The 54,645-nt window shown below is 64.7% G+C and carries 61 protein-coding genes (2 of these 61 running past the window's edge); 31 read left to right on the top strand and 30 right to left on the bottom strand.

The features are described from left to right. Both hemJ and IVB48_RS28735 read right to left on the bottom strand, forming a co-directional pair. Positions 1-304: the 5' portion of a protoporphyrinogen oxidase HemJ gene (gene hemJ, locus IVB48_RS28740; protein ID WP_007604072.1), read on the bottom strand. The gene continues 131 nt to the left of window position 1, outside the view; 304 of the gene's 435 nt are visible here — the first part of the coding sequence; the start codon lies at positions 302-304; its stop codon lies off the left edge, out of view. 176 nt (positions 305-480) lie between these two features. Then, positions 481-696, bottom strand: a complete 216-nt coding sequence (locus IVB48_RS28735; protein WP_247357362.1) for a hypothetical protein — start codon at positions 694-696, stop codon at positions 481-483. Positions 697-762: 66 nt separating this feature from the next. On the opposite strand from IVB48_RS28735, the gene IVB48_RS28730 reads away from it, so the two are divergent. From IVB48_RS28730 to dnaQ, 4 genes are read left to right on the top strand one after another with little or no spacing between them, the layout of a single operon-like run. Further along, entirely contained in the window at positions 763-1,602 is an 840-nt protein-coding gene (locus tag IVB48_RS28730; protein ID WP_247405184.1) for a pyruvate, water dikinase regulatory protein, read from the top strand. A 29-nt stretch (positions 1,603-1,631) separates the two neighbouring features. Continuing rightward, positions 1,632-2,240 (top strand): Maf family nucleotide pyrophosphatase, encoded by a 609-nt coding sequence (locus IVB48_RS28725; RefSeq protein ID WP_247405182.1) that lies wholly within the window; start codon positions 1,632-1,634, stop codon positions 2,238-2,240. Between the two features lie 23 nt (positions 2,241-2,263). Further along, positions 2,264-2,863: a dephospho-CoA kinase gene (coaE, locus tag IVB48_RS28720; RefSeq protein WP_247285461.1), complete on the top strand. Its 600-nt coding sequence runs from the start codon at positions 2,264-2,266 to the stop codon at positions 2,861-2,863. 28 nt (positions 2,864-2,891) lie between these two features. Beyond that, positions 2,892-3,608 carry a DNA polymerase III subunit epsilon gene (dnaQ, locus tag IVB48_RS28715; RefSeq protein ID WP_018459637.1) on the top strand — a complete coding sequence of 239 codons (717 nt, stop codon included), beginning with the start codon at positions 2,892-2,894 and terminating at the stop codon, positions 3,606-3,608. Here dnaQ and secB read toward each other — a convergent pair. Next, a complete protein-coding gene (secB, locus tag IVB48_RS28710; protein ID WP_007598595.1) occupies positions 3,605-4,087 on the bottom strand; it encodes a protein-export chaperone SecB in 483 nt (160 codons plus the stop codon). The two genes, dnaQ and secB, sit on opposite strands and share 4 nt — an antisense overlap. A 414-nt stretch (positions 4,088-4,501) precedes the next feature. On the opposite strand from secB, the gene IVB48_RS28705 reads away from it, so the two are divergent. From IVB48_RS28705 to IVB48_RS28695, 3 genes are read left to right on the top strand one after another with little or no spacing between them, the layout of a single operon-like run. After that, the gene (locus IVB48_RS28705) at positions 4,502-5,197 is read left to right on the top strand and encodes a Tim44/TimA family putative adaptor protein (protein WP_247405180.1); all 696 of its coding nucleotides are present in this window, start codon (positions 4,502-4,504) and stop codon (positions 5,195-5,197) included. Next, positions 5,175-6,701 carry an MltA domain-containing protein gene (locus IVB48_RS28700; RefSeq protein ID WP_247405178.1) on the top strand — a complete coding sequence of 509 codons (1,527 nt, stop codon included), beginning with the start codon at positions 5,175-5,177 and terminating at the stop codon, positions 6,699-6,701. The genes IVB48_RS28705 and IVB48_RS28700 overlap by 23 nt, the downstream gene beginning before the upstream one ends. After that, positions 6,698-7,288, top strand: coding sequence for a Smr/MutS family protein (locus IVB48_RS28695; RefSeq protein WP_247405176.1), 591 nt, complete (start codon positions 6,698-6,700; stop codon positions 7,286-7,288). Before IVB48_RS28700 ends, IVB48_RS28695 begins: the two co-directional genes overlap by 4 nt. Here IVB48_RS28695 and IVB48_RS28690 read toward each other — a convergent pair. From IVB48_RS28690 to hslV, 5 genes are read right to left on the bottom strand one after another with little or no spacing between them, the layout of a single operon-like run. Then, on the bottom strand, positions 7,285-8,409 hold the full coding sequence (locus IVB48_RS28690) for a hypothetical protein (protein WP_247405174.1): 1,125 nt from the start codon (positions 8,407-8,409) through the stop codon (positions 7,285-7,287). The two genes, IVB48_RS28695 and IVB48_RS28690, sit on opposite strands and share 4 nt — an antisense overlap. 28 nt (positions 8,410-8,437) lie before the next feature. Then, on the bottom strand, positions 8,438-9,742 hold the full coding sequence (gene hslU / locus IVB48_RS28685) for an ATP-dependent protease ATPase subunit HslU (RefSeq protein ID WP_027566241.1): 1,305 nt from the start codon (positions 9,740-9,742) through the stop codon (positions 8,438-8,440). Positions 9,743-9,794: 52 nt separating this feature from the next. Further along, on the bottom strand, positions 9,795-10,412 hold the full coding sequence (locus tag IVB48_RS28680) for a DUF2585 domain-containing protein (RefSeq protein WP_247405171.1): 618 nt from the start codon (positions 10,410-10,412) through the stop codon (positions 9,795-9,797). Next, positions 10,409-10,894: a GNAT family N-acetyltransferase gene (locus tag IVB48_RS28675; RefSeq protein ID WP_027566239.1), complete on the bottom strand. Its 486-nt coding sequence runs from the start codon at positions 10,892-10,894 to the stop codon at positions 10,409-10,411. The genes IVB48_RS28680 and IVB48_RS28675 overlap by 4 nt, the downstream gene beginning before the upstream one ends. Before the next feature lie 3 nt (positions 10,895-10,897). Next, positions 10,898-11,458 (bottom strand): ATP-dependent protease subunit HslV, encoded by a 561-nt coding sequence (gene hslV / locus IVB48_RS28670; RefSeq protein WP_027566238.1) that lies wholly within the window; start codon positions 11,456-11,458, stop codon positions 10,898-10,900. 201 nt (positions 11,459-11,659) lie between these two features. Between hslV and hisB the strand changes: the two genes are divergently transcribed. The 8 genes from hisB to IVB48_RS28630 all read left to right on the top strand — a co-directional run bounded on the left by hisB (position 11,660) and on the right by IVB48_RS28630 (position 16,762). Continuing rightward, positions 11,660-12,253 (top strand): imidazoleglycerol-phosphate dehydratase HisB, encoded by a 594-nt coding sequence (hisB, locus tag IVB48_RS28665; RefSeq protein ID WP_027566237.1) that lies wholly within the window; start codon positions 11,660-11,662, stop codon positions 12,251-12,253. A 65-nt stretch (positions 12,254-12,318) separates the two neighbouring features. Continuing rightward, complete coding sequence (locus IVB48_RS28660) at positions 12,319-12,849, top strand: DUF2628 domain-containing protein (protein WP_247285043.1); 531 nt, start codon at positions 12,319-12,321, stop codon at positions 12,847-12,849. Further along, positions 12,846-13,496: an imidazole glycerol phosphate synthase subunit HisH gene (gene hisH / locus IVB48_RS28655; protein ID WP_027566236.1), complete on the top strand. Its 651-nt coding sequence runs from the start codon at positions 12,846-12,848 to the stop codon at positions 13,494-13,496. Before IVB48_RS28660 ends, hisH begins: the two co-directional genes overlap by 4 nt. Next, on the top strand, positions 13,493-14,230 hold the full coding sequence (gene hisA, locus IVB48_RS28650; protein ID WP_247405478.1) for a 1-(5-phosphoribosyl)-5-[(5-phosphoribosylamino)methylideneamino]imidazole-4-carboxamide isomerase: 738 nt from the start codon (positions 13,493-13,495) through the stop codon (positions 14,228-14,230). The genes hisH and hisA overlap by 4 nt, the downstream gene beginning before the upstream one ends. Positions 14,231-14,240: 10 nt before the next feature. Next, complete coding sequence (hisF, locus tag IVB48_RS28645) at positions 14,241-15,017, top strand: imidazole glycerol phosphate synthase subunit HisF (protein WP_007604055.1); 777 nt, start codon at positions 14,241-14,243, stop codon at positions 15,015-15,017. A 101-nt stretch (positions 15,018-15,118) separates the two neighbouring features. Next, positions 15,119-15,445: a phosphoribosyl-ATP diphosphatase gene (locus tag IVB48_RS28640; protein WP_007598445.1), complete on the top strand. Its 327-nt coding sequence runs from the start codon at positions 15,119-15,121 to the stop codon at positions 15,443-15,445. Positions 15,446-15,465: 20 nt separating this feature from the next. Next, positions 15,466-16,422 carry a type I pantothenate kinase gene (gene coaA / locus IVB48_RS28635; RefSeq protein WP_007598451.1) on the top strand — a complete coding sequence of 319 codons (957 nt, stop codon included), beginning with the start codon at positions 15,466-15,468 and terminating at the stop codon, positions 16,420-16,422. Positions 16,423-16,522: 100 nt separating this feature from the next. Further along, complete coding sequence (locus IVB48_RS28630) at positions 16,523-16,762, top strand: hypothetical protein (RefSeq protein WP_247405168.1); 240 nt, start codon at positions 16,523-16,525, stop codon at positions 16,760-16,762. Positions 16,763-16,823: 61 nt separating this feature from the next. Here the strand turns inward: IVB48_RS28630 and IVB48_RS28625 are convergent, their stop codons facing one another. From IVB48_RS28625 to IVB48_RS28600, 6 genes are all read right to left on the bottom strand, one after another. Continuing rightward, positions 16,824-17,882 (bottom strand): AI-2E family transporter, encoded by a 1,059-nt coding sequence (locus IVB48_RS28625; protein ID WP_247285045.1) that lies wholly within the window; start codon positions 17,880-17,882, stop codon positions 16,824-16,826. A gap of 54 nt (positions 17,883-17,936) precedes the next feature. After that, positions 17,937-18,566 (bottom strand): histidine phosphatase family protein, encoded by a 630-nt coding sequence (locus IVB48_RS28620; RefSeq protein WP_247405165.1) that lies wholly within the window; start codon positions 18,564-18,566, stop codon positions 17,937-17,939. Between the two features lie 101 nt (positions 18,567-18,667). Next, on the bottom strand, positions 18,668-20,893 hold the full coding sequence (locus IVB48_RS28615) for an ATP-binding protein (protein WP_247405476.1): 2,226 nt from the start codon (positions 20,891-20,893) through the stop codon (positions 18,668-18,670). A 140-nt stretch (positions 20,894-21,033) separates the two neighbouring features. Next, the gene (locus tag IVB48_RS28610) at positions 21,034-21,501 is read right to left on the bottom strand and encodes a hypothetical protein (protein WP_247405162.1); all 468 of its coding nucleotides are present in this window, start codon (positions 21,499-21,501) and stop codon (positions 21,034-21,036) included. Between the two features lie 118 nt (positions 21,502-21,619). Next, positions 21,620-21,961: a hypothetical protein gene (locus tag IVB48_RS28605; RefSeq protein WP_027566228.1), complete on the bottom strand. Its 342-nt coding sequence runs from the start codon at positions 21,959-21,961 to the stop codon at positions 21,620-21,622. 52 nt (positions 21,962-22,013) lie between these two features. Continuing rightward, a complete protein-coding gene (locus IVB48_RS28600; protein WP_247405159.1) occupies positions 22,014-23,552 on the bottom strand; it encodes a YifB family Mg chelatase-like AAA ATPase in 1,539 nt (512 codons plus the stop codon). 226 nt (positions 23,553-23,778) lie between these two features. Between IVB48_RS28600 and IVB48_RS28595 the strand changes: the two genes are divergently transcribed. Next, positions 23,779-24,024 carry a PilZ domain-containing protein gene (locus IVB48_RS28595; protein ID WP_007598461.1) on the top strand — a complete coding sequence of 82 codons (246 nt, stop codon included), beginning with the start codon at positions 23,779-23,781 and terminating at the stop codon, positions 24,022-24,024. A 79-nt stretch (positions 24,025-24,103) separates the two neighbouring features. Further along, on the top strand, positions 24,104-24,889 hold the full coding sequence (locus tag IVB48_RS28590; RefSeq protein WP_247357374.1) for a tetratricopeptide repeat protein: 786 nt from the start codon (positions 24,104-24,106) through the stop codon (positions 24,887-24,889). 28 nt (positions 24,890-24,917) lie between these two features. Here IVB48_RS28590 and IVB48_RS28585 read toward each other — a convergent pair whose 3' ends face one another. The 7 genes from IVB48_RS28585 to rsmI all read right to left on the bottom strand — a co-directional run bounded on the left by IVB48_RS28585 (position 24,918) and on the right by rsmI (position 32,019). Further along, positions 24,918-26,207, bottom strand: a complete 1,290-nt coding sequence (locus IVB48_RS28585) for an AAA family ATPase (RefSeq protein WP_106943964.1) — start codon at positions 26,205-26,207, stop codon at positions 24,918-24,920. Next, a complete protein-coding gene (locus IVB48_RS28580; protein ID WP_027566224.1) occupies positions 26,204-26,938 on the bottom strand; it encodes a CpaD family pilus assembly protein in 735 nt (244 codons plus the stop codon). Before IVB48_RS28580 ends, IVB48_RS28585 begins: the two co-directional genes overlap by 4 nt. A 56-nt stretch (positions 26,939-26,994) precedes the next feature. After that, positions 26,995-28,512, bottom strand: coding sequence for a type II and III secretion system protein family protein (locus IVB48_RS28575; protein WP_027566223.1), 1,518 nt, complete (start codon positions 28,510-28,512; stop codon positions 26,995-26,997). 10 nt (positions 28,513-28,522) lie between these two features. Beyond that, positions 28,523-29,326, bottom strand: coding sequence for a Flp pilus assembly protein CpaB (gene cpaB, locus IVB48_RS28570; RefSeq protein ID WP_247405156.1), 804 nt, complete (start codon positions 29,324-29,326; stop codon positions 28,523-28,525). 399 nt (positions 29,327-29,725) lie between these two features. Further along, on the bottom strand, positions 29,726-30,670 hold the full coding sequence (gshB, locus tag IVB48_RS28565) for a glutathione synthase (protein WP_247405152.1): 945 nt from the start codon (positions 30,668-30,670) through the stop codon (positions 29,726-29,728). A 10-nt stretch (positions 30,671-30,680) separates the two neighbouring features. Then, positions 30,681-31,082 carry a YraN family protein gene (locus IVB48_RS28560; RefSeq protein ID WP_247405149.1) on the bottom strand — a complete coding sequence of 134 codons (402 nt, stop codon included), beginning with the start codon at positions 31,080-31,082 and terminating at the stop codon, positions 30,681-30,683. Beyond that, positions 31,069-32,019 carry a 16S rRNA (cytidine(1402)-2'-O)-methyltransferase gene (gene rsmI / locus IVB48_RS28555; RefSeq protein WP_247405147.1) on the bottom strand — a complete coding sequence of 317 codons (951 nt, stop codon included), beginning with the start codon at positions 32,017-32,019 and terminating at the stop codon, positions 31,069-31,071. Before rsmI ends, IVB48_RS28560 begins: the two co-directional genes overlap by 14 nt. Positions 32,020-32,358: 339 nt before the next feature. Here rsmI and IVB48_RS28550 point away from each other — a divergent pair, with 339 nt between their 5' ends. After that, positions 32,359-33,612 (top strand): penicillin-binding protein activator, encoded by a 1,254-nt coding sequence (locus IVB48_RS28550; RefSeq protein WP_247405144.1) that lies wholly within the window; start codon positions 32,359-32,361, stop codon positions 33,610-33,612. A 51-nt stretch (positions 33,613-33,663) separates the two neighbouring features. On the opposite strand, the gene hemW is transcribed toward IVB48_RS28550, so the two are convergent. Genes hemW through rph form a run of 3 tightly spaced genes read right to left on the bottom strand, consistent with a single transcriptional unit; the run spans position 33,664 to position 36,225 of the window. Then, on the bottom strand, positions 33,664-34,848 hold the full coding sequence (gene hemW, locus IVB48_RS28545) for a radical SAM family heme chaperone HemW (protein ID WP_247405473.1): 1,185 nt from the start codon (positions 34,846-34,848) through the stop codon (positions 33,664-33,666). 16 nt (positions 34,849-34,864) lie between these two features. Continuing rightward, positions 34,865-35,500, bottom strand: coding sequence for an RdgB/HAM1 family non-canonical purine NTP pyrophosphatase (rdgB, locus tag IVB48_RS28540; protein WP_247405142.1), 636 nt, complete (start codon positions 35,498-35,500; stop codon positions 34,865-34,867). A gap of 11 nt (positions 35,501-35,511) precedes the next feature. Further along, entirely contained in the window at positions 35,512-36,225 is a 714-nt protein-coding gene (gene rph, locus IVB48_RS28535) for a ribonuclease PH (RefSeq protein WP_027514789.1), read from the bottom strand. A 181-nt stretch (positions 36,226-36,406) separates the two neighbouring features. Here rph and hrcA point away from each other — a divergent pair, with 181 nt between their 5' ends. Further along, positions 36,407-37,495, top strand: coding sequence for a heat-inducible transcriptional repressor HrcA (hrcA, locus tag IVB48_RS28530; protein WP_007598483.1), 1,089 nt, complete (start codon positions 36,407-36,409; stop codon positions 37,493-37,495). Positions 37,496-37,590: 95 nt separating this feature from the next. Then, positions 37,591-38,205 carry a nucleotide exchange factor GrpE gene (gene grpE / locus IVB48_RS28525; protein WP_007598484.1) on the top strand — a complete coding sequence of 205 codons (615 nt, stop codon included), beginning with the start codon at positions 37,591-37,593 and terminating at the stop codon, positions 38,203-38,205. 41 nt (positions 38,206-38,246) lie between these two features. On the opposite strand, the gene pncA is transcribed toward grpE, so the two are convergent. After that, positions 38,247-38,969, bottom strand: a complete 723-nt coding sequence (gene pncA, locus IVB48_RS28520) for a bifunctional nicotinamidase/pyrazinamidase (RefSeq protein ID WP_247405470.1) — start codon at positions 38,967-38,969, stop codon at positions 38,247-38,249. Between the two features lie 145 nt (positions 38,970-39,114). Then, complete coding sequence (locus IVB48_RS28515) at positions 39,115-40,056, bottom strand: hypothetical protein (protein ID WP_027566216.1); 942 nt, start codon at positions 40,054-40,056, stop codon at positions 39,115-39,117. A gap of 397 nt (positions 40,057-40,453) precedes the next feature. On the opposite strand from IVB48_RS28515, the gene dnaK reads away from it, so the two are divergent. From dnaK to IVB48_RS28475, 8 genes are all read left to right on the top strand, one after another. Beyond that, on the top strand, positions 40,454-42,355 hold the full coding sequence (gene dnaK, locus IVB48_RS28510) for a molecular chaperone DnaK (protein WP_027566215.1): 1,902 nt from the start codon (positions 40,454-40,456) through the stop codon (positions 42,353-42,355). Positions 42,356-42,615: 260 nt separating this feature from the next. After that, positions 42,616-43,752, top strand: coding sequence for a molecular chaperone DnaJ (gene dnaJ / locus IVB48_RS28505; RefSeq protein WP_247405140.1), 1,137 nt, complete (start codon positions 42,616-42,618; stop codon positions 43,750-43,752). An 88-nt stretch (positions 43,753-43,840) separates the two neighbouring features. Further along, positions 43,841-44,440: an rRNA adenine N-6-methyltransferase family protein gene (locus tag IVB48_RS28500; protein WP_007598495.1), complete on the top strand. Its 600-nt coding sequence runs from the start codon at positions 43,841-43,843 to the stop codon at positions 44,438-44,440. A gap of 57 nt (positions 44,441-44,497) precedes the next feature. Continuing rightward, positions 44,498-45,076 (top strand): NAD(P)H-dependent oxidoreductase, encoded by a 579-nt coding sequence (locus IVB48_RS28495; RefSeq protein ID WP_247405136.1) that lies wholly within the window; start codon positions 44,498-44,500, stop codon positions 45,074-45,076. A gap of 6 nt (positions 45,077-45,082) precedes the next feature. Beyond that, a complete protein-coding gene (pyrF, locus tag IVB48_RS28490; protein ID WP_247405133.1) occupies positions 45,083-45,793 on the top strand; it encodes an orotidine-5'-phosphate decarboxylase in 711 nt (236 codons plus the stop codon). A gap of 23 nt (positions 45,794-45,816) precedes the next feature. Beyond that, positions 45,817-46,128 carry a DUF1330 domain-containing protein gene (locus tag IVB48_RS28485; RefSeq protein WP_027566211.1) on the top strand — a complete coding sequence of 104 codons (312 nt, stop codon included), beginning with the start codon at positions 45,817-45,819 and terminating at the stop codon, positions 46,126-46,128. Between the two features lie 171 nt (positions 46,129-46,299). Next, positions 46,300-47,115: a 4-hydroxy-tetrahydrodipicolinate reductase gene (gene dapB / locus IVB48_RS28480; protein ID WP_027566210.1), complete on the top strand. Its 816-nt coding sequence runs from the start codon at positions 46,300-46,302 to the stop codon at positions 47,113-47,115. Positions 47,116-47,191: 76 nt separating this feature from the next. Beyond that, the gene (locus IVB48_RS28475; RefSeq protein WP_007598504.1) at positions 47,192-47,815 is read left to right on the top strand and encodes a 2,3-bisphosphoglycerate-dependent phosphoglycerate mutase; all 624 of its coding nucleotides are present in this window, start codon (positions 47,192-47,194) and stop codon (positions 47,813-47,815) included. 143 nt (positions 47,816-47,958) lie between these two features. On the opposite strand, the gene IVB48_RS28470 is transcribed toward IVB48_RS28475, so the two are convergent. Together IVB48_RS28470 and IVB48_RS28465 are read right to left on the bottom strand one after the other, a co-directional pair. Beyond that, positions 47,959-48,855 (bottom strand): bifunctional helix-turn-helix domain-containing protein/methylated-DNA--[protein]-cysteine S-methyltransferase, encoded by an 897-nt coding sequence (locus IVB48_RS28470; protein WP_247405131.1) that lies wholly within the window; start codon positions 48,853-48,855, stop codon positions 47,959-47,961. Positions 48,856-48,911: 56 nt separating this feature from the next. Further along, the gene (locus IVB48_RS28465) at positions 48,912-49,445 is read right to left on the bottom strand and encodes a DUF2244 domain-containing protein (RefSeq protein WP_247405128.1); all 534 of its coding nucleotides are present in this window, start codon (positions 49,443-49,445) and stop codon (positions 48,912-48,914) included. 22 nt (positions 49,446-49,467) lie between these two features. Here IVB48_RS28465 and nth point away from each other — a divergent pair, with 22 nt between their 5' ends. From nth to IVB48_RS28450, 3 genes are read left to right on the top strand one after another with little or no spacing between them, the layout of a single operon-like run. Next, positions 49,468-50,220, top strand: a complete 753-nt coding sequence (nth, locus tag IVB48_RS28460) for an endonuclease III (RefSeq protein WP_027566207.1) — start codon at positions 49,468-49,470, stop codon at positions 50,218-50,220. Between the two features lie 32 nt (positions 50,221-50,252). Further along, positions 50,253-51,389 carry an HlyD family secretion protein gene (locus IVB48_RS28455; RefSeq protein WP_247405125.1) on the top strand — a complete coding sequence of 379 codons (1,137 nt, stop codon included), beginning with the start codon at positions 50,253-50,255 and terminating at the stop codon, positions 51,387-51,389. Continuing rightward, on the top strand, positions 51,376-53,004 hold the full coding sequence (locus IVB48_RS28450) for an MFS transporter (RefSeq protein WP_247405122.1): 1,629 nt from the start codon (positions 51,376-51,378) through the stop codon (positions 53,002-53,004). The genes IVB48_RS28455 and IVB48_RS28450 overlap by 14 nt, the downstream gene beginning before the upstream one ends. 60 nt (positions 53,005-53,064) lie before the next feature. Here IVB48_RS28450 and IVB48_RS28445 read toward each other — a convergent pair whose 3' ends face one another. Both IVB48_RS28445 and IVB48_RS28440 read right to left on the bottom strand, forming a co-directional pair. After that, complete coding sequence (locus tag IVB48_RS28445) at positions 53,065-53,847, bottom strand: phytanoyl-CoA dioxygenase family protein (RefSeq protein WP_247405120.1); 783 nt, start codon at positions 53,845-53,847, stop codon at positions 53,065-53,067. A gap of 227 nt (positions 53,848-54,074) precedes the next feature. Next, positions 54,075-54,645 carry the 3' portion of a sulfate transporter family protein gene (locus IVB48_RS28440; RefSeq protein ID WP_247405117.1) on the bottom strand. The gene runs 170 nt beyond the window's last position, so only the last 571 of its 741 coding nucleotides appear in the window; its start codon lies off the right edge, out of view; it ends in the stop codon at positions 54,075-54,077.

Here is a 54,645-nt window from a genome sequence, read left to right as displayed (position 1 = left end):
AAAAGCCGTGGACCGCGGACATCGCCAGGACCAGTGCCAGTTTTACGTGCAGCCAGCCGAAAGTGAACCAATGCCCGGCCCAGGCGAGATAAAGCCCGGCGAGCCAGGTCACGATCATGGCGGGGTTGATGATCGCCTTGAACAGCCGTCGTTCCATGATCTTGAACGTTTCCGACTGCTTCGAGCCGATTTCGGCCTCGCAATGATAAACGAACAGCCGCGGCAAATAGAGCATGCCCGCCATCCAGGAGATGACGGCGATCACATGCAGCGCCTTGATCCAGAGGTAGACGTCTTCAAACATGTCTGGGGTCCGGATTCCTGCCCAGCCGAGGGGAACGCTGGGGATAGTAAGGAGTCGTTAAGGTCTTGCCTGCACACATATCCGTCCGTAGCGCCCTTCTCCAATAAGAATCTTAGATTCTTAAGGTTTGAGTCTATGTGACGGTGAATTGGACTCACACATTTCCGTCCGCCCGTTCACACGCGCTTGTTCACATCCATCAACATATCCCTGATCGCTGTGGCGGCTTTCGATAAGTCGGTCAGCTTCAAAGGCTTGCGCGTTTCTGTCGGCAGCTTATCAAGAGGGTTATCGGCGCAATCCCGTTTCCCTTTCGGCAGGGCGTCGAAGTTGTTCTCAGGGGCAGTGGTGTGAAGAAAATTGGCACTTGTCCCGCCCCCGGTGTCGCACATCCCTTTCCAAGGGGTTAAGCTCCACAGAAATCCACAAACCACACCGGTTTCATACAAAGGGCTTTTGTGCCGACCTCGAGCAATTATTTCCATCTGCACCTCGTCTCCGACTCCACCGGTGAGACGCTGATCACGGTGGCGCGCGCCGTTGCCGCTCAGTACGCCAACGTGACCCCGGTCGAGCACGTCTATCCGTTGGTGCGCAGCCAGAAACAGCTTGATCGCGTGCTCGACGAGATCGAGGAAGCACCGGGAATCGTGCTGTTCACGCTGCTCGAGAAGGATCTGGTCGCCAGGCTCGAGGACAAGTGCAAGGGGATCAATGTTCCGAGCCTGTCGATCATCGGCCCGGTGATGCAGTTGTTCGAGGCGTATCTCGGAGCTGCCACGACCGGCCGGGTTGGCGCCCAGCACGTGCTCAATGCCGAATACTTCAAGCGCATCGACGCGTTGAACTACACGATGATCCACGATGACGGCCAGCATGTCGAAGGGCTCGATGATGCGGACGTGGTGCTCGTGGGCGTTTCCCGCACCTCCAAGACCCCGACCTCGATCTACCTCGCCAACCGCGGCATCCGCACTGCGAACGTGCCGCTGGTTCCAGGCATTCCGGTGCCCTCGCAACTGGAAACGTTGACGCGACCGCTGGTGGTGAGCTTGCATGCGACGCCGGAACGCTTGATTCAGGTGCGCACGAACCGCCTGCTCTCCATGGGCGCCGATTCCAGCAGCGACACCTATACCGACAAGCAGTCGGTCGCCGAAGAGGTCGCATTTGCCCGCAAGCTGAGCGCCAAGCACGATTGGCCGCTGCTCGACGTCACGCGGCGCTCGATCGAGGAAACCGCCGCGGCGATCATGAAACTCTATAGTGATCGCCAGCGTAACCGGCCTTCTCAATAGTCTTGTAATGGTCTTGGGAATAATTTGCGATGGGTCTGTGGCTCGGCAAATCTTCGTTGATCCTGGCCTCGCAGAGCAGCGCACGAAAGATGCTGCTGGCCAATGCCGGGCTCGAGTTCAAGGCGATTACGGCCGATATCGACGAGCGCGGCATCCAGGCCGCCTCCGGGCTTGCTGGTCCGCGCGAGATTGCGTTGCTGCTGGCGCGCGAAAAAGCCAAGGCAGTCTCGGCCCATCATGCTGGAAGCACCGTCATCGGTGCGGATCAAACGCTGGCGCTTGGTGATCGCCTCTTCAACAAGCCTGCGGGCCGGGCCCAGGCGTTGGCCCAACTGCGCGATCTCTCCGGCCATAGTCATGAGCTGAATTCCGCGGTGGCGATAGCACGTGACGGTGAGATCATCTTCGAGGACGTCTCGGTCGCGCGCCTCGTCATGCGGCAGATGACCGAGGCCGAGCTTTCGGCCTATCTCGACATCGCCGGCGATGCCGTCACCACCAGCGTCGGCGGCTATCAGCTCGAAAGCCTGGGCATCCATTTGTTCGAACGGATCGAGGGCGACCACTTCACCATTCTCGGTCTGCCGCTGCTGCCGCTGCTTGCGTTCCTGCGGCGCGAGCGGCTAGTTGCGGTGTGAATGTCAGAGATGGTTGGGCGCTGATGCGGATCCTGGGACTGACCGGCTCGATCGGGATGGGCAAATCCACCACCGCGAAATTATTCGCGGAGGCCGGCGTCCCTGTCTACGATGCCGATGCGGCCGTCCATCAGCTCTATGAGGGCGAGGCTGCGCCCGCGATCGAGGCCGCCTTCCCCGGCACCACCGCGAACGGCAAGGTCGATCGGCCAAAACTATCGGCGCGTGTGGTGCACGATGCTGCCGCCATCAAGCAGCTCGAGCAGATCGTTCATCCGATGCTCGGCGCTTCCCGGAAAAAATTCTTCGCCGACGCCGAAGCCGCCAACGCGCCGGTCGTGGTGCTGGACATTCCGCTGCTGTTCGAGACGGGGGGCGAGACGCGGGTCGATGCCGTGGTCGTGGTGACGACGTCTCCGGAACTGCAGCGCGAGCGGGTGCTGGCGCGCGGCACGATGGACGAGGCCAAGCTCGACGCCATCATCGCTAAGCAGACACCCGATGCGGAAAAGCGCAGGCGTGCCGATTTCGTGGTGGATACGTCGCATGGACTCGATCCAGTGCGCGCCCAAATCGCGCACATCCTCGCCGAGGTCGTTAAGATGCCGCAGCGGCGCGCCTGATTCGCCGCCTGGCACGGCTTACTTGATCATGCGCGAAATCGTTCTCGACACCGAAACCACCGGCCTCGACCCGCTGCGGGGAGATCGCCTGGTCGAAATCGGCTGCGTCGAGATGCTCAATCGCATGCCGACAGGGCAGAGTTTCCACGTCTACATCAATCCCGAAAGGGATATGCCGGCAGAAGCCTTTGCGGTGCACGGGCTGTCGGCCGAGTTTCTGGCGACCAAGCAGCTGTTCCATGAGGTCGTCGACGATTTTCTGGAGTTCATCGGCGACGCGCCGCTGGTGATCCACAATGCCTCGTTCGACATCAGCTTCATCAATGCCGAGCTCGACCGGATCAAGCGCCCGGCGATCCCGCGCGAGCGGCTGGTGGATACGCTGCTGCTGGCACGGCGCAAGCATCCCGGCGTGTCGAACCGGCTCGACGATCTCTGCTCGCGCTATGCGATCGACAATTCACGCCGCACCAAGCACGGCGCGTTGCTCGACGCCGAGTTGCTTGCGGAAGTCTATGTGGATCTGGTCGGGGCGCGGCAATCGCAGCTGCTGCTGGCTTCAGAATCCGAGGAGACTCGCGCCAATGGGGCTGCCGATGCGCCTCGGCGGCAACGGCCGGCGCCGCTCACCCCGCGGATTTCAGACGCCGAGCGCGAGGCCCACCGGGCCTTCATCGCAACGCTCGGCGACAAGGCGATCTGGAACGAGTTTCTGCCCGCTCCAGCTGCCCCTTTGGCTGGTTAAGCCTGGCCGCTCGGCTGAGCGGCCATTTGCCGCTCCATGTTCTGGCGATAGAGGCCGACGAAATCGACCGGATCCAGCATCAAAGGCGGGAACCCGCCGTCGCGCACGGCAGTGGCGATGATCTCACGGGCGAACGGGAACAGCAGGCGCGGGCATTCGATCATGACCAGCGGATGCAAATTGTCCTTCGGCACGTTGGAGATGCGGAACACGCCGGCATAAGCGAGCTCGAACGAGAACATGATCTTGCCGGCGGTCTCGGCCTTGCCCTCGACCGACAACGTCACCTCGAACTCCTGTTCGCTGAGGTTGTTGGCGCTGACATTGATCTGGATGTTGATCTGGGGCGGCTGGCTCTGCTGCTGGAGCGAGCTGGGCGCGTTCGGATTTTCGAACGAGAGGTCCTTGGTATATTGCGCCAGGACGTTGAGCTGGGGAGCCTGGGCCGCCTCGGGAGGGGTGCCGTTACCGTTGGTCATAAGAGTGTCTCCTTACCCGATTGGGCTGAATTTCGCGGCGGTTGGCTAACATAGGGCTACCTCGTTCCACAAGGACGAACGGTCCCGGATGGGGAATTCCGGCCACGCCCACAACTATGGCGTTCACCCCGTCGATCCCGCGCAACTGCGGCTTAAACGATTGAAGATGCGCGATTTCCGGGCAGGATCGGGTTTCCCCTTAAGCATAAAACGCGCTACACTCGGTGCTGTGCCAAAAGGCGCCATTGGCCGGGCAAGATTTCGTGCCTACATCCCACGGACCTGACGCGCGGACCCGAAATGGTGATGTAGACTTGCCGTTCCGGTATGGAACGGTCTACTGGCCGGATCGATTTTCTCGGCACGACCCTTTCGAACGGCCCCTTCTACAGACGACCAGAAAGCGAATACGACGTGGACATCTACACCATCATCTTCCTGGCGCTGGCGGTCTTCATCTTTCTGAGGCTGCGCAGCGTGCTGGGGCAGCGCACGGGCAACGAGCGGCCGCCGTTCGACCGCAACGCGCTTCAGGGTGCCCAGGACAAGAACGTCGTCACCATGCCGGGCAAGGTCATCGACCAGGCCCCCTTGGCGCCGACGGCCGAGCCGACCCCGCCCTCCGACCGCTGGAAGGGCCTGACCGAGCCGGGCACCGTGCTCGCCCAGGGTCTCGACTCCATTGTCGAAAAGGATTCCACCTTCGATCCGCGCCATTTCATCTCCGGCGCCCGCGGCGCCTATGAGATGATCGTGCTGGCCTTTGCCAATGGCGACCGCCGCGCGCTGCGCGACCTGTTGTCGTCGGAGGTCTATGAAAGCTTCGATGCCGCGATCAAGGAGCGCGAGAAGAACGAGCAGAAGACCGAAACGCGCTTTGTCTCGATCGACAAGGCCGAGCTCGTAGGCGCCGAGCTGCGCGACCGCACCGCCCAGCTCACGATCCGCTTCGTCTCGCAGATGATCTCGGCCACCCGGGACAAGGCCGGCAACATCGTCGACGGCAGCGCCGACACCATCGCCGACATCACCGACATCTGGACTTTCGCCCGCGACATCACCTCTCGCGATCCGAACTGGAAGCTGGTTGGCACCGGAAGCGCGAATTAAGGCTTTCCTGAAGACCAGCGCGACGGCGCTTTGCGCAGGTGCCGTCGCGCTGTCGTCGTTTTCACTCGGCGCCGAGGCGGCGCGGCGCCACTATCGCAGCCATCACCATCATCTCCCGGAATTGCCTGCCGCGCCGCCGCGCGCCTTGCCGTATCCGCAGCTCCCGCTGCCGTTCGAGATTCCCGGCGCGCAATATCTGCCGCTGGCCTGGGCCGACGTGAAGGGCTGGGGCGATGACAATCATCTCGCCGCCTACAAGACCTTTCGCGCCAGCTGCCGTCCGATCAGCGCACAGACCGGCGCTCCCGAACCCAAGGCTTTGGGCGCCTCGCTGGCCGAACCCTGCCGGGTCGCCAAATCGCTCGAGGCTACCGACGACGCCAGCGCCAAAACCTTCTTCGAGGAGAATTTCGCGCCGCTGCGGATCTCGCGCCTCGGCGAGCCCGACGGTTTCGTCACCGGCTATTACGAGCCGGTGCTGGAGGGATCGCGCACGCAGACCGACGTCTACAACGTCCCGGTCTATCGCCGCCCGTCGAACCTTTTCGTGCGCGGCTACAAGCAGGATTCGGTCAGCCTGCCCAACAAGGGCCCGGTCTATCGCAAGATCGGCCGCCGCAAGCTCGTGCCCTATTACGACCGCGCCGAGATCGAGGACGGCAAGATCGCCGGCCGCGGACTCGAGATTGCCTGGCTGAAGGACCCGACCGATCTGCTGTTCGCCCAGATCCAGGGCTCGGCGCGGATCAAGTTCGACGACGGCGGCACGGTCCGGCTCAATTACGATGCCTATAACGGCTATCCCTATACGGCGGTCGGTCGCATCCTGATCGAGCGCGGCATCATTCCGAAGGAAGAGATGTCGATGCAGAAGATCAGGGAGTGGATGGCGCAGACCCCCGACGGCGCCAGGGAGCTGCGGCGCCAGAACCGCTCCTACATCTTCTTCCGCGAGGTCAATCTGTCCGACAAGGAGGAGGCGGTCGGTGCGCAAGGTATCCCTCTGACGGCCGGCCGCTCGATCGCGGTGGACAAATCGCTCCACGTCTACGGCACGCCGTTCTTCATCGAAGGCGAGCTGCCGATCGATTCCGAACGCGCGAAGACGCCGTTCCATCGGTTGATGATCGCGCAGGACACCGGCTCGGCCATCATCGGGCCCGCGCGCGCGGATCTCTATTTCGGCGCGGGTCAGGAGGCCGGCCGCGTCTCCGGGCGGCTGCGCCATGCCATGCATTTCGTGATGCTGGTGCCGAAGGGCGTAGATCCTACGGCGCGCGCCGGGCGGCTCCCCGTGCCGGACCCGCGGCCTTCGGAGAAGATCGCAAAGATATTTCCGCAAACGGAGCCTGCGAAGGACAAGCCGGCGGCAGCCGTGGCGCAAAGCACGAGCGAGACCGTCGCTGTCGCCGGTCCAGTCCCGCTTCCGGTGCCGCGTCCCGTGATCGAGCCAGTTCAGGAGCCGCGGCGGCCGGTCAAGAATCGTTCCCATCGGCAGCAATGAAGCGATCGTCCCGTCCGCCCGTGCTGGAGCCTCGTCCCTCGCCGCGCCGTCGCGCGCTGAGCGAGGAAGAGCGCGCGCTGTGGGATGCGATCGCCAAGCAGGTCAAGCCGCTGAGGAAGCATCGTGCCGCCAAGGTGCAGGCTGCACCGCGCACCGAGCCTTCCCCCGCAGCGCCCGCCACGCGGCCTGCGTCATCGCCACGTCCGATTGCCGCTGCTCCGGCACCGCGTGCAGCGAAGCCGGCGGTGCCACCGCTGGCGCCGCTCGGCAAACGCGAGCGCACAAAACTGTCGCGCGGGCGCAGCGAGATCGAGGCGCGGCTCGATCTGCACGGCATGACCCAGATGCGCGCCCATCGCGCACTGACCGGCTTCCTGCACCGCGCCCACCATGACGGCCTGACCTTCGTGCTCGTCATCACCGGCAAGGGCCGAAGCGGCGGCGAAAGCGGCGTGCTGCGCCGTCAGGTGCCGGAATGGCTGAGCCTGCCGGAATTCCGCGCCTTCGTCGTGGGGTTCGAGGAAGCCGGCATCGGCCACGGCGGCGAGGGCGCGCTCTACGTGCGGATCAGGCGGGCGAGATTCTAGAACGGCCGCACGATTCCGACGCGCGGGATCAGCGTGAGGATCAGGCCAAAGATATTTGTCTTCCGATCTTCCGCCGGAATCAGCGGCGTCTCGCGCGCGGCGGGCAGCATCTTCACCGCGTGCAGGATCAGGAACATGCAGACGGCCCAGTTCGAGATCCAGCGCGAATAGTCGAACACCATCGCGAACATCACGAGACAGGCGAGGCTGACGCCGGCGAGCGCCGCAACCACGAGACGGCGATGCGTGTCGTTTGCGAGTGCGCCGATCAAATTCGCAAAATAGCGCCACAGCGGTGTGTGCAGCCAGATCAGCAACACGAACACGGGCACGCCGAGGATGTTGTGCGGCAGGCGGCCCCAGGTGTCGGAAATCTCCCTCGCCAGCGGCTGATACCAGATGTAGGCGAACTGCAGCAGGTCGGCCCGCGACGGATCGGCCATCCGGCTCTTCAGGTAGGCAACGAAATCCGCCTCCGGTATCGGCATCGTTCCCCAAAATTGCGCGGCGAAGAACAGCGCGGAGACGGCAAGCAAGGCGATGATGCCGAACGCGACATTGGTGCGACCGCAGCCGTGCGTCAGATAGTGCCTGATCACGACGATGGTGATGATGGTCGGCACATACATCAGGAGATGGATGTGGTGGATCAGGACGAGAATGATCGAGAACAGCGCAGCCAGCGCCACGAACAGCAGCGAGCCGGCCGGCACCAGCAGCAGGATGATCGCCAGCGCGCAGCCATAGATGTCGAAATGGCCGAGCGTGTGCATGAAATTCTTGAGGAAGAACGGCGAGCCCGCGATGAAGACGAACAGCGGCAACGTCTTCGCGGTGAAGCCGAACGTTGTCTGGAAGAGCCTTGCGTACAGCCCGAGCGTCGCCAGCCATGTCGCGCCGCCGAGCGCGAACACCAGCCATAGCGGCACCTTGTCGGTGAACAGGGCGACGATGGCCCCGATCAGCGCGCGCTTGATGAAGCCGAAATGATAGTCGACGAGGAGGTGGATGTAGGGGACGTAAGGCGGCAGCTGGATCTTGTGAACGAAGACGCCGACGATGGCCGCCGCGTTGATCGCGAGCAGGAGACGCCAGGGGTTTTGCAGGATGCGTGCGGTCACGCCGCATCCATAGCGCGGCCGCCCGGATTTACAAAATGAACCGGCTCAAATCCGCGTTCTTGGCGAGGTCGCCAACGTGCTTTTGCACGAAATCGGCGTCGACCCTGACGGTCTCGCCGCTGCGGTCGGGGGCGGTGAAGGAGATCTCGTCCAATACCCGCTCCATCACGGTCTGCAGCCGCCGCGCGCCGATGTTCTCGACGGTAGAATTCACGGCCACCGCGACGTCCGCAAGCGCGTCGATCGCGTTGTCGGTGATGTCGAGCGTGACGCCCTCGGTCTGCATCAGCGCGACATATTGCTTGATCAGCGAGGCCTCGGGCTCGGTCAGGATGCGGCGCATGTCGTCGCGGGTCAGCGCCTGCAGCTCGACGCGGATCGGCAGGCGGCCCTGCAGTTCCGGCAGCAAATCGGACGGCTTGGCGACGTGGAAGGCGCCTGAGGCAATGAACAGGATGTGGTCGGTCTTCACCGCGCCGTGCTTGGTCGAGACCGTGGTGCCCTCGATCAGCGGCAACAGGTCGCGCTGCACACCCTCGCGCGAGACGTCGCCGCCGGCGCGGCCTTCACGGGCGCAGATCTTGTCGATCTCGTCCAGGAACACGATGCCGTTGTTCTCGACCGCGCTGATCGCCTCCAGCGTCAACTGATCGCTGTCGAGCAGCTTGTCGGATTCCTCGTTGATGAGGATCTCGTGCGAGCTCTCCACCGTCAGCCGCCGCGTCTTGCTGCGTCCGCCGAGCTTGCCGAAGATGTCGCCGATCGAAACCGCGCCCATCTGCGCGCCGGGCATGCCGGGGATCTCGAACATCGGAAAGCCGCTGCCGCCGCCTTGCGTCTCGATCTCGATTTCCTTGTCGTTGAGCTCGCCCGCGCGCAGCTTCTTGCGGAAGGAGTCCCTCGTTGCGGCGCTGGAATTGGCACCGACCAGGGCATCGAGCACGCGCTCCTCGGCGGCGAGCTGCGCGCGTGCCTGCACGTCCTTGCGCTTGCGCTCGCGGACCTGGGCAATCGCGACCTCGACGAGATCGCGCACGATCTGCTCGACGTCGCGGCCGACATAGCCGACCTCGGTGAATTTCGTCGCCTCCACCTTCAGGAACGGCGCGTTGGCAAGCTTGGCGAGCCGCCGCGCGATCTCGGTCTTGCCGACGCCGGTGGGGCCGATCATCAGGATGTTCTTCGGTAGCACTTCTTCGCGCAAGGAGCCTTCGAGCTGCTGCCGCCGCCAGCGGTTGCGCAGCGCGATCGAGACGGCGCGCTTGGCATCGGCCTGGCCGACGATGAAACGGTCGAGTTCGGAAACGATTTCGCGGGGAGAAAAGTCTGTCATGGGACCTTAGCTAGGATCAGATGCGGGGCGGGACAAGCCGCTTTTTTTGCCGTCAGATGATCGGCGGACCCGATTGCCATTGTTTCACGGCCTCGATCGGATGGATCAGCATCAGGATATTGAGCGTCAGATTGTCGCGAATATGGAGCGCCAGCATGATTTCGAAGGCGAGCCCGAGCAGGACGGTCACCGATACAGGCAGCAGGCGCGCGGCGAGGAAGCCCAGCATCATGGACAAATTGTCAGAAACCGAATTGACGATGCTATCGCCGAAATAATCCAGCGAGATCGTTCCGGCGCGGTAGCGTTCGATGATGAAAGGCGAGTTCTCGACGATCTCCCAGGCACCTTCGATCAGCATCGCGACGATCAGGCGCGCGGGCCAGGACAGAGACACGAACGGCAGCCGCGCGAACAGCAGCCAGGTCAGCCCGTAGAACAGGAAGCCGTGCAGGATGTGCGAGAAGCTGTACCAGTCGGCGATGTGCTGCGAATTCTCCGAGCTGTTCACCACGCCATGCCACAGCTTGACATAGCCGCAGGTGCAGATCGGCACCCGGCCCATCGCGAGCAGGATCGAGGCCTGCATCGCCAGCAGCAGCAGCGCGATGCCGACCCAGGCGAGCGGTGGAAACGCGGCCTTGCTTTCGTATGTGCTTGTCAGCGTCATGCCTCGCGCACCATCAGCAGCGCTGCTCCGTCGGGCGTCTCGACCATGCGGTCGCGGATAAAGCCGGCCTTCTCATAGGCGCGCACGGCGCGCGCGTTGAGCGGATCAGGATCAGTGACGATGCGCGGCAGACCGTCTCGTAACTGCGCGTCGGCGAATTGGCGGATGAATGCCGAACCGTGCCCGCGCGCGATCATGTCGCTTTCGCCGATGAACTGATCGATGCCACGGGTGGCCTCCGGTTGCGGCCCAAGACCCGTATTCCAGGCGGTCAGGCGGTAGCATTGAAGATAGCCGAACGGCTTGCCGTCGGCCAACACGATGAACTGGTCCATGTCCGGCTCATCCAGATCGCCGCTCACGAGCGCGAACTGCTCGTCCGGATCGCCCCACCAGTCCCGCACATGAGCTTCGCCGAGCCATCGCCGGATTAGCGGCAGATCGGCCGCGGTCATCGGGCGGAAGGTGTAGGCGGGGGCCATGGCCTACCCGGCCGACAGCGCTTCGACAGTGACGTTACGGTTGGTGTAGACGCAGATGTCGGCAGCGATGTCGAGGGAGCGGCGGACGATGGTCTCGGCGTCCTTGTCGGTGTCGAGCAAGGCGCGTGCGGCCGCCAGCGCGTAATTTCCGCCCGAACCGATCGCCATGACGCCGGCTTCGGGCTCCAGCACGTCGCCGGTACCTGTCAGCACCAGGGAAACGTCCTTGTCGGCGACGATCATCATGGCCTCCAGCCGTCGCAAATAACGGTCGGTGCGCCAATCCTTGGCGAGCTCGACGGCGGCCCGGGTCAATTGCCCCGGATATTGCTCGAGTTTGGCTTCCAAACGCTCGAACAGCGTGAAGGCGTCGGCCGTGGCGCCGGCAAAGCCGCCGATGACGTCGCCCTTGCCGAGTTTCCGGACCTTCCTGGCGTTGTGCTTGATCACGGTCTGGCCGATCGAGACCTGGCCGTCGCCGCCGACCACCACCGTGCCGCCCTTGCGGACCGTCAAAATCGTGGTGCCGTGCCAGACCGGCGAGCTGTTTGGGGAGTCCTGCATGAATGATCCTCGTTGTCCGGCCTGATTTAGGCGGTCGGGGCCAAGGGGACAACTGGCCCACAACGGGCCGCTCCGGGCCCAATTTCGCTCACCATAGGCAGAAGTAGAGGCCCGGCCAGCCGTTCCCGCAGTAGCGAAGGCGTCATTTGGCTGTTAAAAGACCGGCGTTTTCGGCCCGAACGAGGATGAAAGCTAGTTTTGATGCGCACCGCGACGATCAAGCGCAAGACCAAGGAAACCGACATCGAGGTCACCGTGAACCTCGATGGCACCGGCGTGTCCAACATCGCGACCGGCATCGGCTTTTTCGACCATATGCTCGATCTCCTCGCCCGCCATTCCCGAATCGACCTCACGGTCAAGGCGGTCGGCGATCTGCACATTGATCATCACCATACCACCGAAGACACCGGCATCGCGCTCGGCCAGGCCGTCAGGCAGGCGCTCGGCAACATGGCGGGCATCACCCGCTATGCCGGCGTGCACATGCCCATGGACGAGACGCTGTCGCGCGTGGTCATCGACATCTCGGGCCGCCCGGTCCTGGTGTTCAAGGTCGACTTCCCACGCGATAAGATCGGCGAGTTCGACACCGAGCTGGTGCGCGAGTGGTTCCAGGCCTTCGCCATGAACGCGGGCGTGACTCTTCACGTCGAGACCCTATATGGCGATAACAGCCACCATATCGCCGAGTCCTGCTTCAAGGGTCTGGCACGGGCGCTGCGCACCGCCGTCGCGATCGATCCGAAGGCTGTGGGCGAAATCCCGTCCACCAAGGGCTCGCTCGGCGGCTGACATCTTTCGGCCCGCGGCCCGCGCCTTTGCGGTATCACTGAATTCCTAGGGAACGGGGCATCGCCATGTCCGTCTACACAGTTCATGCTCCCTCACCTGCCGGAGCCGATCTGCGCGCGACCGACAAGTTCGTCTTCGTGCGTGACGGCTTCCATTTCTGGGCGATGATCTTCGGACCGTTCTGGCTGCTGTGGAATCGGCTGTGGCTGGCGCTGATCGGCTGGGTGATCTTCGTTGCCGCCTTCAATGTCGGGCTGTCCAGCCTCGGCGTCGGCCGGTCGTCGATCTTCTTCGCCGACATCATCGTCGCGCTCCTGATGGGATTCGAAGCCTCCAGCCTGCGCCGCTGGACGCTGTCGCGCGGAAAATGGCGGCAGCTCGACGTGGTGATTTCGGACGACGAGGACACCGCCGAGCGCCGCTTTTTCGAGCGCTGGAGCCAGAAGCAGCGCGGCATCGTCAATGATCAATGGGCCGTCGATCGCGGCGGCCCGCCGCCGACCCGCAACGTGCCGGGTCAGCAATTTTCCAACCCGCCGCCAATGCCGGCGGGTGGCATCATTGGTTTGTTTCCAGAACCGGGAGGGTCAAGATGAGCGTCGCCATCATCGATTACGGTTCCGGCAATCTGCATTCGGCCGCCAAGGCGTTCGAGCGCGCCGCGCGCAGCATGGAGAACCCGCAAAAGGTCTTCGTCACCAGCGATCCGGACCAGGCCTACAGCGCCGACCGTCTGGTGCTGCCGGGCGTCGGCGCCTTCGCCGATTGCCGGCGTGGGCTCGATGCGGTCAACGGCATGGTCGAGGCGATCACCGAAGCGGTGCGGGTCAAGGCGCGGCCGATGTTCGGCATCTGCGTCGGTATGCAGCTGTTCGCCACCCGCGGCAAGGAGCATGTCATTACGCAAGGCCTGAACTGGATCGGCGGCGACGTCGAGAAGATCACGCCGCGCGACGAGAGCCTGAAGATCCCGCACATGGGTTGGAATACGCTCGATGTGCTGCGCGAGCACCCGGTGCTGGACAAGCTGCCGCTCGGCCCCAAGGGCCAGCACGCTTACTTCGTGCACTCCTACCACCTCAACGCCGCCAACGAGGCGGACGTGCTCGCGCGCGCCGATTACGGCGGGCCCGTTACCGCGATCGTCGGCAAGGACACGGCCATCGGGACGCAGTTTCACCCCGAGAAGAGCCAGCGCTTTGGTTTGGCCCTGATCTCGAACTTTTTGCGATGGAAACCGTGATTCTCTTTCCCGCGATCGACCTCAAGAACGGCCAATGCGTGCGCCTCGAACAGGGCGACATGGCGCGCGCGACCGTGTTCAACCTCAATCCCGCCGCGCAGGCCGAGAGCTTCGTCGCGCAGGGCTTTGAGTATCTCCATGTCGTCGATCTCGACGGCGCGTTTGCCGGCAAGCCGGTGAATGCGCAGGCCGTTGAGGCGATGCTGAAGACGATCAAGATTCCGGTGCAGCTCGGTGGCGGCATTCGCGATCTCGCGACTGTCGAAGCCTGGCTCGACAAGGGCATCACCCGTGTCATCATCGGCACCGCCGCCGTGCGCGACCCTGAATTGGTGAAGGCGGCTGCCAGGAAATTCCCCGGCCGCGTCGCGGTCGGGCTCGATGCACGTGACGGCAAGGTCGCGGTCGAAGGCTGGGCCGAGACCTCGCAGGTGACGGTGCCGGAGATTGCACGGCGTTTCGAGGATGCCGGCGTCGCCGCCATCATCTTCACCGACATCGCGCGCGACGGCCTGCTCAAGGGCCTGAATCTCGATGCGACCATCGCGCTGGCGGATGCGATCTCGATTCCCGTGATCGCCTCCGGTGGCCTCGCCTCGATCGAGGACGTCAAGGCGATGCTGACGCCGCGCGCGAAAAAGCTCGCCGGCGCGATCGCAGGCCGCGCGCTCTATGACGGTCGGCTCGAGCCGGCCGCCGCCCTCACCTTGATCCGCAACGCGCGCGCCGCCTAGGAGCTGACACATGTTCAAGGTGCGCGTGATCCCCTGCCTCGACGTCAAGGACGGCCGCGTCGTCAAGGGTGTCAACTTCGTTGATTTGCGCGACGCCGGTGACCCCGTCGAAGCGGCGATCGCCTATGACGCCGCCGGCGCGGACGAACTCACCTTCCTCGACATCACCGCGACCCACGAGAATCGCGGCATCATGCTGGACGTGGTCCGACGCACCGCTGAAGCCTGCTTCATGCCTGTGACCGTCGGCGGCGGCGTGCGTGAGGTCAACGACATCAAGACCCTCCTGCGCGCCGGCGCTGACAAGGTCTCGATCAACAGCGCCGCGGTGTCGCGGCGCGAGTTCGTCAAGGAAGCCGCCGAGAAATTCGGCGGGCAGTGCGTGGTGGTCGCGATCGATGCCAAGCGGGTCAAGCGCGCCGGTGGCGGAGAGCGCTGGGAGATCTTCACCCATGGCGGCCGCAACTCGACCGGCATCGACGCCATCGAATATGCCCAGGAGGTGGTCTCGCTCGGCGCCGGTGAAATCCTGCTCACCTCAATGGACCGCGACGGCACGCGGCAGGGTTTTGACATCCCGCTGACCCGGGCGATCGCCGACAGCATTCCCGTTCCCGTGATCGCTTCGGGCGGCGTCGGCAATCTCGACCACCTCGTCGACGGTATTCGCGATGGCCACGCCACCGCCGTGCTGGCCGCCTCGATCTTTCATTTCGGGGAATTCACCATCCGCGAAGCCAAGGAGCACATGTCCCGGCGCGGGCTGCCCATGCGCCTCGATGCCTGACGACTCCCGTCCCTAAAAATGCTACATCATCGGCGGGAACCGGCTTATCCCGCCAGGTAACCGGCCAATCATCGGCCAAGGCGCGTTTTCCGAGTATTTGTATGCCGCGTTTCACGATCCACGACCTGGCCGAGACCATCGACGCCCGCGCGGCAGCGGGTGGCGAGGCGTCCTATACCCGCAAGCTCCTCGACAAGGGCGCCGAACATTGCGCCAAGAAGTTCGGAGAGGAAGCAGTCGAAACCGTAATCGCAGCAGTCGAAAACGATCGCGCGCATCTGATCGCGGAAGGCGCCGACCTGCTCTATCATTTCCTTGTGCTGCTCAAGGCCCGCGGCGTAAAGCTGGAAGAGGTCGAGGCCGCATTGGACAAGCGGACCAATATGTCAGGGTTGGAAGAAAAGGCGTCGCGCAAGGGCGGCAGCTAGCCGAGGTGGAGAGTCGCGTCATGGATATCCGCGCACCCGAGCAGCAGTATAACCCGTACCGCGTCTATACGCGCGAGGAGTGGTCGCGACTGCGCGACGACACGCCGATGACGCTGGAGCCGGGCGAGTTCGACCGGCTGCGCTCGCTGCACGACCGCCTCGACTTGCAGGAGGTCGAGGACATCTACCTGCCACTGTCGCGCCTGCTGTCGATCTATGTCGATGCGATGCAGCGGCTCTATTACGCGGAGCGCCAGTTTCTCAATATCCGCGACCGCAAGATGCCCTACATCATCGGCGTCGCCGGTTCGGTCGCGGTTGGAAAATCCACCACGGCCCGCGTGCTTCAGGCGCTGCTGGCGCGCTGGTCGCCGCGTCCCAAGGTCGAGCTGATCACCACCGACGGATTTCTGTATCCCAACGCCGTGCTGGAGCGGCAGGGCATCATGCAGAAGAAGGGTTTTCCGGAGAGCTACGACCTGCCGCTGCTGCTCAGCTTCCTCTCCGACATCAAGGCCGGCCGCCGCCATGTGCGCGCGCCGGTCTATTCGCATTTGACCTACGACATCGTGCCGAACCAGTGGGCGGAGATCGACCAGCCCGACATCCTGATCGTCGAGGGCGTCAACGTGCTGCAGACCGGCAAGCTGCCGCGTGACGGCAAGGCCGTGCCCGTCGTGTCCGACTTCTTCGATTTCTCGGTCTATATCGACGCCGATGAGGCCGCGCTGCGGCAGTGGTACATCAGGCGCTTCCTGTCGCTGCGCGACACCGCGTTCACCAATCCGAAATCCTACTTCAACCGCTACGCGCTGTTGTCGGACGAGGAAGCCACCGCCACCGCGATCGCGATCTGGGAACGCACCAACCTCGCCAATCTCGAGGATAACATCCTGCCGACCCGCCCCCGCGCGACCCTGATCCTGAAGAAGGGCGCCGACCACACGGTGGCAAGCGTGGCGCTCAGGCGGCTGTAACCGCTGCGGTCGACGGCTCTAGCCCGTCGCGCGCAGAGTGTCTTTTGTTGCAGACCGACAAAGGGTATTCGGCTATGACCTCCGTAAACGCGAGGGACCCATGGTTGATCGTCTCAGAAACGCCGCCGAGCATCTCGAAGCACCGACCTGCCCGGACTGCCATATCGAGATGAGGTGGTTCCGTTCCGAGCTGCTGGCGGACGAGCCAACCCCGGTCATCGCGCATCTCTTCGTGTGTCCGCATTGCAAGCGCGCGGCCCAGGCAGATACTAAATTCAAGGGCACCGCGACGCCGCCGGCCAAGCTGTCCGCGCCGCGGTTTGCTGCTCACGCCTCATAGCATTCGGGGGGGAACGGATTCGGCGCTCGGCTGACCGCCGGATAGTAACTCGACATGACGATCATTTCCGGACCTCCTGTCGCGCTTTCGAAGCGATGAAGATGTGCCACGCCGTGAGAAACATCGCGGCGACGAGTGGGCCGATGACGAACCCGTTCGCTCCGAACGCCGCAAGGCCGCCTACGGTAGCGAGCAGCACGACATAGCTCGGCATTTGGATCGACTGGCCGACCAGGATCGGACGGAGAAAATTGTCCGCAAGACCGATCACGAAGATCCCGAAGGCGAGCAGGATGATCCCTTTCGTGACTGAGCCTGCCACAAGCAGGTAGAGCGCGACCGGAACCCAAACGAGCGCAGAGCCGAGCACGGGCAGAAGCGAGAGCAGCGCCATCAGGGCGCCCGCCAGCAGTGGGACAGTCAAGCCGAGCACCCAGAAAATCAGCCCGCCAAGCGCTCCCTGAATTAGCGCAACGAGAACGATCCCCTTGATCGTCCCGCGAACCGCCAGGGTGAACGCATTCAGAATCTCGCTGGTGTGGCTCGGCCGGAGCGGGAGCGCGTCGCGGATCCGTACGTTGAGCTCGTCACCATCACGGAGCAGGAAGAACAGCAGGTACAACATCACGAGCAAGCTTGCGACGAACTCCAGCGTCAACTGACCGATGTTAATGGCGTGTCCCGCCAGCTGTTGGCCGGCAGGGACGACCAGACTCGACAGACGTTCCTTCAGGGCCGAAAAATCGATGCCAGCCAGGCGATCCGACAGGGAAGTAGCCCAGGCGGGCAACGCGGATTTCAGCTGCTGCAGGGGATGAGCGAAACTGATCTCCCCACTCTGAGCGCGCTGATACAGCTCCCCACCCTGGTCGATGAGCGAGGCGATGACGACCGCCACGGGGATGAGGACCATGACGATCACGACGACGACAGTGAACGATGCGGCGAGGTTGCGCCGTCCCGGAAGCGTTTCGAGGGCGCGGCGATAGAGTGGCGCGAAGATGATCGCCAGAAGCGTGGCCCACAACAACGCGCCGGAGAACGGCCAAAGTACCCACCCGAATGCCAGCGAGATCGCGGCAAGCAAGACGAGGAATGAGCGGTCTTCCGACGTTCTCACGTGTTCCCTAGCCCTTCTGTTGCCAGAGCATGATCCGGACCCGATGTCCGGCCGTCACTTGTCTGCTTTCGCGGTCCAGTCGGCGAGCTTGATGCGTCCTGCAAGGGTTGCGGGACCCGAGCTGCCAGCCTTGTAGATGAAAGCTTCGCCCTCCTGCACGTCCCCGGCATCCTTGCCGAAGGCATCGGCGATGTTGGTCTTGTGGGTGACCAGGACCGTGTTGGTGCCGGCCTGGGGCGGCGCGTCGACGAGCTGCCGCACGGCCTGGCCTGCCTTTGCATTGGCACCGGTCGGATTTGCCATGCCCGACGCACTCGCGTTGCTGCTGTCCGTCAAGGCGTCGACCGGCTTGACCTCGCGGCCGGAGATCAGTCTGCCCGCCTCGATCGCGCGGTTCAGCCGACTGGTGTAGACCTCGCCGATCGGGATCGCGAGTTCCTTGATGGCCGTTCCGATCTGGCGCGCCATGTCCCGGCCCTTTTCACTGAGCTGACGCTGGGCGCTCATGTCGTCGAATTTGAAAGGATAGAGATCCTTTTGGCCGTCGTCGGTGGCCGTGTGGCGAAACACCAGCACGTAACCGCCTTGCTTGAGCGAGGCGATCAGTTGCGAGCCATCGGCCGCGGCGGCGTGAGTGGAACCACAGAGAAGGATCACGAAGGCGAGGCGGCACAGCACGTTCATGCGAAGTCCTCTGCTTGAATGCCCCTGAGGATGGTGACGCGCGACGCGGTCGATTTCAATTGTCGATTGCCGTCCGAGATCGGGTTCCTATGGAATCCGGATCAAACCGCCAGCTGCCGCGCCGCCGCCAGTCCGGCCAGCGCCTCTTCCAGCTTCTCGCGATCGAGCGGTTTGATCAGGAACCCGTTCATCCCTGCTTCAAAGCAGGCGTAGCGATCCTCCACCAGCGTATTGGCGGTGAGCGCGAGGATCGGCGTGTGGTGGCCGCCTTTGGCTGCTTCATGCGCGCGGATTCGTTTTGTCGTTTCGATGCCGTCGAGCTGCGGCATCTGGATGTCCATCAGCACGAGATCATAGGGCGTGCCGGCCGATGACGCGCCGAGCCAGGATTCCAGCGCGGCCTCGCCATTGATCGCGATGACCACGCGGTGGCCGAGTTTCGTCAGCAGCGAGCGCATCAACAGCGCGTTGATCTCGTTGTCCTCGGCGACGAGAATCGACAGGCCTTTCGCCGGTACCGCGCCGGCGGGTTGAGCCGATGGCTCCGGCGCGAGATCGGGCGATGCGACCTCCGGGGGCAGCGCGAGGCGTGCGGCGAGTGAGGCCGCGCGCAGCGGCTTCACCAGGAAGCCGGTGAAGGCCGGCGAGAGTTTCTCGTGGCGCGAGCCCGACGTCAGCAGCACCAAGCGTTGCGTCGCATGGCTGCGTGCGGCTTCGCCGAGGCGGTCGGCGATGACAGCGCCGAGCGCGCGATCGATCAGCACCGAATGCCATGAGCGTTCCGGAAGCAGCGCTTCCGCCACCGCGGCGTCAGTCACCATGCAGGTCTGGCCGCCCCAGCGCTCCAGCCGCCGCGCGATCAGGGAGGCCTCGATGCCGTCGGCGATCAGCAGGATCGACTTGCCGGTGAGATCGGGGCTGGGGAATGCCGTCTGTTCCGCGCCGGCGAGGGATGACGCCAGCGGTACTGCGACCTCGAAGGTCGCGCCCTTGCCCGGCTCGCTCGTAAGTGTGATGCGGCCGCCCATGCGTTTGACGATGCGCTCGCTGATGGCGAGACCGAGGCCGGTGCCGCCATGGGTGCGGGCGACGCGTTCGTCGGCCTGCTCGAATTCGCGGAAGATGCGCTGTTGCGCGTGTGCTGCGATGCCGATGCCGGTGTCGCGCACCAGAAAACTGATCTCGTTCGGCCAGATGCCGGGCTCGACGATCAGCGCGACGCCGCCGCTCGCGGTGAACTTGATGGCGTTGCCGGCGAGGTTGAGCAGCACCTGGCGCAGCCGCGCGGGGTCGCCGACCACTTCAAGCGGCAGCCGCTCGTCGACATAGGCGGCGATCTCGAGCTGCTTTGCCTGCGCGCGCGGCGCGAGCAGCTCGGTGATGTCCTCGATCAGAGCCGAGAGCGCGAAGGGTCGCTGCTCGAGATCGAGCTTGCCGGCTTCGATCTTGGAATAGTCGAGCAACTCCTCGATCAGTGCCATCAGCGCTTCGCCCGAGGTCTTCACGGCCCTGGCGTAGGTCGACTGCTCCGGCGTCAGCGTGGTGTCGAGCAGCAGCCCGCCCATGCCGATGATGCCGTTGAGCGGCGTGCGGATCTCGTGCGAGGCCATCGCCAGGAAGCGCGATTTCGCCCGGTTGGCGGCGTCGGCCTGGTCGCGGGCGTCGGACAGCGCACGTTCGGTCTCGGTGCGGTCGGTGACATCGCGTCCGACGCTCTGCAATTCGGCGGGCTGGCCGGCGTCGAGGCGGACATAGCCTTCGCGCCAGGCGATCCAGCGCGCGCCGAGCGGAGTTGCGATCTTCTGGTCGTGAATGCGCGTGCCGTTGCTCTCGCGCGCGCTGTCGCCCTGCTCCAGCACGTCGAAATCAAAGCGCGTGCCGACCAGCGCGCCGCGCGCCTGCCCGGCAAGCGCGCAATAGGCGTCGTTGGCGAAGGTGATGCGGCCGCTTGTGTCGCGCAGCACGATCAGGTCGCCCTGCTGTTCGAACAGGCTGCGAGCGCGTTCTTCCGCTTCCTTCAGCTCCCAATTGCGGTCGATCAGCGTTTCGTTGTGGGCAGCCAGCGCACGCATCCGCTTGTTGACGAAGCGCAGGCGCATGCTGAGCGTGGCGAGGCCGAGGCAGGCGAGCGCGAACAGGAAGCTGACGCCGATCGCAAACGCATTGGGATCGTAGCCGGACGTCTCGGACCGGCTGCCGGAGACAAATCCATAGGCGCCGCCGAAGGTCGCCGAGAAGATCATGATGGAGCGGATTGCGAAGGCGATTTTTGGGTACTGTCGCCTGAAGCGGCGCATGCGCACCTTGATCCGGAACGTCCGATCCATCGCCACCGACCCGACTCTTTTCTTAAAACGCTGTGCTCGCTGTCAACGACGATGTGCCGTCGACCTTGCGAACAGTTTGAGGCCCTGCGACCGCCTCCAAACAGGGTTGACGAGGTGTTAACGGCGCAGAGCGAGGCGGTTCAAAGCGAAGCGGCCTGGAGATGGCGGTGGCCGCCGCGGGCGCCGACGATCAGCGCCGCCGCCTCGCGCTGGGAGAAGGTCTTCGAGCGCACATAGACGCGGTAATCCGCCGGCCCCTCACTGGAGAGATAGATCACCTGACCGCCGTCGACGGGCTGCGCCGCAATCGAGATCAGGCGCGTCGAGGGGTTGGCCTGGCAGGACTCCGATTCCGAACCGGGGCCATCGTCGACGACGGCGAAGTCGGCAGCGTCCGCATCCTCGGTGATCTGAACCCGCACCGTGGCGCGCGCGGGATCATCGGTGAAGGCGACATGCACGCCGGCGGTCCAGAACAGCGACGTCAGCTCGACGGAGGTGTCGCCGAGGGCGATGCAGGGATGCGAGACCGATCCGATCTCACTGCGGGCAAACACCGCCGCCGCCAACAGGGGAGCAACCGAGGCCAGGATCTTGAAACGCAACATGACACGCTACTCGCCAGGCCCTGTACGGGAACTGATGGGCCTTATGGTTTGCAGAGCGTAAAGGAAACTCGTTACCGCCGGGTTGATGCCGGTATCGGGGGATGAGAGTCTCGGTCGGTTAGGCGCTTTTGTTGGTTTTTCGCTCGACTTCAGTGAGAACCAAATAGCTGTTCTTGCCAAAGCTGATCGCCCACAGCGCCGCCCAGGCACCCCACCTGTTCCTGACCTCGATCTCGACGGTTTGGCCGGGACTGCTGCGAACGACGAGCGGCTGGCTCCTGCCCCAATCAATGCTCGCATCGATCGTGCAGGTGCCGGCCGGCAGCGTGATCTCCAACACGTCGTTGCGTGCAAGCTTCCCAACGCTGGTCCCGTTGACCCACAGCTCGTACGACCTCAGCCAATCGGCATATTGGGACGCACGAACAAATCTGATGGTGCAGGCATTCGCATCGGTCATGATCAATCTCGGGCATGGTGATGTTGTCGAGAAAGCTGCGGCGGCGCATCGCTCACGCCAGCTGCCGCACATCTTCCGCGAGCGCGCGGTAGGACAGCGCCTCGGCGAGGTGCAGACGGCCGATTTTGTCGGCGCCGTCGAGATCGGCGAGCGTGCGCGCCACCCGGAGCACGCGGTGATAGCCACGCGCCGACAGCCGCATGGTCTCGGCGGCGTCGCGCAGGAGCTTCTGGCCTTGCGCATCCGGCTTGGCGATCTCCTCCAGCACCGAGGCCGGCGCTTCGGCATTGGTGCGAACCTTCGGCAGGCCGGCATTCGCGTAGCGTGCGAGCTGGATGTCGCGCGCCGCCGCCACGCGCGCGGCGACTTCGGCTGAGCCCTCTGCCGGCGGCGGCAGGATCAAATCGGCGGCGGTCACCGCGGGAACCTCGATGCGCAAATCGATGCGGTCCATCAGTGGCCCGGAGATGCGGGCCTGGTAGTCGTCGGTGCAGCGATCGATGCGGCCGCGCTTGCAGGCATAGCCGGGCTCGAACGCATTGCCGCAGCGGCAGGGATTCATCGCGGCGACCAGCATGAAGCGCGCGGGATAGGTGACGCGGTGATTGGCGCGGGACACCGAGACCTCGCCGTTCTCCAGCGGCTGGCGCAACGAATCCAGCACGCGCGGATCGAATTCGGGGAGCTCGTCGAGGAACAGCACGCCCTGATGCGCGAGCGAGATCTCGCCGGGCCGGGCGCGCATGCCGCCGCCGGTGAGCGCGGCCATGCTGGCGGAATGATGCGGCGATCGGAACGGCCGCCGCGCCGTCAGCGCGCCGCCCTCGATCTCGCCGGCAACAGAGGCGATCATCGAGACCTCGAGCAACTCGCCCGGTGACAGCGGTGGCAGGATCGAGGGCAGGCGTGCCGCCAGCATCGATTTGCCGGCGCCCGGCGCGCCGATCATGAGCAGGTGATGACCGCCGGCGGCCGCGATCTCCAGCGCCCGCTTGGCGCTCTCCTGTCCCTTGATGTCGCGCAGGTCGAGCGGCGAGGCAGCGGCTTCATGCACCTTCGGCACAGGCCGCGACAGCACCTGCGTTCCCTTGAAGTGGTTGGCGATCTGGATCAGCGAACTCGCGGCGATGATCTGGATGTCCGGACTCGCCCACGCCGCTTCCGAGCCGCAAGCCGCCGGACAGATCAGGCCCTCCTCGCGCACATTGGCGCCGATCGCGGCGGGAAGAACACCGGCCACCGGCGCGATCGATCCGTCGAGGCCAAGCTCGCCCAGAACAGTGAAGCCGGTCAGCGCATCCGGCGGGATCGCTCCGATCGCCCCCATCAGCCCAAGCGCGATCGGCAGGTCATAATGGCTGCCCTCCTTGGGCAGATCGGCGGGCGCGAGATTGACGGTGATCCGCCGCGCCGGCAGCGCCAGCCCCGAGGCGATCAGCGCCGAGCGGACCCGCTCACGTGCCTCCGACACCGCCTTGTCCGGGAGACCGACGATCGCGAAGGCCGGAAGACCCGGCGCGACCTGCACCTGCACGTCGACCGCGCGGGCCTCGATCCCCTCAAAGGCGACGGTAGAAACCCGCTGAACCATGCCCGAACCAGCCTGCCCTGTTGCACAATTAGGGGTAGCAGAGCGGGCCGGCTCTTGCAAGAACAATACAGGAACATGCCCAGGAGCCGGAAGGCCCTAACTGATCGTAAACACGACGAAGACACTACGCCTCGAATGCAAGCTGCTCTGCTCAGCACATCCCAACGAATGTCCGCTACTCCTAGGGGTGCGGGATGGGCCGTGGTCTAACGGGTGAACAATTCAAATGCTTGCAAATCGCCGGAGAAGCGAACGACGGATGTGCACACGGCTCGCCAAGATTCACTTTGGCGCGGGTTCGCTGCCGCGGGATTGCACGATCACGGATATTTCGGATGGCGGCGTGAAAGTGGTGGCGGAGTTCCTGGAAGTGCCGCCGCAATTCACCATCATCTTCGCGCCCGACTATTCCCGGCAGTGCCGCCTGCGCTGGCGCATCGGCTGCGAGTTCGGCGCTGAATTCACCGACTGAGCCGCGCAAGCGCCCCGCCTTAACGGGACTTTAGCGTTAATCGGTAAGCATCTCTGATCAGTCGCCGAGTGATCAGAGTATGTCCAAGCGTTTGTCCGTCGCCTCTCCTCCGGCGAGATATCTGTTTTCCGCGCTTCTGATCCTGGCTCTTGGCGGCTGTCAGACCACTGGCATCGAGGACATCACCGGCGCGCTCGGCGGAAAGTCGGAAACGGCTGGCAGGGCCGACACCAAGCCGGACGTGAGGCCGGACATGGACGCGCTGCGCGAGCGCTATCGCGCCAAGCCTGGCGATCCCAACGTCGCGCTCGAATACGGCAAGGCGTTGCGCCAGACCGGCCAGCGCGCGCAGGCGCTCGCGGTGCTGGAGCAGGCCGTGCTCGCCCATTCCAGCAACAAGGCGCTGCTCGCAGGCTACGGCCGCGCGCTCGCCGACAGCGGCAGTTTCCAGCAGGCGTTCGACGTCCTCGGCCGCGCGCATTCGCCCGAGGATCCCGACTGGCATATCCTGTCGGCGCAGGGCGCCGCGCTCGATCAACTCGGCCGCAACGAGGAAGCGCAGCAATATTACGCCGCCGCGCTCAAGATCGTGCCGGACGAGCCGTCGGTGCTGTCCAATCTCGGACTGTCCTACATGCTGCAGAACAATCTGCCGCGGGCAGAGGAAACGATGCGCCGGGCGCACGCGCGCAATCCCGCCGATCTCCGCGTGCGCGCCAATCTCGCGCTCGTACTGGGACTGGAAGGAAAGCAGGCCGAGGCCGAAACCATCGTGAAGGCCGACCTGCCGCCGGATCAGGCGGCGGCAAAGGTCACGGCGCTGCGGCAGTTGCTGGTGAAGAAGCAGCAGCGGGCGGAGAAGTAACCCGCCCTCGCGCGTCAGGATGCCTTGCTCAGGATGCCTTGCGATGCGGGGCTGACCCGCGCCCCGACCTACCCTTCAGCTTCTTCAGCAGCGGTCCGAGCAGCGAGCGCTTCGGCTTCTTCACCTCGCCGCGCCCGGCAAGGCGGTTCGCCATGTTCTGGAACAGTTCGGTGGTGCGGTGGCTTTTGGAGACCTCCGCGATCATCTGGCCGTTGTTGGCCGCGGTCGAGAACAGCTTCGAATCGAACGGGATAACCGCGATCGGCTGGCTCTCCATGGTCTTGGCGAAGGCCTTGACCTCGATCTCCGCACGCTTGGGCATGCCGACCTGGTTGATGCAGTAGAGCGGTGGCCGGTCGTTCGGCCGCGCCGCCTTCAACACGTTCAGCATGTTCTTGGTGTTGCGCAGGTTCGCAAGATCGGGCTCGGCCACGATCACGATGTCGTCCGCGTTGACCAGCGCGCGTCGCGTCCAGCCCGACCATTGATGGGGAACGTCGAGCACGATGCAGGGCGTGGTCATGCGCAGCGTGTCGAACACCGCGTCGAAGGCCTCCGCGCCGAAATCGTAGACGCGGTCAAGGGTGGCAGGCGCGGCAAGGAGGCTGAGACGCTCGGTGCATTTGGAGAGCAGACGCTCCATCAGGGCCGTGTCCGGCCGATCCTGCGACAGCACCGCATTGGCGATGCCCTGCACGGGGTCCTGGTTGTAGTCGAGACCCGCGGTGCCGAAGGCGAGGTCGAGATCGATCACGACGGAATCGAGTGCGAGGTCGCGGGCGATGGTCCAGGCCACATTGTGCGCGACGGTGGAGGCGCCGACACCGCCCTTGGCGCCGACCACCGCGATGACGCGGCCGGTGATGATGGTTTCGGACGCCGAGAACAGGCTGCAGATCGAGCGGACGACGTCGAGCGTCTCGACCGGTCCCACCACATAGTCGTTGACGCCGCGGCGGACCAGCTCGCGATAGGGCGCGGTGTCGTTGGGATTGCCGATCACGACCACGCGGGTGCCGGGATCGCAGACGCCGGCGAGGTCGTCGAGGCCCTCGAGGATGTCGCGCGTGCCGTCGGATTCGATCACGATGACGTTCGGCGTCGGCATCGTTTCATAGACTTCGATTGCCGCAGCTAGGCCACCATCCTTGGCGGTGAGATGCGCCTTGGCGAGGCGGCGATCCTGCCCGGCCGCGGTCACCGCGGCGAGCGTCTGCTCGGTCTCGCAAAAGGCCTGCACGGAGATGCGAGGAACCGGCGCAATGTGTTCCTCGGGGTGCTGCGGATCGTCCGCTTCTTCGTCGTGGACGCGTGTCATCTGCCTGTATCGCTGAGTTTGGCCTTGTCGGCGTCTGGATTCATGGTCGCGATCGGCGTGCCCTTACGATAGCGCTCGAAGGCCACGTCACGCCGTGCGTTATAGGCCGGCGTCTCGGATCGCGGCTGCTCGAGGTCGGCCGGATTGTCGATCATGGCCGCGAGGTTGCGCTGGCTGGCGCAGCCCAGATTGAAATAGGGCCGGTTCTCGTTGTAGCCGGGGTCGAGGATGGAGGGGCCGAGATCTTCCGGCCACAGCCCGCAGGGGCCCGCGACCGCGGCGATCCGGGAATAGCTCAGACGGATGGTGGGCAGCAGTCCGGGATCCTCGGGCCGATAGGGATGCTGGACGATGGCACGCGCGGGTACGCCGCCGGAGGCGAGCACGGAACGGATTTCGTGATAGGTCGCTGCCGCCGCCCGCGAATTCGCGGCGTTGACGGGGACGTCGACGACGACCGAGCCGGTACCTTCGCGCACCCAGTCCCGGGCAATGCCGGCGACGTCCGCGTGCTGCGCGGCCGAGAGGCCGCCGCGAGCCTTGCCGACGAAGATCACGATCGACTTCTTGGCTTCCTCGACCGCGATCGGGTGACGCTGACGATAGTCGGTCGGCACCGTCTGGGTGACGACCTCGCCGGTGGTGTTGCACGCGCCCAGCATGACGGAGAGCCCCGTCAGTGCCAGCGCGACGCTCAACTTGCGACGTCGATCGGCCATGGTCTTCGTCATCGCTTCATCCCCTCGTGCCCCGTCTCTTGCCCCGTTCCCAAGCCGTCCGTTCGTCATCAGTCGATGATGAAGCCGAAATCACCGGGCGTGCCCGCGATCGGATCGACGCGGCGCGCGATGCCATAGAGGCGGTTCATGCGGCCGAGTAGCGCGGTCTGGGCATCGGACGCCGGCGCGAAGCCGTCGTCGGGTCGGGACAGCTCCTTCTGAGCCACCGCGCGCACCACATAGGGCGTCACGATCACCATCAGCTCGGTCTCGTTGTTGACGAAGTCCTGGCTGCGGAACAGCGCGCCGATGATCGGCACCTGGTCGACGCCGGGCAGGCCGTTGATCGCCTGTTTGGTCTGCTGCTGGATCAGGCCGGCCATCGCCATCGAGCCGCCCGAGGGAATTTCCAGCGTCGTTTCGGCGCGGCGGGTCTGGATCGACGGGATTGTGATCGAGTTGGTCGAGTTCGAGGACAGCGCCTGGGTGACCGTGATGGCGCTCTGGTTCGACAGCTCGGACACCTCGGTCATGACGCGCAGGCTGATCCGGCCCTCGCTCAATACCACCGGGGTAAAGTTCAGGGAGATGCCGAACTTCTTGTAGGTGATCTGGGTGGTGCAAACGTGGGTGACGGGATCGCAGGCATAGCCGGACGGAATGGGGAATTCGCCGCCGGCGATGAAGGTGGCGGATTCGCCGGAGATTGCGGTCAGGCTCGGCTCGGCGAGCGTGCGCATGACACCGGCACTTTCCATCGCGCGCATCGTGGCGCTGACGGTCGCGAAGCCCTTGGTGAGCCCGGCGACACCTAATCCGTTGTTGCTGACGATCGGTCCGCCGCTGACCGAGAACGGGTTCGAATTGTTGAAGTTCACCACCGCGGTGCCGGCATTCAGGCTGGCGCTGAGATCGACGCCCAACTGCTTGACGATATCGCGGCGCACTTCGCCGACGACGACCTTGAGCATCACCTGGTCGCGGCCGCGCACGACGATGTTGTTGACCACCTTCTCGGAGCCGCCGACCAGTTTGGCGGCGACGTCGCCGGCCTGCTGGGCCTCGACCGGGCTCGACACCGAGCCGGTGAGCATCACGCTGTCGCCGACACCCTCGATCTGCACGCCCGGCAGCGACTGACGCAGCGCCGTGCGCATGCCGTTGAGATCGCGCTTCACCGCGATGTCGTAGGCGGCGACCTGCTGGCCGTCGGCGGCGAAGAACACGACGTTGGTCTGGCCGACCTGTCCACCGATGATATAGGCGCGTTGGGCCGAGCGGATCACGGCATTGGCGATCTTGGGATCGGCGACCAGCACGTCCTTGACGTCGCGCGGCAGGTCGATCACAGCGGACTTGCCGACGCCGAGCGACAGGAAGCGCGTCTTCGCCGGTGCAATCGTCCCGACCGGCGACACATCGAGATCCGCTGCTTGCATGGGCGCCTGGTCGCCGACCGGCGCATCCGCGGCGCTGACGACATCAGGGGCTGCGAGCAGCCCCAGGATCAGCATCGTCCCCGTCCAGACCGAGCGCGCGCGATTCCCCCGAATGCGCATGCCCGTCCGATCATCCCCAAAGTTCATCATATCCCCATCACTTCTGTGACGTCAGTTGCCGCGCCTGTACGCCGTAGCGGATCACGTTGACCCCGCCGGTCCGCTTGCTCGCCTGGTCCTCGGGCGTGCTGTCGACCGAGTTGGCATCGACGATGCTGCGCAGCGCGAGTGTCAGCGTGCCGCCCTGGCGCGCTGCCGATAGCGTGGCGACCTGGTCGGGTTTGAGCTCGAGCGTGACGGTCCTGCCGACGACGGCATTCTGGCCGTCCTTTTCCTTCGGCGCCTGGTCGATCGCGAGCACGCGGATATTGGTCAGAATCGCCTCGGACAGGATGAGGTCGTTACCGGCGGCCCCGTCGGGATTCTTCAGGCGGCGGGTCAGCACGATGTCGACGCGGTCATTCGGCAGGATGAAGCCGCCGGCGGCAGTCTCGGCTGAAATCTCGGTGGAGACGGCGCGCATGCCAGACGGCAGGATCGCGGCCATAAAGCCGGAGCCGTCGGCCTTGACCAGCTTCTGCTCGCGGATCGGCTCGCCCTGCATCAACGGCACGCGTGCGATCGAGCCTGCGATCTGGATCTGCGCCTCGGGCCTGTTGTCGCGGCGGATGAAGGCGCTGCTCGCGGTCGCCGCCGGCCAGACCTGCCATTGCAGATCCTCGGGCTTCACGGCTTGACCGAGCTGGATGTCGTTCTTGGCGACCAGGACCTCGACCGTCGGCAGCTTCTCGGCGACGGGGAGAACGGGCGCGGGCTTGTTGTCATAGCCGCTCGCCAGATACGCAGCGACGCCGCCGGCGCCCAGTGCGATGACGAGAACGACAATGCGTGCGGTGTTCATACGCTTCTACTCTTACGCGGGGCACTCGAACCGCACCTGGCGGGTTCCCCGTGTCGATGAGTAGGCAGTAAAAGTATAAGCGGTGTTGCGAGGCCGAATGCGATCGACGGCCGCGCTGTGGTCTTTCGGCAGATGGTGAACGTCGCGTTAGCCGGTCGGCCACTGGCCCCGTAGTTTCACGCAGTTGCGGCCCGTGCGTTCGAATGATGCGCGCCGCGTCATGGTGAATGCGTGGTTAGTGATGTGGCGACGATGACATCGCGCCATCATTCCAGTGAGACGCAACGCAATGCCGCACATCTCCGGTGTCGTCCCGGCCTGGTGCGCAATTGCGCACGGGGGGGCCGGGACGACGCGGGAGAGATCGCCGACTACAAGAACGCGGTCATACAAACGCGGTTACTTCGCCCGCTTCTGCTCGATCACGGCCCAGAGCTTTGCGGCAACGTCCGGTCCGCCGAGCCGCGCGATGGCGCGGATGCCGGTTGGCGAGGTCACGTTGATCTCGGTGAGGTTGCCGTTGATGACGTCGATGCCGACGAACAACAGCCCGCGCTCGCGCAGCGCCGGGCCGACGGTGGCGCAGATCTCGCGCTCGCGCGGCGTGAGCTCGGTCTCCTGCGCTGCTCCGCCGCGCACCATGTTGGAGCGGAGGTCGTCGGCGGCCGGCACGCGATTCACCGCGCCGGCGAACTCGCCGTTGATCAGGATGATGCGCTTGTCGCCGTGCTTGACCTCGGGGATGAACTGCTGGATCACCCAGGCTTCCTTGAATGTCACCGAGAACATGTCGAACAGCGAGCCGAAATTCATGTCCTGCGGCATCACGCGGAACACCGCCGCGCCGCCATGGCCGTGCAAGGGCTTCATGACCACGGCGCCGTGCCTGTCGCGAAATGCGTTGATCTCGTCGAGGTCGCGCGAGATCAGCGTCGGCGGCATCAGCTGCGGGAAGTTCATCACGAACAGCTTTTCCGGCGCGTTGCGCACCGAAGCGGGGTCGTTGACGACGAGCGTCTTCGGATGGATGCGTTCGAGAAGGTGCGTCGAGGTGATGTAGGCGAGGTCGAACGGCGGATCCTGGCGCAGCAGCACCACGTCGAAGCCGTTGAGCGCCTCGCGCCTGGGCTCACCCAAGGTGAAATGATTGCCGGGCTCGTCGCGCACGGTGAGCAGCTGAACCGGAGCGACGATCTCCTCGCCGACCATCGAGAGCTTGTCGGGCGTGTAATAGGACAGACCATGGCCGCGCTTCTGCGCCTCCAGGAGCAGCGCAAAGGTGGAATCGCCCTTGATGTTGATGCGGGCGATGGGGTCCATCTGGACGGCGACGTTCAGTTTCATGGTCTGCCTTTCAGGTCGAGGCGTCGAATGCCGCCAACACATGGCGTGGAAGTGACCGCGGCGCAATCAGCATGGCATCGAATCGCATTTCAAATTCCGCATGCTCGGGATGCGCAACGAGCCAGCCTTGCGCGGCCTCGATGATGCGCTGCTGCTGGCGCGGCGTCACCGCGAAGGCGGCGTCGTCCAGGGTCGCGCGCGCCTTGACCTCGACGAAGGCGATCAAATTGCGGCGGCGCGCCACGATGTCGATCTCGCCATGCGGCGTGCGGAAGCGCTTGGCGAGGATGCGGTAGCCCTTGGCCATGAGATAGGCCGCGGCGCGGCTTTCCGCGGAGATGCCGGTGCGGAACGCGGCGACGCGCTCGGGCGATGCGATTTTCGGTTCTGCCGGGGTCTCAGTCTTCGCCATCGCCGCCCCGCAGATCTTTGGCAAGCTCGAGCGCGCGGGCATAGACCTGGCGGCGCGGCCGGCCCGAGAGCGCGACCGCATGCGCCACCGCATCCTTGACGCTGTTCGCGGCGAGCTGCTCGCGCAGGAGGTCGTCGAGCGCGTCCGATGTCAGCATCTCGGCATCGGCCGCAGGCGGAGCGATCACCAGCACGAATTCGCCGCGCGTCTCCAGCGTGTCGGCATCGCGCGCGAGCTCACGCAGCGTCGCGCGCGAAATCTGCTCGTGCAGTTTGGTCAGCTCGCGGCAGATCGCGGCTTCACGGGTCCCCATGATCTCGGCGAGCTCGGCGAGCGTGTCCTGCACGCGATTGCCGGAGTCGAACATCACCAGCGTCGCATCGATGCGCGCAAGCTCGGCCAGGCGCGACTTCCGCGCGGCTGATTTGGAAGGCAGAAAGCCTTCGAAGAAGAAGCGGTCGGTTGGCAGCGCTGCGACCGACAGCGCCGCCAGCACCGAGGACGGGCCGGGCAGCGCGTAGACGGCGTGGCCGGCGGCGCAGACCTCGCGCACCAGCTTGTAGCCGGGGTCCGAGATCAGCGGCGTGCCGGCGTCCGACACCAGCGCGATCGAGCCGCCCTGCGAAAGCCGCTCCAGGATTTTTGGACGGGCCGCTTCCGCGTTATGCTCGTGATACTGCTTGAGCTGCGCGGAGATGTCGTAGCGCTCGGTCAGACGCCGCGTGATCCGGGTGTCCTCGCAGGCGATGACATCGACCCCGGCGAGGGTCTGCAGTGCTCGCAGCGTGATGTCGCCGAGATTGCCGATGGGGGTCGCGACCAGGTGCAGGCCAGGCGCGGCCTTCGGCGCGACAAGCCGATGGGCGTCGATGGAGAAACCGCGCGAGGCGGGCTCCGTAGTCTCAGGTGTATTTATCGGGGACGGCTTTGCGCGCATAATCAGACGAACTTAGGCATGATCCCCGGGGCTGGGAACCGGTCCCCGGAAAAAGATCGTGCCTGGGCAAGGGGCGAGGCAAGGACTGGAATGTGATCCATTCGGCATCACATTCCCCAGGGAATGAAGCGTCAGCGCCATATTCGCGGCGGAAACGCCGCCTTGATGCTGGCTGACGGACGGCGGACAGCTAGCCAGAACTTGAGAGGAAGCCGCGTTAAGCGGGCATTATCCTTTTGTTTGAGTTAACTATTTGCCGACAATATGCCTGAATTCACGACTGGTGTCGTGGAGAATATCGTGAGCGGCTGGCGACGGTCGGTCAGAAGAGAAACTGTCATGACGGGCCCGCGTGATCCCAGATCTTCCTTTCCGGAGGAGTCTCCCGTTCAGGGGCCCCTGATATCAGGGGCGACCCGGCGGAGCGCGCTCGGCCTGTTGCTCGGCGCGCCGCTGCTGTCGGCCTGCGCCGGCGTGCAGCAGAGCCTGAGCCAGTTCTCCAATCCGTTCAGCAGCTCCTCACCGCCTCCGGCCCAGCCGGCCGGCCCGCCGCAGCAGGCGACGACCGCCGGCACCGGCGGAGTGAAGGTTGCCGTGATCCTGCCGCTCTCGGCGTCGGGCAATGCCGGCCTCGCCGCGCAGTCGATGCGTAATGCCGCCGAGATGGCGCTGGCCGAGTTCCAGAATCCCAACATCCAGCTCCTGATCAAGGACGACAATGGCAGCCCGCAGGGCGCGCAGGCGAGTGCGCAGCAGGCGGTCGACGAGGGCGCCGAGATCATCCTGGGGCCGCTGTTCGCGCAGTCGGTGCCTGCGGTGGCGCAGATCGCGCGCACGCGCGGCATCCCGGTGATGGCGTTCTCGACCGACTCCAGCATCGCCGGGCGCGGCGTCTATCTGCTGAGCTTCCTGCCGGAGTCCGACGTCAACCGCATCGTCGAATATTCCGCCAGCATCGGGAAGCGCTCCGTCGCCGTGCTCGTGCCTGACAATGCCTATGGCAACGTGGTCGAGGCCGCGGTGAAGGCGGCGGTGCCGCGTCGTGGCGGGCGCATCGTCGCGTTCGAGAAATACGGCGCCGATCGCGCCACGCCGGCCCGGACCGTGGCGCAGCAGCTCGGCAGCGCCGATGCGCTGTTCATCGCCGATGATGGCGACGCCGTCGTCTCCGTCGCCGATGCAATGAGCGCGGCGGGTGCGAATCTGCGCAATATCCAGCTGCTCGGCACCGGCCTGTGGGACAGTCCACGCGTCTATGCCAGCCCAAGCTTGCAAGGTGGCCTCTACGCCGCCCCCGATCCGGCCGGCTTTCGCGCCTTCTCCGGCCGCTATCGCACCAAATACGGCGCCGAGCCGATCCGTACGGCCACGCTCGCCTATGACGCCGTCGCCCTCGTCGCCGCGCTCGCGCGCACGCAGGGCACCACGCGCTTCTCGTCCGACGTGCTCACCAATCCTTCCGGATTCGCCGGCATCGACGGCCTGTTCCGCTTCCGCGCCGACGGCACCAACGAGCGGGGCCTTGCGGTGATGAAGGTCACGACCGGCGGCGGCGTTGCGGTGGCAGGCTCGCCGAAGAGTTTTGGAGCGTAGCTGTTTCCTCGACGTCGTCCTGGCTTTCGCCAGAACGACGATGGAGAGACCTTACGCCGCGAGATCGGCGACCACCGCATCCAGCACCGGAAAACCGCTGCTGGTCACGCGCAGGCGGCCGGTTGCATCCACCGTGATCGCGCCTTCTTCGCGCAGCAGCGTGATGCGCTTGGGATCGAGCGAGCGGCCTGACAGCGCGCGGTAGCGCTCGGGGTCGATGCCCTCGACGAGGCGCAACCCCATCAGCAAAAATTCGTCGGCGCGTTCTTCGCTGTTGAGGAGATCGTCGGTGACGACGCCGTGGCCGTTGGTCTCGACCCGCATCAGCCAGGCTTCGGGACGCTTCTCGGTGGCGGTGGCGTGCCTGATACCGTCGATGTCGAGCCGGCCATGGGCACCGGGGCCGATGCCGGCATATTCCTCGCCGCGCCAGTAGACCAGATTGTGCCGGCACTCGGCGCCGCGCCGCGCGTGATTGGAAATCTCGTAGGCGGGCAGGCCGAGCCTGTCGCAGGTCTCCTGCGTGACGTCGTAGAGCGCGCGGGCGACTGCTTCATCCGGCGTCTTCAGCTTGCCGGCCTGATGCAGGCCGAAGAACGGCGTGCCCTCTTCGATCGTCAATTGATAGAGCGATAGATGCTCGGCCGCCTCGCCGATCGCGAGACGCAATTCATCGGCCCACATCGCCGGCGTCTGGTCGGGACGGGCATAGATCAGGTCGAACGAATAACGATCGAACGAGCGGCGCGCGATGGCGACCGCGTCGAGTGCCTCGCGCGCGCTGTGCATGCGACCGAGCGCCTTCAGCGAGGCATCGTCGAGCGCCTGCACGCCGAGCGAGACGCGATTGACGCCGGCGGCGCGATAGCCCGCGAAGCGCGTAGCCTCGACACTGGTCGGGTTTGCCTCCAGCGTGACTTCAACGTCTTTCGCCACAATCCAGTGCTTGCCGATGGCATCGAGCACAGCGCCGACGGTTGCAGGCTGCATGAGCGAGGGTGTGCCGCCGCCGAGAAAGATCGAGGTGACTTCGCGGCCGGGCGCGCGCTCGGCGGTCGCAGCGATCTCGCGCGCGAAAGCCGACGCAAACCGCGCCTCGTCGATCGCGGCGTGGCGGACATGGCTGTTGAAGTCGCAATAGGGGCACTTCGACAGGCAGAACGGCCAGTGCACGTAGACGCCGAAGGCTTCGGATTCTTTTTTTGACGCGTTTTCCTGGCGCGAACCGGTATCCACTTCGCTCGAAAACGCTCTAGCGTGGCTCAAGGCAGATCTCCGCCAATTTCACGAAGGCGCGGGCACGGTGCGACAGGCCGAGACCGAGCGGCGGCAGGCCGTGCTTCTCGATGCTCTCCATCTCGCCGAAGGTGCGGCTATGGCCGTCGGGCAAAAACATCGGGTCGTAGCCGAAGCCGGCGGTGCCGCGCGGCGGCCACACCAGCGTGCCGTCGACGCGCGCCTCGACCTCTTCGAGATGATCGTCGGGCCATGCAACGCAAAGCGCGGACACGAAGTGCGCCTTGCGCTTGGCGGGCGTGGTCGCGCCGCGCTCCTGCAACAGCCGTTCGATCTGCGCCATCGCCGCGGCAAAATCCTTGTTCGGCCCGGCCCAGCGCGCCGAGTAGATGCCGGGCGCGCCGTCGAGCGCGTCGACCACGATGCCGGAATCATCGGCGAAGGACGGCAGCTTGGTCGCCCGCGCTGCCGCGATCGCCTTGATCGCGGCGTTGCTGCGGAAATCGTTTCCGGTCTCTTCCGGCTCCGGAAGGCCTAATTCGCCGGCCGACACCGCCTCGATGCCGTAAGGCGCGAGCAGCTCCTTCATCTCGGCGAGCTTGCCGGGATTATGGGTCGCGATGACGAGCTTTCCGGTGATTCGGCGATGCATCGGCCTATTGACTACGCTACCGCCAGTTTCTGCAAGTCCACCAGACGCGCCACGCCCTTGCGCGCCAGCGCCATCAGCGCCAGGAACTCGGCTTCCGTGAACGGCTCGCGTTCCGCGGTGCCCTGGACCTCGATGATGCGGCCATCGCCCGTCATGACGAAGTTGGCGTCGGTGTCGGCTTCGGAGTCCTCGGCATAGTCGAGGTCGAGCACGGGCGTGCCCTTGTAGATGCCGCAGGAGATCGCGGCGACGTTGTCGCGCAACACATTGGCTTTGACCATGTTGCGCGCCTTCATCCAGGTGATGCAATCGGCGAGGGCGACCCAGGCGCCGGTGATCGAGGCCGTGCGGGTGCCGCCATCGGCCTGGAGCACGTCGCAATCGACCGTGATCTGGCGCTCACCGAGCGCTTCGAGATTGATGATAGTGCGAAGCGAGCGGCCGATCAGGCGCTGAATTTCCACGGTGCGGCCGCTCTGCTTTCCTGCGGAGGCCTCGCGGCGGGTGCGTTCGGAGGTCGCGCGCGGCAGCATGCCGTATTCGGCGGTGACCCAGCCACGGCCCTGGCCCTTGAGCCACGGCGGCAGGCGGTCTTCCAGCGTGGCGGTGACCAGCACGTGGGTGTCGCCGAATTTCACCAGGCACGAGCCTTCCGCATATTTGACCACGCCGCGCTCCAGCGTCACGGGGCGCAATTCGTCGGGCGCACGGCGGCTTGGCCGCATGGGAAATCCTCCAAAACTCTCGGAAAAGGGCTGTTGGCGGTGCTTGTAGGGGGGGTGAGGGTGGGCGGCAAGGGGGAAGATCGAGGCCTTATTCACCCCCGATTTTCAATCCGCGAACGCCACGCTTGTCAGAAGCCCCAAGGATAGACAAATTACCTGTATCTGAGAGGAGTTACGGTCTGTGGCCCATCACGATCCGATCCATTTGATCGCGCCGCGCGCGGGCCTCGCCCAGCTCAACGAGCGTTCCCGCGACATCTTTCGCCAAATCGTCGAAAGCTACCTCGCGACCGGTGAGCCGGTGGGCTCGCGCAATATTTCGCGCCTGATCGCCATGCCGCTGTCGCCCGCTTCAGTCCGCAACGTCATGGCCGACCTGGAACAGCTCGGCCTGATCTACGCCCCGCACACCTCCGCCGGCCGGCTGCCGACGGAACTCGGCCTGCGCTTCTTCGTCGATGCCCTGATGCAGGTCGGCGACCTCAATGACAGTGAACGGCAGGCGATCCAGAGCCAGTTGACCTCCGTCGGCCACGCGCAATCGGTGGAGGCTGCGCTCGAGGAGGCATTGACGCGGCTCTCCGGCCTGACCCGCGCTGCCGCGGTCGTGCTGACGCCGAAATCCAATGCGCGGCTGAAACATATCGAATTCGTCCGCTTGGAACCGGAAAAGGCATTGGTGATCCTGGTCGGCGAGGACGGGCAGGTCGAAAACCGCGTCTTGACGCTGCCGCCGGGAGTTCCATCCTCGGCGTTGACCGAAGCCGGCAACTTCCTCAATGCGCGGATCCGGGGCCGGACCCTGGCCGAGGCGCGGCTGGAGCTCGAGACCGCGCTCGGAGAGGCGCGCACCGAGCTCGATCAGCTGACGCATAAGGTGATCTCGGCCGGGATTGCCAGCTGGTCGGGCGGCGAGAACGAGGATCGGCAGCTCATCGTCCGCGGCCACGCCAATCTGCTCGAGGATTTGCATGCGCTGGAGGATCTCGAGCGCGTTCGCCTGCTGTTCGACGATCTCGAGACCAAGCGCGGGGTCATCGACCTGCTCGGGCGGGCCGAGACCGCGGAAGGCGTGCGGATCTTCATCGGCAGTGAGAACAAGCTGTTCTCGCTGTCGGGCTCGTCCACCATCATCTCGCCCTATCGGGATGCCGCTGGCCATATCGTCGGCGTTTTGGGTGTGATCGGGCCGACGCGGCTGAATTATGCCCGCGTGATCCCGACCGTGGACTACGCTGCCCGCATCGTCAGCCGGCTCCTGGGGGGCTGACCGGCGTCTCCCCGATCACGGGCGCTTGATTTTCGGCGCCCGAAGCACGATATCCGGGCCAGAAACCCCCTGAGATGAATGCGAAAAGAGAGCCGATGACCGATCGAGACCGGCAACCCGAAGACACGAGTGCTGCGGCCGGCGAGCCCGTGGTGTCAAAACCCTACATCATGCCCGACGATCCCGAGCCGGGCTCGGTCGAGCTTCTGCAGAAGGAAGTCGCCGAGGCGCGCGACCGCATGCTGCGGACGCTGGCCGAGATGGAGAATCTGCGCAAGCGCACCGCCAAGGAGGTCGCGGACTCCAAGCTCTACGGCGTCACGGGCTTTGCCCGCGACGTGCTCGACATCGCCGACAACCTCCAGCGCGCGCTCGATGCCGTTCCGGCCGAGGCCCGTGCGGCGGCCGATGCTGGCCTCGCCTCGCTGATCGAGGGCGTCGAGCTGACCGAGCGCTCGCTGCTCAGCGCGCTGGAAAAACACGGCGTGAAGAAGTTCGACCCCCTGGGCCAGAAGTTCGACCCGAACTTCCAGCAGGCGATGTTCGAGGTGCCCGATGCATCGGTGCCCGCGGGCACCGTCGTGCAGGTCATGCAGGCCGGCTACACCATCGGCGAGCGCGTGCTGCGTCCTGCCTTGGTCGGTGTCGCCAAGGGCGGCGCCAAGGCCGCGCCCGCCAACAGCAACGAGCCGAACGGCGCGGCGAACTGATCGATCCTCAGGATGCGGGTCTTGCAGTTCGGTCGCGCCTCTTACGCGCTCGCCGCGATATCCGCGGACTGAATCCGCTTCACGCCGGCCTTGGCCATATCGGCCCAGGCTTTTGCGAGCGAACCCTGATTGTCGATGCCGCGGCAGGCGTCTTCCACCACATAGACCTCGAAGCCCGCCTTGCGTGCGTCGAGCGCGGTCCAGGCCACGCAGAAATCCGTCGCCAGCCCCGCGACGAAGACGCGCTTGATCTTGCGCCCCTTCAGATAGCCGGCAAGGCCGGTCGAGGTCTTGCCATCGGCTTCGAGGAAGGCCGAATAGCTGTCGACGTCCTTGTGAAAACCCTTGCGGATGATGAGCTCGGCGTGCGGGATCGCAAGGTCTTTCGACAGCGCGGCGCCGTCGGTGCCCTGCACGCAATGGTCGGGCCACAGCACCTGCTTGCCGTAGGGAAGATCGACGGTCTCGAACGGCTTCTTGCCGGCGTGGACTGATGCGAAGGAAACATGGCCTTGCGTGTGCCAGTCTTGCGTCATCACCACGTTCGAAAATGCTTTCGAGATCTTGTTGATGACGGGCACCACCTGCTCGCCTTCCTTCACGGCAAGGCTGCCGCCGGGCAGGAAGCAATTCTGCACGTCGATCACGAGCAGCGCGGATGCATCGTCCGGCTTGATCGATGTGGCCGCCAGAATCGCGGTTGGCGCGAGCGCCACGAGCGCGCTCGTCGCGAGCGCCGCCAAGACTTGTCGCCGATCCAGCATCATTCGCCTCCCTCCAGGATGAACTCAACGGAAGGGGAGCCTAGTTCCGTTCGTATACGAACAGAAGCCCGAAAATGCAGCCGGCTTTGGTGAGTCGTTGGGCTGCTGACCGGATATCTTCGCCGGGACGACGATGAGTGTCGGGCTAGCCCTTCGGCTGGATGCCGTCGCGGACCGCGCGGAAGCGGGTGAAGGCGGCCGGCCATTGCTCGCGCGGGGCGCTGGCGATGATGCGCAGCGAGGCGCCGCCGCTGCTGAAGCGGATCCACTGCACCACGGTCACCGGCGTCTTGTCCTTGCCGCTGACGCCGTCGATCCGGGTCTCGAAACCCTGCTGGCCGCTGATGCGGATCGGCTCGGACATGGTGACGCGCGACTCGCGCACGCCGGGAATCTGGAGCGCCGCCTCCTGGGCGAAGCGGGCGCGGTCGTCGGCGGCTTGCGGGGTGGCGCCAATCACGCCGAGGATGATGAACGGCTTCGATTCATAGCCGGAGCTCTCGTCGCCGTCGGCCAGGATGATGCTCGAGCCCGGCGCCAGCGTGCGAACGTCCTTGAAGTCGGCGAGATCGGTGATCTTGAACGGCATCAGCGCGATCTGCTCTTCGGCCGAGACCTGCTTGCGGGTGACGACGCTCGCAAACATCTGCCGCACCGCCTCGTCGGTGTAGATCTTGATCGCATTCTCCGGAATCTGCACCGCGACATAGCCGGAGAAGCCGGCCCCCGGCACGATCATCGAATAGCGCCGCACCGGGGTCTCGCCGGCCTTGCCGCTCTCGGTCGTGAAATAGGCAAGACCCGCGGGCGTCTCGATCTTGTCCTGCTTGACGCCGTTGGCTCCGGCCGGATTGGAGTTGAAGGCGCTCACGACCTCGCCATAGGCCGCCGGCGGCAGTTCTGTGATCAGCACCTTGACGTTGCCGTCCTCGCTCTCGAAGCCGGGAAAGGTCTTGGCCGTGTTGAGACCGACCAATGGCACCATGCCGAGGCGCAAGCCGGGTGGGAAAACGGCGTCGGCAGCCAGAGCCGGAAGCGCAGAGGCAACGAGGAGGGCGAGCGCAGCAAGGGGGCGGATCAGCTTCATGGGCACTCTGATTGGTTCACATTGAGGCCGTTCGATGGTCGGCCACCGGGCCGCTTTGTCGCGACGCAGCCCGATGACGAGCCCGCTCGGCCGCCCGCCTTTTAGCGGGTTTGGTCTTGCCGCAACAGGGCAGGGCGGAACGCGGTAGCCGATGATGCCGGCCGATCGCGGGACCTGTTAATAATTCCTCACCCGCAAGGCGGGTTCAGCCCGGATATGATCTTCCAAAACCCAATGTTTTCACGGCCGAAACTTGCGTTCGGTCCTTGCGGGCCCCTCCCCCCCTCCTATATGAGCGTCAACCATCGCAATATCGCGAATGTTTGATCTTAGGGGGTTTCGGTTCGGGTGCCTTCTGGGCCCAGCCAACCTGCCGCAAAAACAAGGATACAGGACCATGGGAAAGGTCATCGGGATCGACCTCGGCACCACGAATTCGTGCGTCGCCGTAATGGATGGCAAGAACGCCAAAGTCATCGAGAATTCCGAAGGCATGCGCACGACGCCTTCGATCGTCGCCGTGACGGACGACGGTGAGCGCCTCGTCGGCCAGCCTGCCAAGCGCCAGGCCGTCACCAATCCAGAGCGTACGTTCTTCGCAGTGAAGCGCCTGATCGGCCGCCGCTACGACGACCCGATGGTCGAGAAGGACAAGAAGCTCGTTCCGTACAAGATCGTGAAGGCTTCCAACGGCGACGCCTGGGTCGAGGCCGACGGCCAGACCTACTCGCCCTCGCAGGTCTCGGCGTTCATCTTGCAGAAGATGAAGGAGACCGCGGAAGCCCATCTGGGCCAGAAGGTCGACCAGGCCGTCATCACCGTGCCCGCCTACTTCAACGACGCCCAGCGCCAGGCCACCAAGGACGCCGGCAAGATCGCGGGCCTTGAAGTGCTGCGCATCATCAATGAGCCGACCGCGGCCGCGCTCGCCTATGGCCTCGACAAGACCAAGACCGGCACGATCGCCGTGTACGATCTCGGCGGCGGCACGTTCGATATCTCGATTCTCGAAATCGGCGACGGCGTGTTCGAGGTGAAGTCGACCAACGGCGACACCTTCCTCGGCGGCGAAGACTTCGACATGCGCCTGGTCGGCTATCTGGCCGACGAATTCCAGAAGGAGCAGGGCATCAACCTGCGCAACGACAAGCTCGCGTTGCAGCGCCTGAAGGAAGCTGCTGAAAAGGCCAAGATCGAGCTGTCGTCGACGACGCAGACCGAGATCAACCTGCCCTTCATCACCGCGGACCAGACCGGCCCGAAGCATCTGACGATGAAGCTCACCCGCGCCAAGTTCGAGGCGCTGGTCGATGACCTCGTCCAGAAGACCGTCGAGCCCTGCCGCAAGGCGCTGAAGGATGCCGGCCTCACCGCCGCCGAGATCGGCGAAGTGGTGCTGGTCGGCGGCATGTCGCGCATGCCGAAGGTCCAGGAAGTCGTGAAGCAGCTGTTCGGCAAGGAGCCGCACAAGGGCGTCAACCCGGACGAAGTCGTGGCGATCGGCGCCGCGATCCAGGCCGGCGTGCTTCAGGGCGACGTCAAGGACGTGCTGCTGCTCGACGTGACCCCGCTGTCGCTGGGCATCGAGACGCTGGGCGGCGTGTTCACCCGCATCATCGACCGCAACACCACGATCCCGACCAAGAAGAGCCAGGTGTTCTCGACCGCCGAGGACAGCCAGAACGCGGTCACCATCCGCGTCTTCCAGGGCGAGCGTGAAATGGCGGCCGACAACAAGATGCTCGGCCAGTTCGACCTGATGGGCATTCCGCCGGCCCCGCGCGGCATGCCGCAGATCGAGGTGACCTTCGACATCGACGCCAACGGCATCGTCAACGTCTCGGCCAAGGACAAGGCCACGTCCAAGGAGCAGCAGATCCGCATCCAGGCCTCCGGCGGTCTATCGGAAGCCGACATCGAGAAGATGGTCAAGGACGCCGAGGCCAATGCCGAGGCGGACAAGAAGCGCCGCGAGGCCGTGACTGCCAAGAACGACGCCGATGGACTGGTGCATTCGACCGAGAAGGCACTGGCCGAGCACGGTTCGAAGGTCGCAGAGACCGAGCGCCGCGCGATCGAGGATGCCGTCAGCGACCTCAAGGAAGCGCTGAAGGGCGACGATGCCGAAGCCATCAAGGCCAAGACCCAAACGCTGGCCCAGGCGTCGATGAAGCTCGGCGAGGCCATGTACAAGCAGCAGGCCGAGGCCGACGCCAAGAAGGATGCGGCCAAGGACGACGTCGTCGACGCGGAGTTCACCGAAGTCGACGACGACAAGAACAACAAGAAGTCCGCCTGAACCCCGCGAGGGTGATGATGCGGACGGCTTGGACCCCACACGCGCCAACGGCCTCCTCCCTCGCGGGGGAGGCCATCGTGTCGGGCTCGACGGGGCAAGGCCTTGCTAAAATCGGCCCCGTTACGATCGATCAATTCCCAGCCGTTATTCTGAATGCTGCCGTGCAATCCTCTGCCGCGAGGCGGAAGGCTGCCTATATCGTTGCATGGCGACGTTGCTTCGCTCCGACTTGAATCGCGATCGGATAGACTGAGCTCATCATGTCCACGTCCACCAAGCGCTGCTATTACGAAACCCTCGAAGTCGAACGCGATGCCGACGATTCCGTCCTGAAATCGTCGTTCCGCAAGCTGGCGATGAAGTTTCACCCCGACCGCAATCCCGGGGACGACACCAGCGAAGTCAAATTCAAGGAAATCAACGAAGCCTACGAGGTCCTGAAAGACAAGGATAAGCGTGCCGCCTATGACCGTTTCGGTCATGCCGCCTTCGAGCAGGGCGGCGGCGGCGGCGGCCCCGGTTTCGGCGCGGGCTTCGCCTCCTCCTTTTCCGACATTTTCGAAGATTTGTTCGGCATGGCCGGACAGCGCGGCGGCCGTGGCGGCCGCGAGCGCGGCGCCGACCTGCGCTACAACATGGAAATCACGCTCGAGGAAGCTTTTGGCGGCAAGACCGCGCAGATCGAGATCCCGGTCTCGGTCACCTGCGAAGCCTGCTCGGGCATCGGGGCCAAGGCCGGCACCAAGCCGAAGACCTGCTCGACCTGCGGCGGCGCCGGACGCGTACGGCAGTCGCAGGGCTTTTTCACGCTGGAGCGCACCTGCCCGGGCTGCCAGGGGCGCGGCCAGATGATCGAAGACGCCTGCCCGTCCTGCTCGGGTCAGGGGCGTGTCACCCGCGAGCGGAATCTGTCGGTCAACATTCCCCCTGGAGTCGAGGATGGCACCAGGATCAGGCTCGCCGGAGAGGGCGAGGCCGGGGTCCGCGGCGGCCCGCCCGGCGACCTCTACATCTTCCTGTCGCTGGCCCAGCACCAGTTCTTCCAACGCGACGGCGCCGATCTGCATTGTCGTGTGCCGATCTCGATGGTGACGGCGGCGCTTGGCGGCGAATTCGAGGTGCCGACCATCGAGAAGGGCAAGACCAAGGTGAAGGTCCCCGCGGGGACCCAGTCCAGCCGCCGATTCCGCATCGCATCAAAAGGCATGCCGGTGCTGCGCTCGCGCCAGACGGGCGACATGTATGTTCAGGTCGTGGTCGAGACCCCGCAAAATCTCACCAAGAAGCAGCAGGAATTGCTGGCCGAGTTCGAAAAACTCTCCTCCGGCAACACCCAGCCGGAATCCGAGGGTTTCTTCACCAAGGTCAAGGATTTCTTCGGTAATCGCGCGAGTTGACGCGTCTTGACCGTGCCGCCTTCGGCCTATACGTCTTTATGACCATTTTCTGACACGCCGCGGTCACGCGGTCCCGGCCGGTCCCGACATGCCATTGCCATCGTCCGCGCGTGCGTTGAAGAAGCCCCGTCTCGATGACGAGGTGCGTTTTCTCCGGTCATGGATTGAAAAGCCCCTCCACATGGGCGCGGTGATGCCGTCGGGCAAGCTGCTGGCCCGGACCATGGCCCACTACGTCGACGTCAATTCGGACGCACCGGTGGTCGAGCTCGGGCCCGGCACCGGCGCCATCACCTCGGCCCTGGTCGAGCGCGGCGTCGACCAGAAGCGCCTCGTCCTGGTCGAATACAATCCAGGCTTCTGCGCCCTGCTGCGCGACCGCTATCCGCAGGCCAAGGTGGTGCAGGGTGATGCCTATCGCCTGCGCGACACGCTCTGGAACGTGCTGAGCGCGCCGGCCTCCGCGGTCGTCTCTGGCCTGCCGCTGGTCACAAAACCGATGCTGACGCGGCTGCGGCTCATTCGCGACGCCTTCACGGCGCTGGCGCCCGGTGCGCCCTTCGTCCAGTTCACCTATGCGGTGGTGCCGCCGATTCCGAAATCGCTGCCCGGCGTGTCCACAGAGGCCTCGGAACGGATCTGGATGAACCTTCCGCCGGCCCGCGTCTGGGTGTATCGCAAGGACTAATTCCGCCGGCATTCCTGTTTGCGTGGCGGGCTCGTTTCGCCGAACGCATGGAAGCGGATGTCCGCACCGAAAATCCTGATCATTCCCGGCTCACTGCGCACCGGCTCGCATAATGCGAAGCTGGCAGCGGTCGCCGCCTATGCATTCGACCAGGCCGGCGTCGACGTCACCCGCATCTCGCTCGCCGATTTTCCGCTGCCGATCTATGACGGCGATATGCAGGCCAAGTCGGGTGTGCCCAAGCACGCGATCAATCTCAAGCGCATGATCGGCGCGCATCATGGCGTGCTGATCGTCTCGCCCGAATACAATGCCTCGGTGCCGCCGCTGCTGAAGAACGCAATCGACTGGGTCAGCCGCGTGCATGAGCTGCACGAGCCGCGTGGCGAGGTGTTCCGCAACCGTGTCTTCGCACTCGCCGGCGCCTCGCAGAGCCGGCTTGGCGCGGCTCGCGCGCTGCAGGCGCTGCGGCTGATCCTGACCTCCTGCCACGCCAATGTGATTGCCAGCCAGCTCACGCTCGCCTTTGCCGACCAGGCCTATGACGATATGGACAGGCTGAAGCACGAGGGCGATATCGCCGCGTTGAAAGACCTGGTGCGGCAGTTGATCGACATTTCCCAACGCATGATGTGAGGTGACATGACGCCAGCCGAGATTGCCCCGAAAGACCGCCTGATCGTCGCGCTCGATCTGCCCGGCGTTGATGCCGCGGAAGCGATGGTCAACCGGCTCGGCGACAGCGTCACCTTCTACAAGATCGGCTATCGGTTGGCTTATGCCGGCGGCTTGCCGCTGGTCGGCAAGCTCGTCGACAAGGGCAAGAAGGTCTTTCTCGATCTCAAGCTGCACGACATCGGCAACACCGTGGCGCAAGGCGTCGACAGCATCACCAAACTCGGCGCGACCTTCCTCACCGTGCACGCTTATCCGCAGACCATGAAGGGTGCCGTCGAAGGTCGCGGCAGCTCGAACCTGAAGATCCTCGCCGTCACTGTTCTGACGTCCTACAACGAGGACGATCTGCACGCGGCAGGCTTCCGGCTCGGCGTCTCCGAGCTCGTCGAAGCGCGCGCGCAGCAGGCGCAGGTGCTCGGCATCGACGGGCTGGTATCGTCGCCCGAGGAAGTCGGAGCCTTGCGCAAGATCGTCGGCCACCAGATGAGCCTCGTCACCCCCGGCATCCGGCCGGCCGGCGCGGCGAGCGGCGACCAGAAACGCATCATGACGCCGGGCCGCGCGATTGCGGCCGGCGCGGACTATCTCGTCGTCGGGCGGCCGGTGGTGGAAGCCACGGACCCCAAGGCGATCGCGGAGGCGATCCAGAGCGAGATCGCCGAGGCACTCGGCTAACCAACAACACAGGGAGAAAAACAATGGCAAAAGGCTACTGGATCGGACGCGTCGACGTGAGCAGTGACGAGGGCTACAAGCCCTATGCCGTCGCCAATGGTCCGATCTTCAAGAAATGGGGTGGCCGCTTCGTCGTTCGCGCCGGCAAGTTCACCACCGTCGAAGGCGCCAGCCGCACCCGCAACGTCGTGATCGAATTCCCGGACTACGAGACCGCGATCGCCTGCTACAACTCGCCGGAATACCAAGCCAACATCAAGGTGCGCCAACCGCACTCCGTCGCCGACCTCATCATCATCGAGGGCTATGACGGCCCGCAGCCGTCAGACGGCTGAGGCGCGCTCAGCTCCGTCATGGCCGGGCCTGACCCGGCCATCCACGTCTTCGGTCTCATATGCGTGGCCGTTCGTGGATGCCCGGGACAAGCCCGGGCATGATGGTGGCGTTTGCCCCTCGGTTGCCGGAACTGCCTCCCCCCGCTACAACGACCGTGAGAGGATCGCACCATGTCCGACATGCGCTTGATTGTTGCTGGAGCCGGCGGCCGGATGGGCCGGGCGCTGACGCGGGCGATTGCCGAAAGCAAAGGCGCGGTGCTGGCCGGCGCGCTGGAGGCACCGGGCTCGGAGCTGCTCGGCAAGGATGCCGGCGTGCTCGCAGGCCTGCCGGCCAACGGCATCAAACTCTCCGGCGATCTCTGGGCGTTGTCAAAGGACGCCGACGGCATTCTGGATTTCACCGTGCCCGCGGCGACCTTGGCCAATGTCGCGATCGCCGCCGAGCGCGGCCTCGTGCACGTGGTCGGAACGACCGGGCTGTCGGGCTCCGACAACGCCGTGATCAAGAGCGTCACCAACCGCGCCGTCGTGGTGCAGTCCGGCAATATGAGCCTGGGTGTCAATCTGCTCGCCGCCGTGGTCAAGCGCGTCGCCAAGGCACTCGACGAGAGCTTCGACATCGAGATCGTCGAGACCCATCACCGCATGAAGATCGACGCGCCCTCCGGCACGGCGCTGATGCTGGGCCAGGCGGCCGCTAGCGGCCGTGGCATCGCGCTCGACGAGCATGCAGATCGCGGTCGCGACGGTATCACTGGCGCGCGCAAGCCCGGCGACATCGGCTTTGCGTCGCTGCGCGGCGGCACCGCGGCCGGCGATCACAGCGTGAGCTTCCTCGGCGCGTTCGAGCGGCTGACGCTGTCGCATCACGCGGAGGATCGCATGCTGTTCGCCCATGGCGCGCTGAAGGCCGCGCTCTGGGCGCATGGCAAGAAGCCGGGGCACTACTCCATGGCCGACGTGCTCGGCCTGTCTGACATCTGAAGCATGATCCGGAAAAGTGTGAAGCGGTTTTCCGACACGATCATGCTTAGCCAACGAACGAAACGGAAAGCAGTCAATGAGCGAACGTCTTCTCGTGCTGGTGCGGCACGGCCAGAGCGAATGGAATCTGAAGAACCTGTTCACGGGCTGGAAGGATCCTGACCTCACCGAACTCGGCGTGAAGGAAGCCTCGGAAGCCGGCCGCAAGCTGAAGGCGCAGGGCCTCGTGTTCGACGTTGCCTACACCTCGGTGTTGACGCGCGCACAGCACACGCTCGATCTCATTCTCGGCGAGCTCGATCAGAAGGGCCTGCCGACGACGAAGAACCTTGCGCTGAACGAGCGCGACTATGGCGATCTTTCAGGCCTCAACAAGGACGACGCCCGCAAGAAATGGGGCGAGGACCAGGTGTTGATCTGGCGCCGCTCCTACGACGTGCCGCCGCCCGGCGGCGAAAGCCTGAAGGACACGCTCGCGCGCGCGCTGCCGTATTACGTGCAGGAGATCCTGCCCGGCGTGCTCAACGGCAAGCGCACGCTGGTCGCCGCCCACGGCAACTCCCTGCGCGCGCTGATCATGGTGCTGGAAAAGCTCTCGCCCGAAGGCATTTTGAAGCGCGAGCTCGCCACCGGCGTGCCGATCATCTACCGCCTCAATGCGGATTCGACGGTGGCGTCGAAGCTGGATCTGGCGGGTTAAAGATCAGGGACGGCTAGGCCGCGCTAAGCACGCAGAAATGTAGGGGCAAAGCGTAGCGTGCCCACCGATTGCGGAACGATGGTGGGCACGGCGCGCGAAGTGCGCGCCTTTGCCCAGCCTACGAAACTTTGCCGACGACAATTTTACTGCATCCCGAGTTGCCCGGCCTCCCAGCCCAGCATCGCCTGCTTGCGGGTTATGCCCCAGTGGTAGCCGGTGAGCGTGCCGCTCTTGCCGAGCGCGCGATGACAGGGCACGACGAACGACACCGGGTTCTTGCCGACGGCGGCGCCGACGGCGCGTGAGGCTTTCGGGCTGTTGATGTTGCAGGCGATGTCCGAATAGGACACCGCGCGGCCCATCGGGATCTTCAGCAACGTCTCCCACACTCGCACCTCGAAATCGGTGCCGATCATCACCACGCGCAGCGGCTGATCCGGCCGCCACAGTTTCGTGTCGAAGATGCGCTGCGCCAATGGCGCGGTGCCTTCGTGATCCTCGACGTAAGTTGCGTTCCGCCATCGCCGCGTCATGTCGGCAAGCGCCACCTGTTCCTCACCGGGATCGGCGAAGGCGAGTCCCGACAATCCGCGATCGGTCGCGATCACGATCGCGGTGCCGAACGGCGAGTGATGGAAGCCGTAGCGCAGGATGAGCCCCGCGCCGCCGTTCTTCCATTCGCCCGGCGACATCGCCTCATGGGTGACGAAGAGATCGTGCAGCCGGCCCGGACCCGACAGACCGGAATCAATCGCGGCGTCGAGGATGCTCGCGGAGTCCCTGAGCAAGCCCTTGGCGTGATCAAGCGTGAGCGCCTGCATAAAAGCCTTCGGCGTGATCGAGGCCCAGCGGCGGAACAGATGGTGCAGCTCGTCCGGCGTGACGCCGGCCGCATCCGCCATCGCCTCGATGGTCGGCTGTGCGCGCCAGTTTTCGGAGATGAAGGCGATCGCCCGGCGCACGGAATCATAGTCGCGCATCGCGGCGTTCTGGGTGCCCGGCCCGGCCAGGCGCTGGTCATGTATCGCGAGTGTCATCATGACCGCAAATGTAGGAGAGGGCAGGGTGCGAAACCACCCGATTTCCGATCCGCAAATCAGGTGACCGGATTGTAGGTCGGGCCGCGCCGGGCGGCATTTAACGCCTCAACCAAACCTTTGTAAAAACTTGCCTTTTCGTCCGGTCCCAGGAAGCGGGCGATCTGGATCTGGTGACCTCGCGAGATCAGATAGAGGTGCTCGATGCCAAAATCCTCGTCGATTTCCATGTCGAGACGGACCCAGAGCGGGTTGAAGGTCCACTCGACCACCTGGCCGTGCTGGCTGACGCGACGCACGCGCAATTCAGATGGTGTGACCACGATCTCCTCGCTGGCCCGCGCCGCGCGGAAATTGGCTTTAAAGGCCCACCAGATCACCAGCACATCGAGGCCGAAGAAGCCGAACACCGGCCAGGCGCCCATCATCAGGAAGACGAGGCCGGTGACGAAGCTGACGGCGCTCAGGAACAGCATCACGGCGAGGAAGCCGGTGCGGTTCAGCGAGCGGTGCGGTTTCAGGCGCGCGGAAAAGATCTGAGGCTCGGCCTCGCTTCCGGATCGTTCGCGCTCAATTTCGTTGCCTGTGGTCATCGTCCCTCAGTATATCCCGATCATGGCGAAAATCACCCGCAAGCCGGTCCCGCGTAAAACGTCCGTGCCGAAGAAAAAGGCAAAGCCGGTCGCGGCCAAACCGAAGGGACCCGCGAAGAAATCGCTTAAGGCCATGAAGCCCTGGACGCCGCCCGAGGTCCACGAGGCCTTCAGCCGTTTCCGCAAGGCCAACCCGGAGCCGAAAGGCGAGCTCGAGCACGTCAATCCCTTTACGCTGCTGGTCGCCGTGGTGCTGTCGGCGCAGGCGACTGACGCCGGCGTCAACAAGGCGACGCGTGCGTTGTTTGCGATCGCCGACACACCGCAGAAGATGCTCGACCTCGGCGAGGAACGCCTGCGCGAGTACATCAAGACCATCGGCCTCTACCGCACCAAGGCGAAGAACGTGATCGGGCTGTCTGCGAAGCTGCTCAGCGAGTTCGGCGGCGAGGTGCCGCGCACGCGCGCCGGGATCGAGTCGTTGCCCGGCGCCGGTCGCAAGACCGCCAATGTCGTGCTCAACATGGCCTTCGGCGAGCACACCATGGCGGTCGACACGCATGTCTTCCGCGTCGGCAACCGGACCGGCCTCGCGCCCGGCAAGACGCCACTGGAGGTCGAGCTCGGTCTCGAAAAGGTGATCCCCGCCGAGTTCATGCTGCATGCCCATCATTGGCTGATCCTGCATGGCCGCTATACTTGCCTCGCGCGCAAGCCGCGCTGCGAGGTATGCCTGATCAACGATCTCTGCAGGTGGCCGGAAAAGACGGTCTGATTGGCGTTCGGAGCAGTGGTTTGGAGTCTATCGTGAGTCAGCAGGAACAAATCCCGTCGTCGCCACCTGCTGCCACACCGGCGCCGCCACCGAAGCCAACGCAGCGACCGGCGAGTTCGCTGTGGAGCCGGCTCGCGATTCCGCTGTTCGCGGTGATCGTCGCGCTCGGCTTCGTCGCGCTGGCAACGCAGCGCTTCGACGAATGGGTCGGCAATTCGGTGGTCCAGACCACCAACGACGCCTATGTGCGCGCCGAGCTGACGCGGCTCGCCAGTCGCGTCTCCGGCGAAGTGCTGACCGTCGGGGTCACCGACTTCCAGCGCGTTAAGGCCGGCGATCTCCTGATCCAGATCGATCCTGCCGACTATGAGACGCAAGTCGCGCAGTCCGAAGCGGCGGTCGCCGCCGCGCAAGCCGTGCTCGACAATCTGGCCAACCAGATCGAGCTGCAATATGCGACGATCGCGCAGGCGCAAGCCGCGCGGCTCTCGGCCGAAGCCGTGGAGGTCGAGGCGCGGCAGGAGCAGGAGCGTCAGCAGTCGCTGTCGCAGACCGAATCCGGTACGCGGCAGCGGTTCGAACAGGCGGTCGCAGGCTACGCCAAGGCGCAGGCCGACGTGCGCGCGAGCCGCGCCGTGATCGCGGCCCAGCAGCACCAGCTCGAGGTGCTGCAAGGCACCAGGAAGCAGCGCGCCGCCGATCTCGAAGCGACCAAGGCAACACTGGCAAGTGCGAAGCTCAAGCTCGGCTACACCAAGATATCGGCGCCGTTCGACGGCGTCGTCGGCGAGCGGCAGGTCCAACCCGGCGACTACGTCAACATCGGCACCAACCTTATCAACGTCGTGCCGTTGCCGAAGGTCTACGTGATCGCGAACTACAAGGAGACCCAGCTTACCCACGTCGCACCGGGCCAGCCGGTCGAGATCACCGTCGACAGTTTCCCGCGTGAGAAGCTGCGCGGCCGGGTGGAGCGCATTGCGCCCGCAACCGGCGCGCAGGTCGCGCTGCTGCCGCCGGACAACGCAACCGGCAACTTCACCAAAGTCGTGCAGCGCATTCCCGTGCGCATCCAGTTCGACGACAACCAGCCACTGCTGGCGCGGCTGGTGCCGGGCATGTCGGTCGTCACCAGCATCGACACCAAGGCCGGCAATGGCGGAAAATGACGATTCCAGTCGCGGACCGCTCTCGCGCGGCGGCGTCGCCCCGCAGCCGCTGTTTGCGGTGGCGGCAGTGCTGCTCGGCTCGTTCCTCGCCAATTTCGACAGCCGCCTGACCACGATTGGCTTGCCGGACCTGCGCGGCGCGTTCTCGCTTTCGTTCGACGAAGGCGCATGGCTCTCCACGGCGGGCATCGGCTCGCAGATCTTCATCGCGCCCGCGGTGGCCTGGCTTGCCACCGTATTCGGTCTGCGCCGCGTGCTGGGCATCCCCAGCCTCGTCTATGCCGCGGTCTCGCTGATCATCCCGTTCGTGCACGATTATCCGACATTGCTCGCGCTCAGCGTCGTGCATGGCCTCTTGCTGGGCACCTTCGTGCCGGCGACGCTGATGATCGTGTTCCGCAATTTGCCGATCCGCTGGTGGCTCCCGGCGATCTCGATCTATTCGATCCGCGTCGGCTTCGCGCTGGATACCTCGAGCTCGCTGGTCGGCTTCTATGTCGATCATCTCGGCTGGCAATGGCTGTACTGGCAGAGCGTCGTGATCGCGCCCCTGATGGGCCTGATGGTTTATTGGGGCACGCCGAACGAGCCGGTGAATCGCGCTTTGCTCCGCGAGGCCGATTGGGGCGGCATGCTGCTGCTCGGCGCCGGCGTTTCGATGATCTATGCCGGGCTCGACCAAGGCAACCGGCTGGACTGGCTCGGGTCGGGAACGGTGATGGCGTTGATCATTGCCGGCGCGGTGCTGGTCGCGGGCTTCCTCGTTAACGAGGCCCTGGTGCGACAGCCATGGGCGCATATCAACGTGCTGTTCTCGCGCAATATCGGTCTCGGGCTGGTCCTGATCCTGCTCTATACGCTGACCAGCCTCTCCAACGCGTCGCTGGTGCCGAATTTCCTCGCCACCATCACCCTGCTCAGGCCGGAGCAGAGTGGCTTGCTGCTGCTTACCTACGGCGCGTTGCCGATGTTCGTGCTGGTGCCGCTTTCGATCTGGCTGCTGCGGCATTTCGATACGCGGACGGTGGTGGTCGTGGGATTTGCCTGCTTCGCCGCCGCCAATCTCTGGGGCACGCAGCTCAGCCATGAATGGGCGCGCGAGGATTTCGCCGGCATCGTGCTGCTCCAGGCCATCGGGCAGTCGCTGACCTTGCTGCCGCTGATCATCACGCTGCTGTCCAATTCCGATCCGAGCCGTGCCACCTCGTTTGCTGCCTATATCCAGATCATGCGGCTCGGCGGCGCCGAGATTGGCGTGGCGTTGATGGGGACGTGGCTGCGCGTCCGCGAGCAGATCCATTCCTTCTATCTCGGCCAGAATCTCGGCGTCGGTGACGTCGACGTGATCCGCATGCTGAAACAGCTCGCCGACCATTTTGCGGCCCATGGTGCGGGTTCGGCCCAGGCCCGCGCGGTCGGCACGCTCGCGGGCTTGGTTCAGCGCGAGGCCAATGTGCGCGCCTATATCGACGGCTTCTGGCTGTGCTTCTGGGTGGCGATGGCCGCGCTCGGCGTCGTCGCGCTGGTCACCCGTGCGCCGCCCGGCCCGTTCACGCCAGCGCCGTTCGGCTTCGCCAGGATGCTGTTGCGCAAATGCGGGCTGTCGCTGACATAGGTTCGGGATCCAGACGTAACCAAGGTCGGTGGTCCTCGATGCTGTCTGATCATGGCGTCGTTAGCCACAAGCCTGACGGATGGCGATCTGAACCGGCGAGGGTGGCAACGCCGCGTCGAACTCGCCTGTTGGCAGCAGCGGTGGCTGTGCCATGAAACGCGGGCGCTTCCCCCGGTGCGGTTGCGCGGCGTGAACCAGGAATGGATGGCACAGATAAGCGGTACCTGCCGCACCAATTGCCAGTTCAACCTCGCAATCTTCCGTAGAAGCGTAACCGTTGGCAGAGATCTGCTCCAGCGTTGCGCCTGCATCGCCATAGGGCAGCAGCTCCCGGGCGATGGTGGCGTGTGAACCTTTCCGTATCTTCGTTGGCGCATCATCAGGGCCTACGTCCGAGAACAGGAAGAGCATCAGCAATGCGCGTCCGCTGCTCCTTACATTAACGCGCCACTGCATGAAGTCTGGATTGCCGAAGCCAAAACTCATGTCCACATGCCAGCCATCATCACCCGGGGATTCCGGTGAGGGAAAGCGGATCGGAAAAGTCCCGAGCGCTTTGGGCACGATCCAGCGACGGTCACCCGCGAGTTGGTCATAGGCTTCGTGCAGGATCGGCGTGTTGGCGGCTTCAATGAATGGTGGCGAAGACTTGGACCCCACCCGAACGACCGCCCGGGTCCAGCTTTCGGGCTCATGTGGCGACAGACCAATATCCGCCCACAATTCGTCCCTGCATTGTTCCGCAAGCTGCGTGCTGAAGGCATTCTCGATCTTGATGAAACCGTCGTCGATGAAGTCCCGGACCTGACAAGAGGTCACGCCGATGCGCTCGGTTTTGGGCATTGCACATTCTCCATTCGGCCATCGCGTCAGCGCAGCCGTCTTGATCTGATTGGCGCGGTGCGCCGAAACGACTTGTCGCTCAGATCAGCGGGAGGAATGTGGACGTGAAAATCATGCCGCGAACCTATACGGAGGCAAAGGGCAAAATCAAGGGCGGCGGACCGGAACGTTCCGACCAGGGCGCGTCGTATGATCGCGCCGCCAGGTTTGCTCGTCCGACCTGTGCGCTAGCGCATCTGCCGCGCCGGCTCGATCAGTTCGGGCCGTGGGCCTGAGAGCCGCTTGTGCATGTGCACCATGAAGGCCATGGCGAAGATCGGCGTCGCCAAATTGACGATCGGGATCGAGACGAAGGCTGCGATGAACAGGCCCGCGGTGAAGATGGTCGCGGCATTGTCGCGCCGCATCGCCTTGGCGTCCTCCGGCGAGCGAAACCGCATCGCCGCGAGTTCGAAATATTCGCGGCCGAGCAGCCAGGCCGTGGCGAGGAAGAAGACCAGGAAACCGGCGCCGGCGAAAAGCACCAGCGGCAACGCGACCAGATAGACCAGGATCGTCAGCAACGCGGTCTTGACGCCCTCGTAGATCGCCTGGCTGAACGGCAGCGCTATGCCCGGCCGCTCCGCCGGATAGTGCTCGCGCTCGACGATGTCGGCGACGTCGTCCACGAACAGGCTCGCGACCAGCGAGGTAATCGCGGGCATCAGGAACACAGCTCCGAACACGACGCCGAGGCCCGCGGCGATCGAAATGATCCAGGACAACACCTCGAGCGATGCGTGCCAGCCCGGACCGAGC

The sequence above is a fragment of the Bradyrhizobium sp. 76 genome (assembly GCF_023073025.1).
Taxonomy (GTDB): domain Bacteria; phylum Pseudomonadota; class Alphaproteobacteria; order Rhizobiales; family Xanthobacteraceae; genus Bradyrhizobium.
This window is presented reverse-complemented; position numbering and strand designations above follow the sequence as displayed.

Excerpts from the sequence above, each read along its gene's own strand:
- IVB48_RS28735 (WP_247357362.1), bottom strand. The coding sequence starts at position 696 with ATGTGCGACACCGGGGGCGGGACAAGTGCCAATTTTCTTCACACCACT.
- IVB48_RS28725 (WP_247405182.1), top strand. The coding sequence starts at position 1,632 with ATGGGTCTGTGGCTCGGCAAATCTTCGTTGATCCTGGCCTCGCAGAGC.
- coaE (WP_247285461.1), top strand. The coding sequence starts at position 2,264 with ATGCGGATCCTGGGACTGACCGGCTCGATCGGGATGGGCAAATCCACC.
- dnaQ (WP_018459637.1), top strand. The coding sequence starts at position 2,892 with ATGCGCGAAATCGTTCTCGACACCGAAACCACCGGCCTCGACCCGCTG.
- secB (WP_007598595.1), bottom strand. The coding sequence starts at position 4,087 with ATGACCAACGGTAACGGCACCCCTCCCGAGGCGGCCCAGGCTCCCCAG.
- IVB48_RS28695 (WP_247405176.1), top strand. The coding sequence starts at position 6,698 with ATGAAGCGATCGTCCCGTCCGCCCGTGCTGGAGCCTCGTCCCTCGCCG.
- hslU (WP_027566241.1), bottom strand. The coding sequence starts at position 9,742 with ATGACAGACTTTTCTCCCCGCGAAATCGTTTCCGAACTCGACCGTTTC.
- IVB48_RS28680 (WP_247405171.1), bottom strand. The coding sequence starts at position 10,412 with ATGACGCTGACAAGCACATACGAAAGCAAGGCCGCGTTTCCACCGCTC.
- IVB48_RS28675 (WP_027566239.1), bottom strand. The coding sequence starts at position 10,894 with ATGGCCCCCGCCTACACCTTCCGCCCGATGACCGCGGCCGATCTGCCG.
- hslV (WP_027566238.1), bottom strand. The coding sequence starts at position 11,458 with ATGCAGGACTCCCCAAACAGCTCGCCGGTCTGGCACGGCACCACGATT.
- hisB (WP_027566237.1), top strand. The coding sequence starts at position 11,660 with ATGCGCACCGCGACGATCAAGCGCAAGACCAAGGAAACCGACATCGAG.
- IVB48_RS28660 (WP_247285043.1), top strand. The coding sequence starts at position 12,319 with ATGTCCGTCTACACAGTTCATGCTCCCTCACCTGCCGGAGCCGATCTG.
- hisH (WP_027566236.1), top strand. The coding sequence starts at position 12,846 with ATGAGCGTCGCCATCATCGATTACGGTTCCGGCAATCTGCATTCGGCC.
- hisF (WP_007604055.1), top strand. The coding sequence starts at position 14,241 with ATGTTCAAGGTGCGCGTGATCCCCTGCCTCGACGTCAAGGACGGCCGC.
- IVB48_RS28640 (WP_007598445.1), top strand. The coding sequence starts at position 15,119 with ATGCCGCGTTTCACGATCCACGACCTGGCCGAGACCATCGACGCCCGC.
- coaA (WP_007598451.1), top strand. The coding sequence starts at position 15,466 with ATGGATATCCGCGCACCCGAGCAGCAGTATAACCCGTACCGCGTCTAT.
- IVB48_RS28630 (WP_247405168.1), top strand. The coding sequence starts at position 16,523 with ATGGTTGATCGTCTCAGAAACGCCGCCGAGCATCTCGAAGCACCGACC.
- IVB48_RS28620 (WP_247405165.1), bottom strand. The coding sequence starts at position 18,566 with ATGAACGTGCTGTGCCGCCTCGCCTTCGTGATCCTTCTCTGTGGTTCC.
- IVB48_RS28615 (WP_247405476.1), bottom strand. The coding sequence starts at position 20,893 with ATGGATCGGACGTTCCGGATCAAGGTGCGCATGCGCCGCTTCAGGCGA.
- IVB48_RS28610 (WP_247405162.1), bottom strand. The coding sequence starts at position 21,501 with ATGTTGCGTTTCAAGATCCTGGCCTCGGTTGCTCCCCTGTTGGCGGCG.
- IVB48_RS28605 (WP_027566228.1), bottom strand. The coding sequence starts at position 21,961 with ATGACCGATGCGAATGCCTGCACCATCAGATTTGTTCGTGCGTCCCAA.
- IVB48_RS28600 (WP_247405159.1), bottom strand. The coding sequence starts at position 23,552 with ATGGTTCAGCGGGTTTCTACCGTCGCCTTTGAGGGGATCGAGGCCCGC.
- IVB48_RS28595 (WP_007598461.1), top strand. The coding sequence starts at position 23,779 with ATGCTTGCAAATCGCCGGAGAAGCGAACGACGGATGTGCACACGGCTC.
- IVB48_RS28590 (WP_247357374.1), top strand. The coding sequence starts at position 24,104 with ATGTCCAAGCGTTTGTCCGTCGCCTCTCCTCCGGCGAGATATCTGTTT.
- IVB48_RS28585 (WP_106943964.1), bottom strand. The coding sequence starts at position 26,207 with ATGACACGCGTCCACGACGAAGAAGCGGACGATCCGCAGCACCCCGAG.
- IVB48_RS28580 (WP_027566224.1), bottom strand. The coding sequence starts at position 26,938 with ATGACGAAGACCATGGCCGATCGACGTCGCAAGTTGAGCGTCGCGCTG.
- IVB48_RS28575 (WP_027566223.1), bottom strand. The coding sequence starts at position 28,512 with ATGAACTTTGGGGATGATCGGACGGGCATGCGCATTCGGGGGAATCGC.
- cpaB (WP_247405156.1), bottom strand. The coding sequence starts at position 29,326 with ATGAACACCGCACGCATTGTCGTTCTCGTCATCGCACTGGGCGCCGGC.
- gshB (WP_247405152.1), bottom strand. The coding sequence starts at position 30,670 with ATGAAACTGAACGTCGCCGTCCAGATGGACCCCATCGCCCGCATCAAC.
- IVB48_RS28560 (WP_247405149.1), bottom strand. The coding sequence starts at position 31,082 with ATGGCGAAGACTGAGACCCCGGCAGAACCGAAAATCGCATCGCCCGAG.
- rsmI (WP_247405147.1), bottom strand. The coding sequence starts at position 32,019 with ATGCGCGCAAAGCCGTCCCCGATAAATACACCTGAGACTACGGAGCCC.
- IVB48_RS28550 (WP_247405144.1), top strand. The coding sequence starts at position 32,359 with ATGACGGGCCCGCGTGATCCCAGATCTTCCTTTCCGGAGGAGTCTCCC.
- rdgB (WP_247405142.1), bottom strand. The coding sequence starts at position 35,500 with ATGCATCGCCGAATCACCGGAAAGCTCGTCATCGCGACCCATAATCCC.
- rph (WP_027514789.1), bottom strand. The coding sequence starts at position 36,225 with ATGCGGCCAAGCCGCCGTGCGCCCGACGAATTGCGCCCCGTGACGCTG.
- grpE (WP_007598484.1), top strand. The coding sequence starts at position 37,591 with ATGACCGATCGAGACCGGCAACCCGAAGACACGAGTGCTGCGGCCGGC.
- pncA (WP_247405470.1), bottom strand. The coding sequence starts at position 38,969 with ATGCTGGATCGGCGACAAGTCTTGGCGGCGCTCGCGACGAGCGCGCTC.
- IVB48_RS28515 (WP_027566216.1), bottom strand. The coding sequence starts at position 40,056 with ATGAAGCTGATCCGCCCCCTTGCTGCGCTCGCCCTCCTCGTTGCCTCT.
- dnaK (WP_027566215.1), top strand. The coding sequence starts at position 40,454 with ATGGGAAAGGTCATCGGGATCGACCTCGGCACCACGAATTCGTGCGTC.
- dnaJ (WP_247405140.1), top strand. The coding sequence starts at position 42,616 with ATGTCCACGTCCACCAAGCGCTGCTATTACGAAACCCTCGAAGTCGAA.
- IVB48_RS28500 (WP_007598495.1), top strand. The coding sequence starts at position 43,841 with ATGCCATTGCCATCGTCCGCGCGTGCGTTGAAGAAGCCCCGTCTCGAT.
- IVB48_RS28495 (WP_247405136.1), top strand. The coding sequence starts at position 44,498 with ATGTCCGCACCGAAAATCCTGATCATTCCCGGCTCACTGCGCACCGGC.
- pyrF (WP_247405133.1), top strand. The coding sequence starts at position 45,083 with ATGACGCCAGCCGAGATTGCCCCGAAAGACCGCCTGATCGTCGCGCTC.
- IVB48_RS28485 (WP_027566211.1), top strand. The coding sequence starts at position 45,817 with ATGGCAAAAGGCTACTGGATCGGACGCGTCGACGTGAGCAGTGACGAG.
- dapB (WP_027566210.1), top strand. The coding sequence starts at position 46,300 with ATGTCCGACATGCGCTTGATTGTTGCTGGAGCCGGCGGCCGGATGGGC.
- IVB48_RS28475 (WP_007598504.1), top strand. The coding sequence starts at position 47,192 with ATGAGCGAACGTCTTCTCGTGCTGGTGCGGCACGGCCAGAGCGAATGG.
- IVB48_RS28470 (WP_247405131.1), bottom strand. The coding sequence starts at position 48,855 with ATGATGACACTCGCGATACATGACCAGCGCCTGGCCGGGCCGGGCACC.
- IVB48_RS28465 (WP_247405128.1), bottom strand. The coding sequence starts at position 49,445 with ATGACCACAGGCAACGAAATTGAGCGCGAACGATCCGGAAGCGAGGCC.
- nth (WP_027566207.1), top strand. The coding sequence starts at position 49,468 with ATGGCGAAAATCACCCGCAAGCCGGTCCCGCGTAAAACGTCCGTGCCG.
- IVB48_RS28450 (WP_247405122.1), top strand. The coding sequence starts at position 51,376 with ATGGCGGAAAATGACGATTCCAGTCGCGGACCGCTCTCGCGCGGCGGC.
- IVB48_RS28445 (WP_247405120.1), bottom strand. The coding sequence starts at position 53,847 with ATGCCCAAAACCGAGCGCATCGGCGTGACCTCTTGTCAGGTCCGGGAC.